The organism is Nostoc sp., assembly GCF_036917355.1.
Taxonomy (GTDB): Bacteria; Cyanobacteriota; Cyanobacteriia; order Cyanobacteriales; family Nostocaceae; genus Nostoc.
In genome coordinates, this window is record NZ_JBALDP010000046.1 from 1 (window position 1) to 57,671 (window position 57,671).

Annotated in this window: 46 protein-coding genes (1 of these 46 running past the window's edge); 18 read left to right on the forward strand and 28 right to left on the reverse strand. The window is 40.7% G+C overall.

What is annotated here, in order from left to right:
* On the reverse strand, positions 1–1,185 hold a 1,185-nt coding region (locus V7K53_RS13440), incomplete at its 3' end, for a filamentous hemagglutinin N-terminal domain-containing protein (protein ID WP_335197998.1).
* A gap of 646 nt (positions 1,186–1,831) precedes the next feature.
* On the opposite strand from V7K53_RS13440, the gene V7K53_RS13445 reads away from it, so the two are divergent.
* From V7K53_RS13445 to V7K53_RS13460, 4 genes are all read left to right on the forward strand, one after another.
* The gene (locus V7K53_RS13445) at positions 1,832–2,191 is read left to right on the forward strand and encodes a hypothetical protein (protein WP_335198000.1); all 360 of its coding nucleotides are present in this window, start codon (positions 1,832–1,834) and stop codon (positions 2,189–2,191) included.
* Between the two features lie 149 nt (positions 2,192–2,340).
* On the forward strand, positions 2,341–2,697 hold the full coding sequence (locus tag V7K53_RS13450) for a hypothetical protein (protein WP_335198002.1): 357 nt from the start codon (positions 2,341–2,343) through the stop codon (positions 2,695–2,697).
* A gap of 271 nt (positions 2,698–2,968) precedes the next feature.
* On the forward strand, positions 2,969–5,164 hold the full coding sequence (locus tag V7K53_RS13455; protein ID WP_335198003.1) for a peptidase domain-containing ABC transporter: 2,196 nt from the start codon (positions 2,969–2,971) through the stop codon (positions 5,162–5,164).
* 138 nt (positions 5,165–5,302) lie between these two features.
* On the forward strand, positions 5,303–6,805 hold the full coding sequence (locus tag V7K53_RS13460; protein ID WP_335198004.1) for an HlyD family efflux transporter periplasmic adaptor subunit: 1,503 nt from the start codon (positions 5,303–5,305) through the stop codon (positions 6,803–6,805).
* Between the two features lie 57 nt (positions 6,806–6,862).
* Here V7K53_RS13460 and V7K53_RS13465 read toward each other — a convergent pair whose 3' ends face one another.
* From V7K53_RS13465 to V7K53_RS13475, 3 genes are all read right to left on the reverse strand, one after another.
* The gene (locus V7K53_RS13465; RefSeq protein ID WP_335198005.1) at positions 6,863–9,244 is read right to left on the reverse strand and encodes a CHASE2 domain-containing protein; all 2,382 of its coding nucleotides are present in this window, start codon (positions 9,242–9,244) and stop codon (positions 6,863–6,865) included.
* Between the two features lie 221 nt (positions 9,245–9,465).
* On the reverse strand, positions 9,466–10,662 hold the full coding sequence (locus V7K53_RS13470) for a DUF1822 family protein (protein ID WP_335198007.1): 1,197 nt from the start codon (positions 10,660–10,662) through the stop codon (positions 9,466–9,468).
* A 25-nt stretch (positions 10,663–10,687) separates the two neighbouring features.
* A complete protein-coding gene (locus V7K53_RS13475) occupies positions 10,688–11,878 on the reverse strand; it encodes a sigma-70 family RNA polymerase sigma factor (protein WP_335198009.1) in 1,191 nt (396 codons plus the stop codon).
* A gap of 457 nt (positions 11,879–12,335) precedes the next feature.
* Between V7K53_RS13475 and V7K53_RS13480 the strand changes: the two genes are divergently transcribed.
* Both V7K53_RS13480 and V7K53_RS13485 read left to right on the forward strand, forming a co-directional pair.
* The gene (locus V7K53_RS13480) at positions 12,336–13,214 is read left to right on the forward strand and encodes a phosphodiester glycosidase family protein (protein WP_335198011.1); all 879 of its coding nucleotides are present in this window, start codon (positions 12,336–12,338) and stop codon (positions 13,212–13,214) included.
* 242 nt (positions 13,215–13,456) lie between these two features.
* On the forward strand, positions 13,457–13,768 hold the full coding sequence (locus V7K53_RS13485) for a threonine dehydratase (RefSeq protein WP_335198014.1): 312 nt from the start codon (positions 13,457–13,459) through the stop codon (positions 13,766–13,768).
* A 364-nt stretch (positions 13,769–14,132) separates the two neighbouring features.
* On the opposite strand, the gene V7K53_RS13490 is transcribed toward V7K53_RS13485, so the two are convergent.
* Positions 14,133–14,342, reverse strand: a complete 210-nt coding sequence (locus V7K53_RS13490) for a hypothetical protein (protein ID WP_094352741.1) — start codon at positions 14,340–14,342, stop codon at positions 14,133–14,135.
* 387 nt (positions 14,343–14,729) lie between these two features.
* Here V7K53_RS13490 and V7K53_RS13495 point away from each other — a divergent pair, with 387 nt between their 5' ends.
* Positions 14,730–15,779 carry an adenosine deaminase gene (locus V7K53_RS13495; protein ID WP_335198016.1) on the forward strand — a complete coding sequence of 350 codons (1,050 nt, stop codon included), beginning with the start codon at positions 14,730–14,732 and terminating at the stop codon, positions 15,777–15,779.
* A 254-nt stretch (positions 15,780–16,033) separates the two neighbouring features.
* On the forward strand, positions 16,034–17,824 hold the full coding sequence (mutL, locus tag V7K53_RS13500; protein ID WP_335198017.1) for a DNA mismatch repair endonuclease MutL: 1,791 nt from the start codon (positions 16,034–16,036) through the stop codon (positions 17,822–17,824).
* A gap of 338 nt (positions 17,825–18,162) precedes the next feature.
* Here the strand turns inward: mutL and V7K53_RS13505 are convergent, their stop codons facing one another.
* Positions 18,163–18,657 carry a 2OG-Fe(II) oxygenase family protein gene (locus V7K53_RS13505; RefSeq protein ID WP_335198019.1) on the reverse strand — a complete coding sequence of 165 codons (495 nt, stop codon included), beginning with the start codon at positions 18,655–18,657 and terminating at the stop codon, positions 18,163–18,165.
* Between the two features lie 840 nt (positions 18,658–19,497).
* Between V7K53_RS13505 and V7K53_RS13510 the strand changes: the two genes are divergently transcribed.
* From V7K53_RS13510 to V7K53_RS13520, 3 genes are all read left to right on the forward strand, one after another.
* Positions 19,498–20,175 carry a hypothetical protein gene (locus V7K53_RS13510; protein ID WP_335198020.1) on the forward strand — a complete coding sequence of 226 codons (678 nt, stop codon included), beginning with the start codon at positions 19,498–19,500 and terminating at the stop codon, positions 20,173–20,175.
* 353 nt (positions 20,176–20,528) lie between these two features.
* Positions 20,529–21,458 carry a molybdate ABC transporter substrate-binding protein gene (gene modA, locus V7K53_RS13515; RefSeq protein WP_335198022.1) on the forward strand — a complete coding sequence of 310 codons (930 nt, stop codon included), beginning with the start codon at positions 20,529–20,531 and terminating at the stop codon, positions 21,456–21,458.
* 39 nt (positions 21,459–21,497) lie between these two features.
* Positions 21,498–22,481 (forward strand): substrate-binding domain-containing protein, encoded by a 984-nt coding sequence (locus tag V7K53_RS13520; protein WP_335198024.1) that lies wholly within the window; start codon positions 21,498–21,500, stop codon positions 22,479–22,481.
* A gap of 330 nt (positions 22,482–22,811) precedes the next feature.
* Here V7K53_RS13520 and V7K53_RS13525 read toward each other — a convergent pair whose 3' ends face one another.
* The 13 genes from V7K53_RS13525 to V7K53_RS13585 form a co-directional block, all read right to left on the reverse strand.
* A complete protein-coding gene (locus V7K53_RS13525; RefSeq protein WP_335198026.1) occupies positions 22,812–23,843 on the reverse strand; it encodes a M14 family metallopeptidase in 1,032 nt (343 codons plus the stop codon).
* Positions 23,844–24,944, reverse strand: coding sequence for an amino acid kinase family protein (locus V7K53_RS13530; protein WP_335198027.1), 1,101 nt, complete (start codon positions 24,942–24,944; stop codon positions 23,844–23,846). It lies immediately after the preceding gene.
* 1 nt (position 24,945) lies between these two features.
* Entirely contained in the window at positions 24,946–25,983 is a 1,038-nt protein-coding gene (locus V7K53_RS13535) for an aspartate-semialdehyde dehydrogenase (RefSeq protein ID WP_335198028.1), read from the reverse strand.
* 261 nt (positions 25,984–26,244) lie between these two features.
* On the reverse strand, positions 26,245–27,072 hold the full coding sequence (locus V7K53_RS13540; protein WP_335198029.1) for a DMT family transporter: 828 nt from the start codon (positions 27,070–27,072) through the stop codon (positions 26,245–26,247).
* A 29-nt stretch (positions 27,073–27,101) separates the two neighbouring features.
* Positions 27,102–27,896, reverse strand: a complete 795-nt coding sequence (locus V7K53_RS13545) for a methyltransferase domain-containing protein (protein ID WP_335198030.1) — start codon at positions 27,894–27,896, stop codon at positions 27,102–27,104.
* 70 nt (positions 27,897–27,966) lie between these two features.
* Complete coding sequence (locus V7K53_RS13550; protein ID WP_335198031.1) at positions 27,967–28,455, reverse strand: GNAT family N-acetyltransferase; 489 nt, start codon at positions 28,453–28,455, stop codon at positions 27,967–27,969.
* Between the two features lie 50 nt (positions 28,456–28,505).
* Positions 28,506–29,939: an NAD-dependent succinate-semialdehyde dehydrogenase gene (locus V7K53_RS13555; protein WP_335198032.1), complete on the reverse strand. Its 1,434-nt coding sequence runs from the start codon at positions 29,937–29,939 to the stop codon at positions 28,506–28,508.
* Positions 29,940–30,015: 76 nt separating this feature from the next.
* Positions 30,016–31,068 carry a hypothetical protein gene (locus V7K53_RS13560; protein WP_335198033.1) on the reverse strand — a complete coding sequence of 351 codons (1,053 nt, stop codon included), beginning with the start codon at positions 31,066–31,068 and terminating at the stop codon, positions 30,016–30,018.
* A 1,223-nt stretch (positions 31,069–32,291) separates the two neighbouring features.
* Positions 32,292–32,747 carry a hypothetical protein gene (locus V7K53_RS13565; protein WP_335198034.1) on the reverse strand — a complete coding sequence of 152 codons (456 nt, stop codon included), beginning with the start codon at positions 32,745–32,747 and terminating at the stop codon, positions 32,292–32,294.
* 42 nt (positions 32,748–32,789) lie between these two features.
* The gene (locus V7K53_RS13570; protein WP_334705097.1) at positions 32,790–33,545 is read right to left on the reverse strand and encodes an SDR family NAD(P)-dependent oxidoreductase; all 756 of its coding nucleotides are present in this window, start codon (positions 33,543–33,545) and stop codon (positions 32,790–32,792) included.
* 232 nt (positions 33,546–33,777) lie between these two features.
* On the reverse strand, positions 33,778–34,836 hold the full coding sequence (locus V7K53_RS13575; RefSeq protein ID WP_335198036.1) for a hypothetical protein: 1,059 nt from the start codon (positions 34,834–34,836) through the stop codon (positions 33,778–33,780).
* 26 nt (positions 34,837–34,862) lie between these two features.
* Entirely contained in the window at positions 34,863–35,621 is a 759-nt protein-coding gene (locus tag V7K53_RS13580) for a hypothetical protein (RefSeq protein ID WP_335198038.1), read from the reverse strand.
* A 157-nt stretch (positions 35,622–35,778) separates the two neighbouring features.
* A complete protein-coding gene (locus tag V7K53_RS13585; protein WP_335198039.1) occupies positions 35,779–36,546 on the reverse strand; it encodes a hypothetical protein in 768 nt (255 codons plus the stop codon).
* A gap of 25 nt (positions 36,547–36,571) precedes the next feature.
* On the opposite strand from V7K53_RS13585, the gene V7K53_RS13590 reads away from it, so the two are divergent.
* A complete protein-coding gene (locus tag V7K53_RS13590; protein WP_335198040.1) occupies positions 36,572–36,733 on the forward strand; it encodes a hypothetical protein in 162 nt (53 codons plus the stop codon).
* A gap of 224 nt (positions 36,734–36,957) precedes the next feature.
* Here V7K53_RS13590 and V7K53_RS13595 read toward each other — a convergent pair whose 3' ends face one another.
* Positions 36,958–37,716 carry a HesA/MoeB/ThiF family protein gene (locus V7K53_RS13595; protein ID WP_335198041.1) on the reverse strand — a complete coding sequence of 253 codons (759 nt, stop codon included), beginning with the start codon at positions 37,714–37,716 and terminating at the stop codon, positions 36,958–36,960.
* A gap of 145 nt (positions 37,717–37,861) precedes the next feature.
* Here V7K53_RS13595 and V7K53_RS13600 point away from each other — a divergent pair, with 145 nt between their 5' ends.
* Together V7K53_RS13600 and V7K53_RS13605 are read left to right on the forward strand one after the other, a co-directional pair.
* On the forward strand, positions 37,862–38,101 hold the full coding sequence (locus tag V7K53_RS13600) for a hypothetical protein (protein WP_335198043.1): 240 nt from the start codon (positions 37,862–37,864) through the stop codon (positions 38,099–38,101).
* 51 nt (positions 38,102–38,152) lie between these two features.
* Complete coding sequence (locus tag V7K53_RS13605; protein ID WP_335198046.1) at positions 38,153–38,386, forward strand: substrate-binding domain-containing protein; 234 nt, start codon at positions 38,153–38,155, stop codon at positions 38,384–38,386.
* A gap of 344 nt (positions 38,387–38,730) precedes the next feature.
* On the opposite strand, the gene V7K53_RS13610 is transcribed toward V7K53_RS13605, so the two are convergent.
* Both V7K53_RS13610 and V7K53_RS13615 read right to left on the reverse strand, forming a co-directional pair.
* Positions 38,731–38,940, reverse strand: coding sequence for a TOBE domain-containing protein (locus tag V7K53_RS13610; RefSeq protein ID WP_179076568.1), 210 nt, complete (start codon positions 38,938–38,940; stop codon positions 38,731–38,733).
* Between the two features lie 641 nt (positions 38,941–39,581).
* Positions 39,582–41,426, reverse strand: a complete 1,845-nt coding sequence (locus tag V7K53_RS13615; protein WP_335198049.1) for an iron uptake porin — start codon at positions 41,424–41,426, stop codon at positions 39,582–39,584.
* A 271-nt stretch (positions 41,427–41,697) separates the two neighbouring features.
* On the opposite strand from V7K53_RS13615, the gene modA (V7K53_RS13620) reads away from it, so the two are divergent.
* Both modA (V7K53_RS13620) and V7K53_RS13625 read left to right on the forward strand, forming a co-directional pair.
* Positions 41,698–42,513: a molybdate ABC transporter substrate-binding protein gene (gene modA / locus V7K53_RS13620; RefSeq protein ID WP_335198051.1), complete on the forward strand. Its 816-nt coding sequence runs from the start codon at positions 41,698–41,700 to the stop codon at positions 42,511–42,513.
* A 94-nt stretch (positions 42,514–42,607) separates the two neighbouring features.
* The gene (locus tag V7K53_RS13625) at positions 42,608–43,468 is read left to right on the forward strand and encodes an alpha/beta fold hydrolase (protein WP_335198053.1); all 861 of its coding nucleotides are present in this window, start codon (positions 42,608–42,610) and stop codon (positions 43,466–43,468) included.
* A gap of 489 nt (positions 43,469–43,957) precedes the next feature.
* Here the strand turns inward: V7K53_RS13625 and V7K53_RS13630 are convergent, their stop codons facing one another.
* From V7K53_RS13630 to V7K53_RS13650, 5 genes are all read right to left on the reverse strand, one after another.
* Positions 43,958–45,286 carry an ATP-grasp enzyme gene (locus V7K53_RS13630; RefSeq protein ID WP_335198055.1) on the reverse strand — a complete coding sequence of 443 codons (1,329 nt, stop codon included), beginning with the start codon at positions 45,284–45,286 and terminating at the stop codon, positions 43,958–43,960.
* A gap of 154 nt (positions 45,287–45,440) precedes the next feature.
* The gene (locus tag V7K53_RS13635; RefSeq protein WP_335198057.1) at positions 45,441–46,820 is read right to left on the reverse strand and encodes an ATP-grasp enzyme; all 1,380 of its coding nucleotides are present in this window, start codon (positions 46,818–46,820) and stop codon (positions 45,441–45,443) included.
* Positions 46,821–46,951: 131 nt separating this feature from the next.
* Positions 46,952–47,980 (reverse strand): D-alanine--D-alanine ligase family protein, encoded by a 1,029-nt coding sequence (locus tag V7K53_RS13640; protein ID WP_335198058.1) that lies wholly within the window; start codon positions 47,978–47,980, stop codon positions 46,952–46,954.
* A 292-nt stretch (positions 47,981–48,272) separates the two neighbouring features.
* A complete protein-coding gene (locus V7K53_RS13645) occupies positions 48,273–49,106 on the reverse strand; it encodes an O-methyltransferase (RefSeq protein WP_335198059.1) in 834 nt (277 codons plus the stop codon).
* Between the two features lie 4 nt (positions 49,107–49,110).
* Complete coding sequence (locus tag V7K53_RS13650) at positions 49,111–50,340, reverse strand: sedoheptulose 7-phosphate cyclase (RefSeq protein WP_335198060.1); 1,230 nt, start codon at positions 50,338–50,340, stop codon at positions 49,111–49,113.
* Positions 50,341–52,271: 1,931 nt separating this feature from the next.
* Here V7K53_RS13650 and V7K53_RS13655 point away from each other — a divergent pair.
* The gene (locus tag V7K53_RS13655; RefSeq protein ID WP_094352211.1) at positions 52,272–52,763 is read left to right on the forward strand and encodes a hypothetical protein; all 492 of its coding nucleotides are present in this window, start codon (positions 52,272–52,274) and stop codon (positions 52,761–52,763) included.
* 1,409 nt (positions 52,764–54,172) lie between these two features.
* Positions 54,173–55,255, forward strand: coding sequence for a response regulator (locus tag V7K53_RS13660; RefSeq protein WP_335198061.1), 1,083 nt, complete (start codon positions 54,173–54,175; stop codon positions 55,253–55,255).
* A 504-nt stretch (positions 55,256–55,759) separates the two neighbouring features.
* Here V7K53_RS13660 and V7K53_RS13665 read toward each other — a convergent pair.
* A protein-coding gene (locus V7K53_RS13665) for a GAF domain-containing protein (RefSeq protein WP_335198062.1) crosses the window boundary here: on the reverse strand, positions 55,760–57,671 show its 3' portion. The gene runs 674 nt beyond the window's last position; the window shows 1,912 of its 2,586 coding nt (coding positions 675–2,586); its start codon lies off the right edge, out of view — the gene reads right to left on this strand; it ends in the stop codon at positions 55,760–55,762.

Consider the following 57,671-nt stretch of genomic DNA (forward strand, 5'->3'; position numbering starts at 1 on the left):
ATTCCCTGTTGAGTATGCGGGAGCAAACAAGCCACTGCCTCTACCAATCAGTTGCACATCTTGGGAATCAACCCTCAAATTTCCCCCTTTGCCCGCACCGAAAATGCCAGCTCCTACCTGTGCCCCACCCTCAAGCCGCAAGGTGCTAGCACTGATACTGACATCACCCCCCTGTCCGCTTGCCTTTTCTTGCACCGGATTATCAATGACACTATTGTTAAGGTTTATTGCGACCGTAGCATTAACCGAAATATTTCCCGCCTGACTATTATTAGAACCCAATCCACGTTCTATACCTGCACCCAGTAAACTCCCTCGTGTCATCTCTAAATTCCGGGCATTAACTGAGATACTACCACCATTGCCAGCAAATACATTTACTTGCGCGCCATCGCTAAGGAAAACATCGCTTCTTTCTACACTATTGGGAAAACTCAAACGACTATTATTATCCCCATTCAACCCAACTGTACCGACATTAGCTAACCCACCTAACTCGACGAGTCCACCAAAAGCATTCAATCTTCCACGATCCATGTTCACATTGCCGCCTACTAGCAGCAAACTTCGACCATTTGGGACACGTAGACCAAATGCATCCGCGTTACCAGGAGTAGATCCTGCTGGCGCAGTTGAACTATTTTGAATCGGTGCAGCCGCAATTTGATTGAATAGTAAGGCATTTGGATTTACTGTTAACAAGGGTGAAGGTGCTTCTGGATTTGAGGCGCTGAAAAATCCCAAATTACCAAACCCAATGGCATTGGCTGTTGTGGCGACAAAGGAACCGCCGATATTTAAACTAGCATTTTTACCAAAAATAATCCCATTAGGATTGAGCAGGAATAAGTTGGCTTTACCGTTAGCACGAATTAAGCCATCTATATTAGAAATTGACTTACCTGTTACTCGTGTCAGGATGTTCTGAATATCCAGTGAATTATTGAACAAAGCAGTACTGCCATTGAGAACAGAGAACTCCCCAAAGCTGTGGAACAGATTACCCCCTCTGATGGTTCCACCCTCAATAATCCTGGTATTGCCCTCTAGTTTCACATTGGAATTATTTGGTAGAGTCCCGTCTGGGGTGATTTGGGCAACTGAGATATTTGCATATAAGGTAACTGCACTAACAATGGCAATTCCTAGACCTTGTAACCAGTTTGGCGCAGTTTTAAAAGACATTGCACTCTCTTATATAAAAGGAAATTTAGGTTGGAAGCTTCAATTTTGAGTAGAAAGTATTAAAACTAGCTCTTTCAAGGTAGCTAAAAACTTTAGTCAAGAAATTACTTTTTAAGCTCTTTACTCGGTGTTTTTTATGCCCGTGTAGTTAAATAAATTACTTGTAAACTACAGAGGCACAGAGAGCGCTAAAGAAAAACAAGATATTTAACGAGTCACCTTGAAAGGGCTAGTCCTGTAAGTGTCAGGACTATGAACTTATGCATAACAGAGGATATTAGCAAATTGGCACTGTTGAATCAAGTGAATAAACCAGAGCAGGGGTTTAAGCGTTTGATAATTGAAGCGATTTTTTCATCAATATCCTTATACAACAAGGGTTTCACAAATTACGTGCGTTTGCCCTAGTGAATAAACTTATCTCACTGCTACCAATTAACAATCAGAAGGTAAAGCTAAAACCTCTGATTTCCAGCCGTGAATAAACCAATCTCACTGCTACCAATTAACAATCAGAAGGCAAAGCTAAAAAACTTCTGATTCCCAGCCGTGAATAAACCAATCTCACTGCTACCAATTAACAATCAGAAGGAAAAAACAAGCTTACCTTCAGTTCAAACCCCAATTTAAAACTCAGGGAAAAACAATGTCTAACATCAATAAGCACGGAGTAGATATGAACAACAAGCAAATCAAAGACCTCTACAGCATCGAAGTTGTGCAAGACCTTTCCCATGAAGCCGCTGCTACTATTAGTGGTGGTGGCTTAGACCTTTCCGACGGGAGGAATGGTGATGGAGCGCGGCGAAATAATATCGGACGCCCAGTAGCCAATTTAGGCAGCTTTAACAATAAAGCATCTTGGTACCAGGTGACGGGTAGAAGAGATTGGATTGTCTACACTGGCCAAAATTTCACAGGTAAATCAAGGCGTCTGCAAGCAGGTACAAAAGGTAACTTCACGGGTACTTTTAACAACGACATCGCATCTGCCAGACCTGCATAATCAGCTATCAGTTATCAGAAGGCAAAGCTAAAAACCTCTGATTCCCAGCCGTGAATAAACAAATCTCACTGCTACCAATTAACAATCAGAAGGAAGAAAACAAGCTTACCTTCAGTTCAAACCCCAATCTAAAACTCAGGGGAAAAACAATGTATAACATTAATAAGCACGGAGTAGATATGAACAACAAGCAAATCAAAGACCTCTACAGCATCGATGTGCAAGACCTTTCCCATGAAGCCGCTGCCACTATTAGTGGTGGTGCTTTAGACTTTTCCGACAAGAAGGATGGTGAAGGAAGGCGGCTAAATAATATCGCAAATGCACGACGCAGTTTAGGGAGCTTTAACAATAAAGCAACTTGGTACGAGGTGACGGGTAAAAGAGATTGGATTGCCTACACTGGTGAGAATTTCACAGGTAAATCAAGGCGTCTGAAAGCAGGTACAAAAGGTAACTTCACTGGTCCTTTTAACAACGACATCGCGTCTGTCAAACCTGCATAATCATCTCTGGTCTATTTCATACCGTGTACTCGAATCTTTCAAAACCTCAAAGAGAAAAAAATGCTCTCACATAGGCTTTTAGCTGAGTAACATTCTTCTCTTGCAGTTCGTAGGGGCGAGGTCGTTTTCGCTCCTACTTTTTTATTCATATCAAAATAGCACAAATAAACGTAAACGGTGTTAACAGTTATCAGGTAGGAAACGGACTTGTCCACCCCTTGTTCACTACGACTGGTACTGTTAACTGCGGCTGTTACTGATTTTTTAAACAATGAAATACTACAGTATATTGCAACACAGTGAAGAGGATTGTGGTGCAGCAAGCCTAGCCACGATCGCTAAATACTACGGACGCACCTTTGCCCTCAATCGCGTGCGAGAAGCAGTGGGTACGGGAACGCGAGGAACTACACTATTAGGCTTAAGGCGGGGAGCAGAAACCCTGGGATTCCATGCCCGTCAAGTTCAAGCTACCCCAGAACTGCTTGAGAAATTAAATGAAGTCCCCTTACCAGCGATCGTTCACTGGAAAGGCTACCACTGGGTAGTATTGTACGGGAAAAAAGGGAAAAAATATGTCATCTCTGACCCTGCCGTTGGTATCATGTACCTCACCTCCCAGGAGTTAATCGCGGGTTGGAGTGATGGTGTGATGCTGCTGCTGATGCCAGACGATAGCCGCTTCTATGAGCAACTCGAAGATAAAATTGGCGGCTTTGGGCGCTTTATTGCCCGCGTTATGCCATATCGCAATCTTTTGGTTCAGGCGATCGCTATCAACTTTGCGATCGGGCTATTGTCCCTCGCTTCCCCTTTAATGATGCAACTCCTCACCGATGATGTGTTAGTGCGGGGAGATACCCAACTGCTAACAACGGTGGCAATTGGCGTCATTGCCATGAACCTAATTCAAAGTGCCATTGGTTTGGTACAATCTCACCTGATTGGTCATTTTGGTCAACGGTTGCAATACGGGCTAATTCTAGAATATGGCCGAAAACTGTTGCGCTTACCCCTATCATATTTTGAAGCCCGTCGCAGTGGGGAAGTCGTTAGCCGGATTGCAGATGTTCATACCATCAATAATCTAGTTTCCGAAATTGTCCTTGGTTTACCCAGTCAATTTTTCGTGGCTCTGGTTTCCTTGGGTTTCATGCTCTTCTATAGTTGGCAACTGACTCTCGCTTCCCTCGCCGCTTTTGCGATCGTCACTTTTGTTAACCTGCTTTTTCTTCCCGCCTTGCGCCAGAAAACCCGCAGCCTCATCGTTAAAGGTACAGAAAATCAAGGCTTTTTAGTCGAAACCTTTCGCGGTGTTCAAGTCCTGAAAACCACCCAAGCGACTCCGCAAGCTTGGCAAGAATATCAGACAAATTTTGGTCGCCTTGCTAACTTAGACTGGACTACGATGAAGTTGGAGCTTTACAGCGGCACAGTCACTAGTATTCTTTCCAAATTGACGAGTATTAGCATACTCTGGTTAGGTTCTAGCTTGGTGATTAATCAGACATTATCCATCGGTCAACTGCTGGCGTACAGTGGTATGAGTGGTAGCTTTCTTGAATTTTTAGAGTCAGCCGTCGGGCTAATTGATGAATTTATCACTGCACAAATTGTCGTTCAACGCTTGACAGAAGTAATAGATTCTACCCCAGAAGATGAAAATGACTTTAAAAAACCTTGGGCAGAAATTCCTGGCAATGCAGATATTATTTGTTCTCAAGTTAACTTTCACCATCCTGGTAGAACTGACCTGTTAGAAAATTTTTCTTTAACTATTCCTGGTGGTAAAGTAATAGCCTTAATCGGTCAATCTGGCTGTGGCAAAAGTTCCCTTGGCAAATTAATTACTGGTTTATATTGCGTTCAATCTGGTAACATTCGTTATGGTTTATACAACCAGCAAGACTTATCTTTAGAATGTTTGCGGCAGCAAGTCGTATTAGTTCCCCAAGAACCTCATTTTTGGAGTCGTTCGATTGTAGAAAATTTTCACTTCAGTTATCCCAACATTAGTTTTGAGGAGATAGTCAAAGCTTGTCAAATTGCTGGTGCAGATGAATTTATTAGCAAACTACCCGATAAATATCAAACTATTTTAGGCGAATTTGGTGCAAATATTTCTGGCGGACAAAGGCAGAGATTAGCTATAGCTAGAGCAATTGTGATTGACCCACCTGTATTAATTCTAGATGAATCTACAGGCGCTCTTGACCCAGTAAGTGAAACTCAAGTTTTAGATAGATTACTGAATCACCGTCAAGGTAAAACTACAATTATGATTAGCCACCGTCCTCAAGTTATCAAACGGGCTGATTGGATTGTATTGCTTGAAGATGGGCGCTTAAAAATTCAAGGAACTCCAGAAGAATTACGTCATATTCCTGGAGAGCATTTAAGCTTTCTTGATGAGATTTATTCTAATAATGGTAATGGATTGAAATCTTCTTTACTTTTTCGGAATTAGTTAATGTTTACCAAACAGAATTCAGGAATCAGGAGTCAGAATTCAGAATGAATTTTGCACGACTGGCGGATAGCGAAGCGTTAGCGAGTCTTCAAGCGTCTTAATTCTGAATTCTGTATTCTGTATTCTTCAAAACTTATGATTAGTAAGTCTCAAACAAATTTTTTACCCTTAGTTCAAGACAACGAGTTTCTCCCACCAATTAGTGGTTGGACTACATTTGGCGGACTATTTATCGTGTTTGCCTTGGCGTTAGCTGTTCCTGTGGCTGCGGTTGCTAAATATAAAGTTACAGTGATTGGGCAAGCAGTTGTCCGTCCTGCGGGTGAATTGCCAATTGTGCAGGCGGCGACAGAAGGACAGGTAATGCAGATTTACGTCAAAGAAAATCAAACGCTGCAAAAAGGAGATAAAATTGCCACTATTGATGACTCCCGACTGCAAACCAAAAAAAACCAGCTGCAAACCAATATTCAACAAGCTAGGTTACAACTAATTCAAACCGTTCCCCAAATAAATGCAATCGATAGTCAAATTCGAGCCGAAAACGATCGCACCAATCGGACTATCGCCTCTGCTAAAGCTGAATTGCAGGGACGCGATCGCGATCATCAAGACAAAAAAATTACCACTATCACTGAACTTAAAGAAGCATCAGCCAATGTCAAAATGGCTCAAGAAGAATTATATGCAGGGCAAGCACAGTTACAATCAGCATTAGCTAATCTCCACGCAACCGAAGCGGCTTTAGGAGCAGCGACATCAAAGCAGAACCGATATGAAAGTGTTGCTAAACAAGGGGCATTATCTCGCGATCAACTAGAAGAAGTACAGCTGGCTGTGAAACAGCAACAACAAGCTGTACAGGCGCAAAAAGCCACTTATAAGGCCCAAGAAAAAACAAATGAACGGCTAAAACAAGCTGTTAATGGGGCTATTGCTAAACGCGATCGCGCTCAAGCAGTTATCAACCCAAGCAATGCAGAGGTAGCAATGGCGACTGAACGCATTGCTCAAGAAAAAGCCTCTGGGGAAATAAATAAAGCATCCTTAGAAAGAGAACTTCAAGTACTTCTTAAGCAGAAAATTGAAACGGAAAAACAATTAGAGCGCGATACTAGCGAATTCAAGCAAGCTGAAATTGACCTGAAGCAAACTACTATTACCGCTACAGCAGACGGGATTATTTCCAAGCTAAATTTGCGAAACCCCGGTCAAACTCTCCGGGCTGGGGAGGAAGTTGTGCAAATTGTTCCTAGTCATGCACCTTTAGTTATCAAAGCAGCTGTCGGTTCTGAGGAAAAAGGTAAAATAAAAGTCGGTCAAAAGGTGCAAATGCGAGTGACAGCTTGTCCTTATCCTGATTACGGTACTCTCAATGGCGTTGTCAAAGCAATTTCCCCGGATGCTGTTAGGTCGCAAAAAAACGATGCAGATGATGATACGAACTCTACCCCAAAAGCAACTGCTGTAGGTGCTTTTTACGAAGTCACAATTGAACCAGAGAAACTTGCTTTAGGTCGTAGTACAAAGAAATGTCAAATTCAATTGGGTATGGATGGCAGAGTTGATATTATTACCCGCGAAGAAACTGTACTGCAATTTGTACTCCGCAAAGCAAAATTAATGACGGATTTTTGAGATCGTCAATCGCCAAATTGACGTTATTTTTCAGTTATAAAGGAAAATTTTATTCAACTAAGGGTTTGAAATCGTAAAAAGTTCCTGACGGCGTTGAATCAACATTACAACAACACCGCTTGCAACCACAGCAAAGGCAGAAGGAATAAATGGCAACCATAGTCCTTGTTTTAAAAGAGCGATCGCACAAACTCCATATAATATGACAACTGTTACAAAGATAGCGCATCTCTTATGTGAGAGCGATCGCATCTGCCAAATAATCAGACTCCCAACTACAGACCAGCCGTATATCCAAAGAATATCTCCCCAGTAAGGCAAAACCCAAAGAATTGGACGTTGGTCTAAAACTGCACTCAAAACTTGGCTAACCATTTGTGCTTGTATAAATACTCCTGATATTTCTTGGTAATCTTGCTGTGCAGTACTGTAGAGAGTTGACCAAGTATCGCTGACTGTATTAGCTGTCACTCCAACGATCACTAGCTTATCTTTCAGTGATTTACGATCGAATTTATCGCTCAATACATCGTTAAGGGAAACTCTCTGATAATCTGTATTACGATAATTGATAAGTATTTGATTTCCACCTAAATCAACTCCTTGTTGATAAGCACCACTGCGGCTAAATTTTAAGCGTTTAAATACTTTAGAGCCAAACTGTACATAATCTTCATTAAATTTAGGTTTAATATTTTCGTAAGATAAGTAACGAGCAACTAATTGCAACGAGAACGAATAAGGCGTTGTACAAGTCGAAGAAGGCTCTTGTGCCATCATCAAAATTTGACGACGGACGATACCATCTCGGTCTTGAATTGCATCAGTAAAACCCTGACGTTCTACAGGTACGTCTTTCGGAGGTTTAACACCTTGGAGATCGTATTTATTATCGCGGCTTTTGCAGATAACAACAACATTATCTTTATTAAGTTCAACCGGAAGTTGTATTAGATTCGATTTATTTGGGGGGTCAGCCAAGTCTCTATAAATATCCAGTCCAATAACTCGCGGTTGATACTTTTGTAATTTGTTAAGCAATTTAGCTAACGTATTATCTGAAATCGATTTCAGTCCTTTGGTCATCTCTTGTTGTGATTGAATATCTTTTTCAGTAATTTCTACAATTATCAACCTTGGATCTGGCTCTTCTTGAGGTCGCAACCGTAGCATTTGATCGAAACTTTGCAGTTCAATTTTCTCAAAGATTCCCAAGTATCTCAAACCTAGCGTTGAAACAGCCACAATTAAAGTACTAAGTATTACAGTCCAAAGTTTGAATTTTGGTGTTGCAATTTTACCTTTTTTTGAAACTTCATCTACAAATTTAGTATCAGCAAAATTACCGCACAGTTCTTGCCACGTAGTAGAAACAGTTGTGGGATTTTGACAGATAACTGGCAACCAACTAGCACAAGGAAATTCATTTTCCAGTCCTTGAAGTCTTTCTCGCGCTTCTCGCACAGCCAAGTAAAATGGTTTCCTATCTGCAAAGGCTGTAAGAAAGTTTTTTAAAAATTCTTGTGCTATTAAATCTGGCACTCCTTCCCGCATTACAATCATTTGGGGAATGTTTAAATCAGCTAAATTTCGTCCTAAACCAATTCCGTCACAAGAATTGAAAATTGCTAGTTTCAAACCGCGTCTAATTGCTGCTTTAAGTGCATGTTTCAATTGCAAAATTGTTAAACTTTCTGTTTTGTTGATGCAAATTTCCCCAATTTCTCCGTCAGCAAGACTATTGCTATGTCCGGCAAAAAATAGAATATCCCAATCGTGATTCCATAGATATTCGTCAAGTGTTTGCCGTGTTGGTTCTATAAGAAAGGTGGTTTTGGCATCTGTCAAACCTTGTAACAAAGAGCCATCTTTCTCAATATCAATACCAACTCTATTGCCTAAAATTGCTAAAATTTTGACTTTACCTGTAGGAGATTTTTGTAATAACTGAGGAGATTCATACTCATGATTGCTCAAAGCTAATTCTGCTTTCGGGTAATCTTCAAAAAAATGCCATAGATGCCAAGGCAGGCGATGCAGTAGAACTATATTTGTTTCAATAATTACTCTAATTTCATCATGACGACTGAGTAGAGTTCGCAACTGCCGTTCAATATTCTGAAATGACTCAAATTTCAACCAAGCATTGATATTTGCTTGTAGCTGTTGACACACTTCATCAAAGTCATTGACAGAAATATTGGTTATGTCTTGTGAATGTACTTTTATCCGTTGATTGCTACGATCCAGGCGTTGATAAACTGCTGCGTAGAGTAACTGCCATCTGCGGTAGAGTTCGCTTAGTTCTGGTGCTGGCGGTAGACTCCCTGTTAATTTCACGGGTACAAATTGGTTATCACACCAAAGTTGAGCTGTGACAACAGGAAATCCTTGATTTAAATCCCCTCCCAAGAAGCTGAAGACAACTAGCTTACTCATAAGTTAAATCGACTTAGCCATTCGTGATTAACTAATGACTAATCAACAGGAAGCATTCTACTTATGCAAAAATACCAAATAAAAATGCAGTTCTTTCTCATCTGGGTATAGAACAGTAATAATCGAAACTTAGTACTAAGTCAAAAAGCTATGCTTAATGCGATTATTTAACTATTTATTGATAATGAATTGCTCTTATTGACACTTCTGGCTCCTAATAACTAAATTATGAAATTTTCTGTTATTTGATAATTATTCAGATCGATCTGGATGCTGAAACATTCTCCCACTTCCCCATCAAAGAGTTTTAACTGCACATAACTATCTTGAATTCTTGCTTGTACTTGTTGAAGTATTTCCCCTCGATCTGAAAGTAAAACTAGCTTGATATTAGCAGGTAGGGAAGGTTGATTACAAGCTGGATGTAGCTGCACGCGAATCCTAACTTGTTGGTTAGCTTCTGGTATTAAGGCAACTAATAAAACAACTTTTTGAGCCTCTATTTCTATTCCCCAGTCAATCAGTTTGGCGCGTTTGATAGCGGTAGCATTTAACCCGGAAGAAGTGCGGAAATTAAAAGCTAGGCTACTAGAGTTTGGCTCAAAAAATGTCTCTATAGCTTGCCAAGAAGTATCGTAAATCTCCTCCAGCCAACGACTGAGATTCACTTGTACTTGTGAGAATTGTGTAGGCGCAGCCTGTCGTAGCCTTTCTTGGTACAAACGTTGCCGCCACTGCTCATTTTCTAGTAGTATTCCCCAGGTTGTAAATGGCACTGCGAGTCTAGGAAATGTTACAGAGGAATCACTTAATCGTTGCACAAGATTTTCTGCTTGAACAGTCGATAATTCTGGTAGTGGAGCGATCGCACCTTTCATCTCCTCTGTTCCACAAAATTGGTAGGTCATCCAAAAAGCATTAAGGTCTTTAATTAAGTGCTGTGCATCTATACAATAAGTCCTATCTACTTGGTCGTAGTCTGCCAGTGATTTAAGTTCTTGATGGGTTATATAGCTCCAAATTCTTACCCACTCCCCATCTGCTGTAACTTGCACTGCTAAATAATAGTCTGCGGCCCAACTAGGAATGTCTACCCATTCTTGAGGAACTTCTAACTCACTATCATCAATTGCCTCGCTGGGAATTAAAACGACTCGCTTTTCCTTTAACAAAATTGCTGTGCCATTGACAAATTCCCAAAAAGCAGGAATACCAGGGGAACTGTGCCAGATACTTGCTTCTGGAACATATTCAGCTTTTACCCAATTCAAAAACCCATGAAGGCAAATTTGATTCATGTAAGCACGCCAGCGACTGCTAGGTGTGGCGTACATTTGGCTTTCTTGCCAAGAACTTGTCTGTAATGATGGTGATATTTCTAACAATAGTTCCTGCGGTTCTGTAAAAGCCGAAGTCATTCTTACTACCTCATCCTTCATAATTTCAGCGATATTCCCCATACTTAACTTTCAACCATTCTTCCAAAGCACTACTCATATCATTAACTAGGTTGGAAGTTACAGAAATATTAAGCGTGTCTTGACTCCATTGGATCAATGCTGAAAGCATTGATTCTCTACATTTGATCAGCCGACGAGAAACAGTAGGCTGACTCATTTGTAGGCGTTCTACAATCTGTGGCTGAGTTAACCCCTGTTGGTAATAAAGTTGAAGTATTTCCTGGGTTTTTACTTCAAAAGTTTGTAAAGTTTTTAACAAAACAGCCTCAATCTGAGATTGTTGATTTTGTTGGTTTTGGGCATCCTCTTGGGCTATCATCTCCGTGATTAATGAGTCAGAGGATGGATCTGGCAAATCAAAAGTTGTTGTGGAGTCATCTTCTGATATCACTACATTTAGAGAACTAACTGGTGGATACAGATAACCACGCACGTAGACAGCTGCTTGGGTTAGCCACTGTTCAATTTTCTCTCTCGTGGATTCTGGAGTAGATTGAGTTAACTGATTTTGGCAATCGCGGTTGTAGAGGTTGACAATAGCTTCCCAAAGTTGGGGTTCTGGTTCTGGTAGTGATTTTGTGCCACCTGGTTGGTTTTGAACATACAGTTCTTTGAAACAAGTCCAGGCGAGTCGATATTGGGCAATTAGAATCGGTGATAATCCAGCTTGAGCAAGAGCTTCTAATAACTGCTTTTTGCTGACTTTACGTAACAATGCCCAATTTGTGCAAATATCAGCTTCCTTACGTTGGCGTAAAATATCTTTTAGCCGACTGGGAACCGCAATAGTAGCATAGGTTTTTAAGCTAGAGCATTTTTCTAGATTAAAATTTTTGAGAATTGTTTCAATTTCAGCATTCGCCATTTGAAAATAATCTGCTAGGCTATGTTGAATATTTGTAAATTTGGCAATTGTTTTTTTAGCAGCCCAATAATTTGGTTCCTGTAAATAAGCAGATAAATGCATTCTAGCAAGGCTATTAGATTGCTCTCGCCAGCACTTGTGCCAATGTAACGCCCAAAAATTTTCTGAGTTAGGGACGAATGGTGAAGACTCCAAGCAATTTTGAATATTTCGATGCAGTTTGATATCAATCAACCATTTGCTGAATCTGTCTCCTTCCAACTCAAGGAATGTTGAGAACATCTCGATAATTTTTTGACGAGGACGCATAAGCAGTTAACAATTTCAATTGATCCGAACTTAAGCAACTATCAAGCAGATATCTCTGTGGACAATTGCAAGATACTGGTTTGCTAATGTGCAATTCCATAGCATACATATTTTATTCCCTGATGTTTTTTGAAGATAACTCTATTCATATTCTGTATGTGTTGATCGATTAGCGATTGTATACCCATACGCTCTATTTGAGTTAGAAGTATAGGTATATCATCGACTCCTTCCGTTTGTAATTATGGCTTCAGTAGCCATAATTGGGAACATATACCTAATTGAGTCTTTTTGGGAATATTCCCTTCGGTACACTTTTGACTATCTACTTTTCCTAAATCCCTAAAAAATGGGCGAACCGGGAATAATTAAAGTTAATTGCTTATTTTCAGCTTAAAGTATTTTAATTAAATCGATTAAATCAACTTTTTTGAGCTAACCGCAAGTGAGTTTAAAAGTGAGAAAAATCAAACTACTGGCTTTGATATTAATGAGTTTGGCAATGGTGTTGTGGTTTAATTCGCGTTTTTCAACACCTTCGATACCCACTATTGCGGCTCCACCACCAAAAACTATCCGCTACTTCGATCGCACTTTACCCCAAAGCATTGCTCACATCGTGCTGATTCCATTTAATAGCAAATTTTTGGTGACTCCTGCACTATCACAGAAGGTAGCCACTGTAGAGGAATTTGCCCAAAAGTATCAAGCCGTGGCTATTTTGAATGCAGGCTTTTTTGACCCAGCCAACCAAAAAACTACATCTTATGTTGTCCGACAAGGAAAGTTGATAGCCGATCCCAAGGAAAACGAGCGCTTGGTGAACAATCCCAACTTAAAATCTTATTTGGGTCAAATATTCAATCGCACAGAATTCCGTCGCTACTTATGCGGGAAAACTATCCGCTATTCCATTGGCCTACACAGTCAGTCACCACCAGCAGGTTGTCAGTTAGTTGATGCTATAGGTGCTGGCCCACGCCTATTACCAGAACTCACCTTAGAAAAAGAGGGCTTTGTAGACAATACTAATAAACGAGATGCCCTTGGCAGCAATCAACCCAACGCCAGAACTGCCGTAGGTATCACCCCTGATGGCAGCGTTATTTTGGTTATGGTGGCTCAAAAACCCTCGGCTTCGGCGAACTCTGGAATCTCTTTGCCAGCGTTAGCTGACTTGATGAAAACTCTTGGAGCGGATGAAGCAATGAATCTGGATGGGGGAAGTTCGTCTTCGCTTTATTACAATGGGAAAACCTTTTACGGGAAGGTTGATTTGGAGGGAAATTCTATCAAGCGTCCTGTGAAGTCAGTTTTGCTGGTTCAGGAAAAGTAGGGGCTGTGGCAATACTTCTCAGGTTTTGCACTTTTAACTCGGAATCAGGTTTGGGGAAAAGGTTAAAGGGTAAGGGTTAAAGGTTTTTTCTTTTCCCTTTCCCATTCCCCTTTTCCCCTTAACCGAGAAGTATTGGGGGTTGTGGGAATTATACCTACCCACTGGTAGATTTTTGCCATATCAGCAATTCCCGAATCCGAATTGCGTCACAATGGTAATAGGCAATCATTGAAGGTACTGTTATGCTTCGTCTAACTCAAATTATTCGGAACTTGTTCCTTCGTTTTGAAGGCTTGTTTGGTGTTTTATTCCAAAGTATTTCTAATTTTTTCGGAAATTTATTTGGTTTTTTTGCCAAGCTTTTCGGATTCTCTCAGTCTGGTTATTTCTTAGAATCCGATCGAGTGCAAGACGTAAAACAAGCTTCAGCTAAACAGCCAATTGAAACGAATCTGGATAACATTGCTAAAATTCCTGCGACTAACCGCCGTCGTTCTAATGCCAAACTTGACGACTACTACCTCAACATGGCTCGTGATGTGAAAAAGAAATGAAAAAAGCCATCCAGTGGAGGGTTAAGTTTATTAATCAACTGTTCCACCCTTAACTTGCATAATTAGGGTGGACAAGACTTTAGCATCAGCGCTACTTTAATAACGCTCAGTACAGGTCAGCCGAACGCTGTCCACCCCACAATATTTTAATTAAATTTAGATATGTAAATTATATCTGGAACAGTTTAGCAATAACTAAATGGCGCTTTGCATTTTCAGACAAATCATCTAGCCACAATTAACGAATTTGTATGTGCGTAGGCTATCAAAAACAGCAGGCATTGCACCTTTAACAAAAATTTTGTCCAGTTTGAGGCTGGACAATAGCTAGAAATATTTTTGAGCTTGAATATTTACTTAGTTTTTAACTTACCAAATCAACTAAGGCGTTGCTTTGAAAGCGGACTATAGATGAAACTGAGCAACCGCGATAATTCTCAGAGGTAAATACTGATAGTGTGATATTAGCTTGACCTGGATCTAAAATGCGTTTTACCTTGCAGGTTTGCATTTTATTGTTGCAGTAAGCAATAATCCGATCGCCAGCCTTGACTTCCAACGCTTGAATTTTCAATTAATACCAACCTTGCCAGGAATTTGCTTTGTTAAAGGAAAAATATATTGCTATATCTCACTCGTTTGACAATAGCAATGTTCTTTTACTATAGCACAAAAATCAAGGATATCAATGCTATCAATTTAATCTTGGTAATGTCAAGTTTATTCATGCTGCAAATACTAGTGCAGGAGGTAGGAGGCAGAAATTGATCTGTTGCTCTCAACCCTATCTAATTCCAAGCCACCAAATCGTTCGCGCCGTTTCTCGGTTGGAGTATTTGTTGAAATTCAGATGTAGGGAAACCTCTACTCCAAAGAAGTTAGAGCTAAATTTTTTTGATGGGAGATTTTTCTCTCGATGTTTTTGTTACAATCATTGAAATTTTTACCTAAAAATACCACTATGGCTTTATACGCTGAATTACATAGACATCTAGGCGGCTCGGTCGTACCACGAGTTTTATGGCGATATTTCGAGCGGCATTCTTCGGAGTTAATTTCCCGCTTTACTGACTATTCAGATTTTGAAGATTTTTATACCCGCCCACGTAACACTCTAGATGAGTATCTAGAATTACACACCTTGGTAGAAAGCGTGCAAACTGTAGAGACTTTGCCTTACTTTATCTATCGCTTGGTGCGTGGTGCTTACATATTTGAAAATTTGGCTTATCTGGAACTGCGCTACACTCCTTATTTGCGAACACCTCAACATCTCAGTCAATCCGAAAGAATTGACAAGATGGCAGAAATTGTCCGAGTCGTAGGACTTGCCAGCCATCAGCCAGAATATCCGATTGTTACTAGCCAAATTCTCTGTATGCACACACGCCTGCCTTATGAGGTGAACAAGGCAATTGTTGATTTGGCGGCGCAAAATCAACAGTATGTCTGTGCAGTAGATGTAGCAGGAGGTGATAGTTATTACGCCGATCGCTTAGAAGAATGGATTAGCTTATATGATTATGCGCGATCGCTGGGCGTTAACACCACGGGACATCTATATGAAACCACCGCTGGTTGTTATCCAGAACTGTTACCCTATCTGATGCGGATTGGTCACGGCATTCAAATTCCCCTACTATATCCAGAGCTACTTAATGATGTGGCTAGACGCGGACAATGTTTGGAGGTTTGTCCGACAACTTACCTAAAAACTGGAACTTTGCAGGATATACGTCAACTCAAATTAGTTTTTGACCGTTGTCTTGATGCTGGGGTTGATATCGCTATCTGTACTGATAATGCTGGATTGCACAATGTGCGTCTACCATTTGAGTATGAGAATCTCTTGACTTACAACATCATTAGTTTTGAACAACTACAAGCTTGTCAAGATGCAGCTTTCCGTCATGCTTTTGCTTGGCCTTACAGTCAACCTCCTGCATCACTGTTGAATGGTTTGCTCAAACCTGAACCAGCTAAAATTTTGTCCCTGAGAGATACTAATTAACAAATCGCCTAAAGATACTCATAAAGTCAGGTGATTTAATGTTAATTAATGTTGCAATGACTAATTTTTTCTGATGCCATAGAAAAAGTTGTAATGCATAATAGATATCTTGCAATAATTAATGTTTTAGAAATTAAACCACAGATGCACACAGATAATTTATCAGTGTTTATTTGTGGTTCTTTTGTTGCTGAGAAAGGATTCTTGCTATAAGTCGTATATAGCGTGCCCCCAGAAGCTATAAACTATAATTTATGGCATCTACTATTCAAACTCTACCAACAGAAGTCGTATATCTCATTACAGCTGGTGAGGTAATCGACTCTTTAGCTTCTGTGGTGCGGGAATTGGTAGAAAATTCCCTAGACGCAGGTGCAACGCGAATTGTGGTTTCTCTATGGCCGCAGCAATGGCGAATTCGTGTGGCAGACAATGGCTGTGGAATGAACCTAGATGATTTGCAACAAGCAGCCACAGCCCACAGCACTAGTAAAATTCGCTCTAGTGCCGATTTGTGGAAAATTAACAGTTTAGGGTTTCGTGGTGAGGCGTTGCACAGTTTAACGACTCTGGCAGAGTTGGAAATTTTGAGTCGTCCTCTGGGGGGAAATTTAGGATGGCGGATAATTTATGGCGATGGCGGGAAAGTTGTACAAGTTGAAGCAACTGCGATCGCACCTGGTACAGTAGTTACAGTTTCTCATCTTTTTGGTAATTGCTCATCTCGTCGTCAGGGATTACCCACAACAGCACAGCAAATGAAAGCTGTGCAAGCCACGATTCACCAAATCGCCCTCTGTCATCCCCGCGTCACCTGGCAGATTTGGCAAAATGACCGTCAATGGTTCACCATTTGTCCCGCTGCCACAACTGGACAACTACTACCGCAGATTTTACCGCAAGTGCGACAAGGTGACTTGCAAGAAATAAAACTCGAAATACCCAACCCACTAAACTCAGAACTCCTAACTCCCCACTCCCCACTCCCCACTACTTCGGCTTCTCTACGAGACGCTACGCGAACGCTCAGTACAAGTCCCCACTCAGCACTCCCCACTCAGCACTCAGCACTAAATTTAGTGGTAGGATTACCCGATCGCTGTCATCGTCATCGTCCAGATTGGGTACGTGTAGCCATTAACGGACGGATGGTAAAGACACCGGAATTAGAGCAAACGATATTATCAGCATTTCATAAAACATTACCGCGCGATCGCTATCCAATTTGTTTCTTACATCTTGCCATTTCCCCCGATCAAATTAACTGGAATCGCAATCCAGCAAAAACAGAAATTTATCTCAACGAAATCATTTATTGGCAAGAGCAAATTACTCAAGCAATTAACCAAGCACTCAGCATTTCTTCTAACAATCTCAAAGAAGCTGTTCACACGACACGAGTTAGTAAATTACTCAAAGCCGCAGAAGCCAAAGGTGGCTACAATTTCAATTCTCAAAATCCTAACGAAAATCCCAAAACTCCTAACTCCTCACTCCCAACTGCTAACTTTTTAAAAGCTGTCGCTCAAGTTAGCAATACTTATATTGTGGCGGAACATTCAGGTGGGATGTGGTTAGTAGAACAGCACATTGCCCATGAGCGAGTTTTGTATGAGCAATTATCTGATAATTGGCAACTTGTCCCCATCGAACCGTCAATAATTCTTTATCAATTATCGCCAGCGCAAGTATTGCAACTGCAACGCATCGGTTTAGAAATAGAACCCTTTGGCGAACAACTTTGGGCAGTTCGTAATATCCCCGCACCTTTACAACAGCGAGACGACTGTGCAGAAGCAATTTTAGAACTTAGTTGGGGAGGCGATTTACAAACAGCCCAAGTAGCTGTCGCCTGTCGCAGTGCCATTCGTAACGGTACACCGATGAATCAACAAGAAATGCAGATACTTTTAGATAATTGGCAACGCACTCGCAACCCTCGCACCTGTCCCCACGGACGCCCAATTTATCTGTCCTTAGAAGAATCAGCTTTAGCTAGGTTTTTCCGGCGTAATTGGGTAATCGGTAAAAGTCATGGAATTTGATGTTTTTAGTAATGCCAAATCTCTTTTTTCTCTCTTGTCGCTTGCCAAATTATTTGTCTGCGTTGACAAATTAGTGTCCATATTGACAAATTAGTGTTCATTAAACAATCTGGATAAGGCATATCAAAAATGAACTGTTATGATCGCAATACCAGTTTAATAATCAGTAGACCGAAAAGTTTTGCGATCGCTCAGTAATGGATACTGTTGCACTCATATAATCAGAATAATCTGTAAGAAAGCTAACTGCCTTTTGTATTGTTAGTTAACTATTTGTTTCCAGCAAATAGAGGCGATCGCCTTTTGTGTATAAATTGGATTTTTACTATCGACTAAGACTAAGCACCTGCATCGAGATTGTGAAAAAAAGTAATTCTGAGAGCCAATCGGCACTGTAGTGCAGTCGATGCTACTGGAGTTAGCATGTGCCAAGAATTATCTGAGCGCACAATCACAGCCGAAAACTGGTTCAGTGGTGCAATATCTTGGAAGACAGATTCTGGTTTTTTGTCAAAGAGAATTCGCAAACAACCACCCCAGTGCATAGGCCATTGTTCATTGAAAAATAGCAAATGAGTCAAAGCTTTTGATGGTTCATCAGTGTGAGGGCGATGACTGTTACCTAGATTATATCGACGAAAGCCAATCACCATTGCACAGTCTTTCAATTCCACCCCAGACATCTGTGTTAAGGCTTGACGGTAAGCAGGCGTCCACAGTTCTTCTATCACTTGTCGCCAAGGACTGCTGAGATTAACAAGATTAGAGGATAATCTACCTTGTGCAATGCGATGCCTGCGGCGGGCGTAGCCATCGCGCCAACGATCTGACAACTCGAGGTATATATTCTTTCTTAACAAAGTTATTTTGTTACCAACTATTTGGGACAATAGTAGTAATTATTACAATTTCTACAACTGAATGAGATTAGGTTTAGTGGGAATCTTGATTGAGCTATTTATTTGTCAGCCGATCATAAAACTAAAATGAGTGTTTTCTTCTCAGATGAGGCAATCGCTAGGTTCATTCAGGAAGATGTTCCCTACTTAGATTATTTATTTGGTCTATTGGTTGTATACATAGAATAGTCTAGTCGCTGTATGGTTTTGCTTCAACTATAGTGTCGAGACAACTACAACCTTTCCCTATAACTCGGACAGTTTTCCAATTTACAGGTGAGTCTCACTTATAAAGAGTTTATTAGCTTGATAGTTATCTGCTTGATAGTTATCTATTTATAAGGCAAATAACGACAGCTTAGTTTCTATACAATATTAAGCTGAACTATTTTAAAAAGAAATAAAAATTAATTTTGTTCGTGTTTGATTACTATATTAGTTGGTATTTTACTCAATAAGTTGGTATTATCTTCATTAGATTACACAGATACACTTATCCATTTGGAAAAACGCAAATCTAACAAGAGGTTTGCGGCTAACTTTGGCGTCAGGATTTATTAGTTTTTAATATCAGTTATTAAAAACTAGCTATTTAGTAGCGTTTGGTAAGGAGTTGAAAGTTTAACGATAGAACAGTTTTTATTTTTATCTAACAGAATCTATTGTCAAATTGCTCAATTTTGGCGATAACGATACTAATTTTTGGTGAGCAAACAGGTTTGAGCAAAACAATCCAGTTTTTTCAATATTCAATAGTAAACGGAGAAATGTTTTATGCGTTTTACCCGCACGATTCCCATTGCGTCTTTAATGCTATCGATACTGGTTTTATGGCAGCCCACTTTAGCTGACTCAAGGAGCGATCTTCCCTGGAATAGAGAAGAAAAAACACCTTCTGTCTGGGATAAAAATAAGTGTCTTGGAGGTTCTTCGCAAAGTTTTCGCTTGGGTGGAGAACTCAAGAATCCAGCCACTTATAACTTGCAAAAACTGCGAAATTTACAAGATGCTTTAAAAAAACAAAATCCAGCATTAGTTACAGAAATCACTGTGAGCTTTCAAACCGGCTCAGGGCCACGAACAGAAACATACTACGGAGTTCCTCTATGGGAATTGATTAATAATCCGAAAGCCGGAGGTGGTCTAAAACCTGGAAATTCTGGGGTGAATTCTAAAAACTCTTTTCTGAGGCAATATGTTCTAGTTGACGCCACAGATTGCTATGGTGCAGTCGTAGCTATTGGTGAAATTCAACCTAACTTTGAAGGGAAAACAGTACTAGTCGCATTTGCAAAAAAAGGTAGTGATGGTAAAATCGTGCCTTTAACAGACGAAGGATTTGCTCGTTTAGTAGTTCCAGGTGACAAAGCTGGGGGTCGTTACGTTAGTAATGTGACAAATATCGTCATATTATCTGCTCCTCCTTCTCCTTTGAAACCAAAATATTTCTGATATAAAGACTAAGCTTGTCAATCTCAATAATATCAGCAATAACTTCTGGAGACATTTGTAAATTTATTGAGTATGACTGGCAAAAAGCAAGTTTTACGCCCACCATATCTTCAATAATTAACAAAGCCCAATACGGTTTGGATAAGCTGTTGAGGTAGGGGAGGAAAAAGAGTTATTGAGCAATAATTATTTCTCAATAACTGCTTGCCTCAACTGATAACTTTCTTAACCGAGGATTGTAAGTAACAAAGTCAACATTTGTCTGTATAAAGTAATTGACATTTTTCCAACTAAGTTGGTAATGTGAACCTTGAGGATAAAATATCTAAAAACTTGAAGATTTTAGCGAACAGATGAAAAAATATTTTTTGACAGGTTCTTTGGCAGCTTGTGCCTTTAGTGTTCTAATACCAAATCAAGCTTTTGCAGCTAATCTCAACTTATATGGAGCAGGTAGTTTAAGAAATGCACTAACGGAAGTCAGCCAAGACTTCACCGAAGAAACAGGAATAGGAACGAATACAGTATTTGGGCCATCAGGGATTAGAGAGCAAGCAATAGAAACAGAACTCCAACTGGGACAGCCCACTGCTGATGTCTTTGCTAGTGCAGATATTGGAAATCCCCAAAAACTCTACATTAAGGGGTTGAGCAGTCAGCCGGTGGAATTTACTCAAAACCAGATTGTAGCGGTGTTTTCCTCAAAGTATTCCCAGGTAAAAATTACACCAAATCAGGTGTTAGATTACTTATTAAATCCCAACATCAAGTTGGGAATTGCAACACCTATATTAGATCCTCTTGGAGACTACACTCAACAGATATTTACTCAAGCTAATTCAAAAAACCCTGGTAGTTTTGATACCCTCAATAGTAAAGCCTTGCAATTAACAGGTGGAACGAATTCCCCAATAATCCCATCAGGACAAGACAGCTTAGTATATTTTCTTGACAAAACTCAGCAAGCAGATGTTTTCTTAAGTTACTACACTGGCGCGATCGCATCGCAAAAAATTGATCCGAGCCTGCAAGTAGTTGGGCTACCAGATTATTTGTCTGTTGCAGCGCCATTTGGTTTAACAGTTATCAAAAATGCTGACCCGAATGCACAGAAACTAGCAGATTATATTTTGTCAGAGAAAGGACAGCAAATTTTGCATAAGTATGGCTTTATTAGCCCCACCAAATCAGTACCTGAACCCAACTATGTTTGGGGACTATTACTAGCTGCGGCTATGGGTTTAGCACTCAAGAGAAAATTGACAGAACAAACTGTTAAATAAGCTATCAAAAAATAGTACTGAACCCAAAGCTGTATAAACATGAAAAAATACTTACTCGCTGCTTCACTAACTAGCTGCATTTTTAATATAATTGTCAGCAACAAAACTTTTGCTGCTAGCATTGGAACTTCGCCTCAAACAGAACCTTCTTCAGTTGTTTTATTTGGTGCTGGCAGTTTGAGAGCAGGTCTTTCTGAAGTAGCTGATGATTTTACTAAGGAAAATGGTATTCCTGTAGAAACGAGTTTTAATCATTCTGATATCCAGCGCGATCGCATAATACAAGGAGGGGAAAAACCTGATATTTTTGCCAGTGCTGATACTGACAAACCATTCGAAGTATATAAGAAAGGTTTGGGTGGACCAGTGGTAAAGTTCGCTAGCAATCGTTTAGTTGCTGTCACTAGATCTGATTCGTCTTTAACATCCAGTAACTTTTTGGAACAGTTACCTAATCTTCGGATAGGTACACCACCTGACACCGATCCTTTGGGATACTATGCACAGGTCGTATATAAAAAAGCCGATCAAATCAAACCGGGGAGTTTTCAAAAGCTAAATAAAAACACTGCTTTTTTCTCACCAAACAAAATAGAGAATCTGGGTAATTCAGGGCTGATGCCACAGATAATACCACAAAACAGGAATGATTCAGGTGGCAGTATATATTATTCTTTGGAAGAAAGTCCTGAGCCAGTAGATGTCAATCTGGCATATTATACTAGCGCTTTGTTAGCACTACAAGTTCCATCTGATTCAACAAGTCTGAAGCTGGTCGAATTACCACAAAACTTAGCAGTTAAAGCTGATTATGGTTTAACAGTATTAAATCATGCCAGTCCAGATGGTCAAAAATTAGCTAATTACATTATTTCATCAAAAGGACAAAAAGTACTGGCGAAATATGGATTTAGTGCCCCCTCTACTTCTATTCCTGAACCTAATACTATAGGTGGAAGTATCCTTGCAATGGGCTTAGTTTTTGCCCTTAAGAAAAAACGAGTATTTGTCACAAGTAAATAGCTAAAGTAAAAGAGCACTAGGCTGAGAAAATAAAGTATTACAAAATCTAATAGCACTTGAGTTTATCCTCAACGAATTCACATTCGAGCTATTAGATACTTTAACTCTTGCTCGATTTATGGTTCATAATTTTTCCCAAATTATCATTCAAAGCACAGAAAAATACGTCTTCATTTACGGTTGATGCTTGCATACTTCATGGCTATCCCTTGACTCTGGCTATTTCTGGTGCTTGTCTTTAAACCAGATAATTTGTTCAATACCTTTATTCGACAAGCATCTCTTAATTTATTCTTGTTCAGGATACCGTCTTTTTAAAAGAGCCGCACCCTAATCATTTAACATTATACAGGCTTGTTTATAAACTGTTATTGCATGTAATAAAACTTGACTACGCCATGTTACATTGGAAGGTGAAAAGACCTCAAGCAATCGCGGTTTTGAGGGAACAAAGAAGCTTCTCTGTGCATTGTGATACAGTCGATTCTCGTTGCGTAACGCAGCTAGAACACGGAGCATATTATAGGTTCCAAACTCACACGTAATTCCATCGTAACGGACACCCCGAAGGCGTTGTGCCAGAGCGTGAGTAAAGCCACCACGCACAAGGTAGCCACCTTTGCGGTCATAACGGCTTTTCAACCTCGAGCCAAACGCACGGTGCGCCCGCGCAATTTGCTCTGGATTAGCCTCTCCTTCAAGTAGCAAAGATAGTTCGCCAAACTTGCCAAGACCACTGTGCAGGTCAACGTGTACAATTCTTTCTCGGTGACTTAGCGTTTTGTCGAGAAATAATAATAGTCGAGACAACGCAGGCTGTAACGATTTACCACCAAAGAATAGACCTTGGGGATACTCATATTGCCCTGTCGCCACAGCACTTTTCAGGTTCTCGTAGCCATGTTGAAGCACTGCTCCCATGACTTGCAATAAAAAGAAATCCCTTGTCGGTGGCGAGGGTGGATTCAGCAGAGGGTTTAGGAGACTATAAGTCGGATGTACGCCTTGGTACTCCTTTGACTCGGCGAGAAAGTTGCGATTCAGGTCTACGTTTTGGCTATCCACGCGTCGCAGATTTGCCATTCCCCAAGGGTTGAGTACATGAAGCCAAAGCGTAGAGATTTCAGGGTTAAGAGACAGCAAATAAAGTTGAGTAGCACTACCAGCAAATCCCTCAATGCCGTGGAGTCCGCTACTAAAGACAAGGACGTGAGGAGATTGGGGGTTTCCTGACCAAGCCCAGTCGATAGTCAGACCATCACTGACCTCTATAGCTCCGTGTTCTAACAAATGCGTTGTTTTTCGGAAACGTTCTTGAGCTTGCGCGTAGTCTTGAGAAAACCAAGAGGAAATATCATCCATTTAATTCACATTTGATTGTGACGGTTTTGGACTTTCGTTATGCTTATACAAGCGATCGTGGATTGTTTGGCATAATGCGATCGCCTCACTAGTACTGACAATATGTCTTAGTACTAAGCTATTACCATTAAATTCACTAATTAGCAGAGAATCTCGGCGATGTGCGTCAATACCAGACTCAGCTAAGAACTTGACAGCATCAAAAAAACCGCAAGTAACTACAAGCATTGGCATTTTTTGGTCTTCGAGTAAAATAACAGGAATATTCGCTAGTTGTAGCTTAAGTCTTGCTATTTCAAAATCTCGTTTTGACGCAAACTCTAGGACAATTGATCGAGGATCGAGTATGGTCGCCTTTGATGTCTTGCCATCACCAATTACTGTCCCAATGCGATAATCATCCCGATTATGCCGACACACGATTTGCACTCCTTTATCTTTGGCAACTTGTAGTGATTTATAGTGCAAGACTTTTGCCCCACTGAGTGAAAAGTTAATTGCGGTGTCAAAAGATACAGCCTCAATAAGTCTAGTGTTTTGGATGAGATTCGGATCGGCGCTGTAAATGCCATTGACATCAGAAAAAATCTCGCAACTTTCAAGTTCAAGTGTTGCCGCTAAGATTACAGCAGTAAAGTCAGAACTGTTTCTACCAAGGAATGTGGGACGATTATGGCTATCAACTGCTTGACCACCAGGAACTACTACAATATCAACTTCTGTAAGTGCTTTTTTTAAAACTGCTCCATCAATTTTTTGGATCGAAGCATAGGAAAAGTTAGAGTCTGTAATAATACCTAGTTGATAGCCAGACAGTACTTTTGCAGAAATACCTGTTGCTTCGACTGCTAAACGAAGCAGATTTGCCCCAATAGTGTCAGCAAGTGGCACAAGTGAGTCAAGGGCTTCGGGTGATGGATTTGTGTTGACTTCCAAAGCAAGTTTATGAAACTCATCCGTCAAACCAGCCATTGCACTAACAACTACTACAAGCTTGTCGCTATCTTGTTCAAGCCGAGATTTGAGAAATGCTGCAATGGTGTTGAAATCAGTACTACGTTGAAAGGTTGACCCACCAAACTTGAGGACGCGGATTTGCATTTCAAATCACCTGCCTTTGAATCATCTCTTCGGCAATTTGGATCGCGTTTAAAGCTGCACCGATCCGAAGATTATCAGAAACTAGCCAAAACCATCCAGCTTTGGGATTATTAGGGTCAATTCTGATTCGACCAACATGAATATAATTGGGATTATCTATAGTTTGTGGTGTCGGATAATCTTGCGTACCTTCACCGTCATAAACTGTCACTTCTGGAGCATGACGGAGCAATTCAACGATATGATTGCGATCTAAGTCGCGATCGCATTCAAAATAGACTGCTTCTGAGTGGCAGTTAATAACTGGCACTCGCACGCAAGTTGCAGAAACCTTCAAGTCAGGACGGTTGAGTATCTTCTGCGACTCCTGAAGCATTTTTTGCTCCTCCAGTGTGAAGTGGTTATCAAGAAGCACATCAATGCTGGGAATGAGATTGAAGGCCAAAGGCAGAGGAAAGCGCTCTGCTTTTGGTGGTTCTAGTGGAGTTTTGATGATTTGTAAACAACCGTTTTTGAGTTCTTCAATACCCGTGACACCTCGACCAGAAGCAGATTGATATGTACTGACAATCACCTGCTTGACGCGGTAACTTTCTTCAATCGGTTGTAGAAGGCGTACCAAGGGAATTGTTGAGCAGTTTGGATTGGCGATGATTCCGCTCTTAGGCCGTTCTACTAAAAGATGACGGTTTACCTGTGGAACAACAAGTGGTGTATCGGGGTTCATCCGAAACGCATTGGTGTTATCAATCACAAGTGCACCTTGCTCTACTGCCTTACTGACCCACTCACGACTAATGGGCGTTCCAGCAGCAAAGAAGGCAATGTCAACACCTGTAAAGTCAAAGTCCGCTAAATCGCAAACTTCATAATCGCGTCCACCCTGAGTTAAGCAACGACCGACTGAGCGCGATGAAGCGACTAAATGCAAGTTTGAATACTTAAAAGAGCGCTCCTCAAACAGGGACAAGAAAGTAGTACCGACGATACCTGTGGCTCCGACAATCGCGATACTAGGATTTTTCTGAACAATTGGCATGGGCTTTCTCCATAAAAACTTTTTAGTGAATAAGATTTTAGGTTCAACATCACAGTTGTTGATTAGCTCACATCTTTGAAGCCAGGTTAGTTGGTAATAATGACCAGTTTAAGTTCACAGCAAGGCTGGCAAGTACGATGAGTGCAACGCCGACTCCCTGTATTGGCTCTAGTAGTTCGCCAAGGAAACTTGGCGGGGTAAAGGGCAAGGGGGAAAGGGAAAAGATGTTTACTCCTTTAACCTTTCCCCTTTTCCCAGCCCTCACCTAACAATTTTGGGTTGGCAGACTACTAGGATATGCCCGTAGATGACGTAATCACTAAGCATTGCACTAGCCGGATTAGCAAAAGTAAGAACTGCGATCGCTGATGTCGTGAGCTTTTGGTAGCATGAATACATGAGGATGTATACGATACCAGTGTGAATTACACCTAACCCCAGCAGATAGTACCAGTGGTTGCCAAAGAGAGGAACTTTTTCAAGAGACGTGAAAGGTAGAACCAAAAATATTCCCAGTGTCAAATGAATCAGGACGATGAGGTGGGGACGCACGCCCTCAAGACACTTAACAAGGAGGGTAGTCAGAGCATAAAAAATAGCTGCGAGTAGGGCAAATAATATACCAATAATATAAGAACTGTCGATTGATACCATCGTCAACCGCAGTTTAGTAACCAGCACTAACCCTAAAAATGCGATCGCAATCCAGGCAATTTTGTTTTTGGAAATAGTAGTTTTAAGTATTAAGCTACCTAGTATAACCACAAAAAAAGGCTGGGTGTGATAGACTACCGTCCCCAGCGCTATTGAGGTTAATGAGAAGGATTTGAAAATCAATACCCAGTTTAAAATCAGCGATACACCACTGAGTAGAGCCAAGGTTAGTAGTCGTAAGGTTAAATTGTGTTGCTTAAAATATCCTTTAAAATAGCAGTATAAACCCAAGAAAATTGCTCCGAATATACAGCGATAAAATACAACGTTAAAAATTGCTTGATGCGACTCTTTAAAAAATACACCAACTGTTCCTGACACAAGCATAGCAACTGTCAGTTCAATAGTTCCAGAAGAAAAGTTTTCCTTTTTCATATTTAAATAAAACTAAAAAATTTTTCCTCTCACTTGTACCCCCAAACCTGGAATAATCTAGCAAAGACTATGATACTTTCTGGTTTTTCAATAAATTGACTTAGCTCTGCTAAAAGAGAATCTATCTCCTTTTGTGAGGCAAGCTTTTCGGAAATAATTGCTTCTTTAATATTGAGCAGCGTTATTTGAGGAATTATTTTTTCTGAGAGTTTTGTAAATATTGGTTGTACTAAATTAACTTGAACATTTTTAAACCCTGAACCTCTAAGTATTTTAGGAATTTTAGCTCCCAGATCGACATTTCCACCTCTTCGGTTAATGACCTGGCGGTGTAGTTCAAGATATCTTGCAAAAGCCTGGGATTCTGGATAACAGTAATATCCAGAAAAATCTGTTTCTTCAACTATAGCAACTCCTCCAGATTTTAAAGCCTGATACATTTTTGTAGTGACTATTTCGGGATTTGTTAAATGTGCTAGTAGAAACCGAGAATAAGTCAGATCGTATTGTAATTTTTCATCGATATCAAAAGCATTTAATGCTCTAAACTCAACATTAGTAAATTTCTGGTTAAATTCTTCTTGACTCAACTGGATAATACTACTATCCATATCAATGCCAATTACTTTACCTTTTGCACCTATTAATTTAGCTATCTCTATAGTTACGTCACCACCGCCACATCCCACATCAAGACAGTGCATTCCTTCGCAAATTCCAAGGTTTTTTAAAAGATTTAATGTAGTTCCTTGCACAACTTCTGATAGGACTTTCAGACGGTCTTTACCCTTTTGTCCACCGGAAATCACATAATTAGTTTTCATTTCGCTGTTTTCTCCTTGTGTCCATAATATTTAAAATTTTGTATGATTAATCAAAAATTCTTTAGAGCATTTAGATTGAGAATGCAAAGCCGTACATTTGAGTTTGATTAACATCATTCATTTGGCGTGTATCAAGTTGTGTAAAGCCAAATTGATTATAGAGACGATGACCTTGGGTAAATTGAGTAAAAGACCATAGCTCTATATGAGTTTTGCCCTGTAATTGTGCCCAGCTAACGGCAGTTTTAAGTAATTGGTAGCCTAAACCAAGACCTCGAAAATCCCGTTTAAGATAAAGCCTAACAATTTCAGCTTCTGAAGATTTGATTATTTTTACACCTACAGTCCCAATAATTTCTTCTTCCACTAATAGAACAAAGAAAGCAGCAGATTTTTGATTGTATTTTTCCTCAAAATCTAAAATATCTGGGATTTCTTGAGAAACTTCAAATACAAGACCGTGCTCAATATAAACCTCACGCATAATATTGATTATGCTAGGAACATCATTATGAGTGGCTAAACGAATTTTGGAATTAATAGTTGGTTTTGTTGACATAAATAGCTATACTTATCTTCAGTTTTGTTTGGTAAACAAGTTTGTTAAAGTTAAGATAAAACCTTTTGACTGAGCAACTTGAGGTTAAGAAAAGCTTCGAGTCCTTCAGTTCCGCCTTCATATCCATAGCCACTGTCTTTAATACCTCCCACTGGTGCATTAGGAGGCACTCCACTCAGTTGATTGATGCCGACATTACCTACTTCTAAAGCCCTAGCGGCAGCCTCTGCTACTACAGGCGAACTAGTAAATACGTAAGCTGCAAGTCCATAAGGATTACTATTTGCTTGATGAATTGCTCGATCGAAGTCGGCAAAAGGTGCGATGGGAACGATCGGCCCGAATGGTTCCTCATTCATAATCGCTGCATCGTCTGGAACTTCAGTAAGTACTGTAGGCAAAAAGAAATATCCTGGTCTTGGTAGCCTTTTTCCTCCAGTGACTACACACCCGCCTTTAGTTACTGCATCAGCAACTAAGCGTTCCATTGCTGCAATTCGACGGGGATTTGCCATTGGTCCCATGTCAGTATTCTCGTCCATACCGTCACCGACTCGAATATTTTGTACAAGTTCTGTGAACCGTTTGAGGAATGGTTCATAGAGAGTTTCATGCACATAAATTCGGCTAGGTGCATTGCAACTTTGACCAGAGCCTTTAAACTTATAAGCAGCGATCGCCTCGGCCGCAGCATCAACATCTGCATCTGCAAAGACGATCGCTGGTGCATGACCACCAAGTTCCAGGGTACAGCGTACCAAACCATCTGTGGCTAGCTTTGCCAACTCTTTCCCGACTACTGTCGAACCAGTGAAAGAAAGCTTCCTGATAATTGGCGAAGCGAGAAGATGTTTAGAAATCGCTGGTGGATCGCCAAAAACTAAATTGACTACACCAGGCGGCAATCCGGCATCAATCAATGCCATTGCGATCGCTACAGCTGAACTTGGTGTTTCTTCCGCAGCCTTGAGAATTATTGTGCAGCCAGCAGCAAGGGCTGGTGCTATTTTTCGGGCAGAAACAACTGCTGGATAATTCCACGGTGTAAAGGCAGCGACAACACCAATTGGTTCAGGTACGATAAACCTGTGATAGTCGCTCACAGGAAAACTACGGTACTCTAAAATTCGTTCTGCTTCTTTGGCGTTCCAAGCAATGGTTTCGGCTGCTCGGATCAATTCTTGGCGGGATTCGCTTAGTGGCTTACCTTGTTCAGAGGTAAGCAAGAGTGCGGCAGCATCAATACGATCGTAGAGTAATGTCGCTGCCCGATCTAGTATCTTCACACGAGTACTTACTGGTGTGTCACGCCAGGTTAGAAAACTTTTTTTGGCAGCAGCGAGTGCTCGGTCAAGATCGGTTTGACTTGCGTAAGCTACCCGTCCTATTACCTGTTCGTTAGCTGGATTGATTAATTCCCCAAAGCGATTATCGCTGCCATTACACCAGTTGCCGTCAATTAACAAACCAAACTCTTGATTCATAAAAGAGTTTTATGGGTAGTAGTACCATTAGTTCGACAGAAGCGCAAACATACTTGCACATTTAAATTACAGTGCATTACCTTGTTGCTGAAAGCGTTGCTGCCTTGCCAACAAGTGCCTCTCCATTCCGACCCAGTACTTGGGTATCTGGGCAGATCAGGATCAGAGCATACTGAGTATAAGGTGTCAAACCGATTCCTAAATGGAACACCCCGTTACTGCCGCCATAAGTTTCGTTCATACCAAAGTTCCCAGGTAGAAGTTCGTGAGCGGTATTAATGCCAAATCCCATTTCCCAAATAATCCGGTAACGGGAATCTAACATGAACATATTATTGAGCATATCAACTGCTGGTTGAGCTTCTGGATGAGATGCCCGTAACTCTGTAATTAGACCGTTATTAACGGTGGCAATAACTGCGCGATCGCGCATACAATCAAGCCCTTTGTAAATTCGCGCCCGATCTTCAGGTAAAAAGGAAACTGCTCCTGAGTGGACTGTAGGCTGACCCTGCAATGCAATCTCACCGTTCACTGCTAGCCTGAGGTTGGCGTTAAATCGCATGATGTCATCGGGTAGTGCGCTGAGTTCCCCTGCTGGCGCGATTTGCTGCTCTCCCCATTCGATAAATCCTGCCTGCTGGTTCCACTCATAGCTCTCATCTAGGTGTTCAAAGATTGCTTTAGTACCTTGAGCCTCGTTGATAATTTCCAGATACTCGCTACTCCTTCCCAAATCAAAAAAGCGATCGGCAAAGGCTTCTAGTTTTTCAGGATCGGTGCGCTCCATGATTCCCAAAAAATGCTGAATCGCTAATAATGACGTTGGTGTGGAATTGCAAGGCATGACGACTAGCTTGCGCTGTCCAAGCTTTTCGGGTGCAGGAGACTCAAAGAAGTATTGGGGAGAAATGACAAGAACATGGGCTGGCTCAGGAATACTTTCGTCTAACAACTGTTCAAACGATACCTCTGCATCATAAGGCACAATCTTTGTAGAAGTATAGCCGCTATCTTCTACAATTTGGAACTGGTTTACTAAAGAGGAGTTGGTAACAAGGCAGAAATGACTATCTTCGCTAGCTCCAAATTGACGAAGGCGTTGTGGACGGATGAGTATAGTTTCCATCTTGATAATATCCGTAAATAGAAAATGTTGATTCTTTACAGAACTTACTTAAAAACAACCTAAAATACTATGTTTCGTGGTTGTTACTATATCTGCGCTCAAATTAACAAGTGTATATGAACATCGATTGATTCTGAAAAATTATTACTTCATCATCTACATTTTTTTGCTATAAAAAAAATATTATTTGAATAAATAGGGGGGATTTACCCCTCCTATTTATTAGGCTGTTATCCAATTAAATTACATCTTGTAGAACTCAGATTTATTAAATATTCCGAATTCTTGAGGTTTATTTAAAAACCTCTTGCAAATGCAACTTAAATGCTAACTGGCTAATCCAAAAAGATTAGCCTAACAATGTGCCAAGGTAACGACCGTTCTTGTTTACTTTCTTCATGGTTGTTTCTCCATTCTGGTTAACTTTTGTTGTTGAGGGCTATTTAAAAACCCAGAAATACAAATTGAGCAGTAGTTAGCTAATCCAAAAAGATTAACCTAACAATGTGCCAAGGTAACGGCCATTCTTGTTTACTTTCTTCATGGTTATGACTCCATTCTGGTTAATGTTTATCTGCTTGTACAAGCTAAATTGAACATACAACTATTTTCTTAAAAACACAAGCCATAAACAAATATTTTTTAACTTTTCAAAGTTGAACAAAAATATAATTTTAAGCAACACAAATATAACGATTTTTGAACAACGCCAATAATTATTAATACGCTGCTTTATATCGTCTCAGCAATAAATAAAATATGTGTTTTTTTCAGAAACTAGTAGTTCGCCAAGGAAACTTGGCTCTTTTAAGGGCAAGGGAGAAAGGGAAAAGATGTTTACTCCTTTAACCTTTAACATGAACCCCTTTTCTCATCTCTCACCTAACAATTTTGGGTTGGCAGACTACTAGTTAAAAAGTTCATTTTTTTCACTAATTACTTCCTTAAAAAAATACAAGCAATTGCTAAATATTTGCCTTTTTCTCTGAATCAAAGAGCTTTATTGAGCTAATGCAGATATATAACAGTTATTGCTTGCTACAGCGGTAAGCATCCTATTTTGATTAAGAACGTTGCCGATTGTGCAAACTGAAAGTCCGCATTACAAACCAATGCTCATCAATTATCTGTGCGGTATATACTGCACTAAGACTTGAATAAAGGTGCGTGTAAGAGCAAGTCCAAGTCTAAAAACATTGACACCTTTGATTTAGATCGACTAATTAGGACTGAGAATTCTGTTCTTCAATCGAAACAACTGGTGTCCAAGCTCGTAAACGTCGTTCTTGTCGCGATCGCATAGTCTCTCCATCGTAGTCCACAGTTACTGAATCTTGAAAGACTAATTGAGTGCAATCTAGGACATTGACATTGACGGTGGCAAAGGACTGCTGTGTTTCATTCTGTATGAGAGCGGCAACATAAACGCCGCAGCAACCGCAAATTAGGAAGTCGGCTGTGTGCATACCAAAGCGATAACGAATGACTTGCTCGGGATTGATAATCTGAATTTGCAAGTCTCCATTGGGATCTGAGGTACTACGTGTGCCGTGTTTCCGACAGAAGGAACAAGCGCATGTTCGGACAGCTAATCGGTTTGGAGTTTGTGTGCTGTTAAATATAAGTTTGAGGTTGCCACAGTGACATCCGCCTCGAAGCGGAAAGTGTTGACTATTCATCTAACTTTCATCCCTATACTTGCTGTCAGGAGCCTGCGACACTCAACGGACGTAACTCGCCCCGTTAACATCAATGGTAGCGCCTGTCACATGACGTGCCAAATCTGATGCTAGAAAAATTACGACGTTAGCAATATCCTGTGGCATTGCCATTTCTCCCAGTGGTGTCTGGGAGATAGCAGCTGACTCACCATAGCTATCGAAGTACTCGGCGTTAAGTTCTGTACGGACAAATCCAGGAGCGATCGCATAAACTAGGATATTCTTATCGGCAAATCCACGAGCAATTGTACGAGACAGAGCAAGCATTCCTCCTTTCGATGCTGCGTAGTGCGTATAGTCAGGCAAGTCACCCCGGAATCCTGCTCTGCTGGCAATGTTAATAATCTTTCCACCACCTTGCTGTTTAAAGTGATGGATAGCCTCACGACACAGGGATGCCGGAGCAACTAGGTTAATATTGAGTGTACGTATCCAAGAGGTATGCCAGTCCTCAAAATCACCCTCAATAAGTGCTTTTTCATACACTCCTGCATTGTTCACAAGTACATCAATGCCATCTCGCCAGTCAGTTGCACGCTCCCATAGATATGGGACAGCCGTGACATCAGCGAGATCGGAAACGACTACGTGACAGCGCTCTGAGCCCAAATCAGCTTGTAAAACATCAAGTTGTTCTGCAAGTACATCGTTAGCTACTACATAACCACCCGCAGCCACAACAGCGCGTGCAGATGCCTCGCCTATACCACGAGCCGCTCCTGTAATTAGTACTACTTTTCCTGTGAGGTCAATCATAGTTACCTTCCCCAAAGTCTAGACAACATAGCTTGTTTGTCAAAATAACTCGTAATGACGCTCTCATATGAGACGCTGCGCGTAGCTTGCTTCTCCGCAGGAGTATGCAGACTCGCTACGCTAACGTAGTTGTATAAATGGAAATACTGAACTATTCAATGTCTTGTTCACCAAAAAATAAAAAATTTAGTGTTAGTTCAGTACCCTTTTAATTACAAATTAGTAATTTGGCTCATCTAGTAACAGCGCTAGTGAGTTCTGGAGTACCAAGAAGTAGCTTTTTATCCTTTCCATATACCCGAATACCGGGACAAATCAAATCGAGATGGTATTGTGTGTAAGGTGTTAGACCAAGCCCAAAGTGCAGCGCTCCACTAGTACCACCGTAAACTTCGTTCATAGCATAATTACCCCAAAGCAAGTCGAGTGAGGTATTGATCGCAAAGCCTAACTCCCAAATAGTCAAATACCGGGAATCAACAGCACCCATTGCTTTAAGCATCTCTGCTGCTGGTTCTACATCCGGGTGAGTGGGATGCAAATCCGTTACAACACCTTGCTCTACCTTGGCAATCAACGCATGATGCTTCATATGTCGCAGCTGATTGAAAATGCGCGCTTGATCCTCTCGTAAGAAAGACGGTTCACCACTATGTAAAATCGGTAGTCCTCGAAATGCAATCTCACCATTGATTGCAAGGTAAAGATTAGGATTAAACTCCCAAATATCGGCAGGTAAGACACTAATTTCTCCTGATGGTGCGATTTGTTGTTCACCCCACTCTAGAGGCCCAGCCTGCAAATTCCATTCGTATTTGTCGTTAAGATGGTCGAAGATTGCGCGAGTGCCGTACTCTTCATCTACAATTTCTAAGCGATCGCTTTTTTGTCCTAACTCAAAGAAACGGTCAGCAAATTCCGCCTGAGCATACGGATCGGTTCGCTCAATGACACCAAGAAAATGCTTGACAGCTTCTAGTGGTGTTGGTGTGGAATTGGAAGCCATCGCGATCAGCTTGCGTTTATCCCCCAATATCTCTGGGTTGGGAGAACGGAAGAAACAGTTTGGTGAAACTACAAAAATATGCGAGTTTTCCGGGATTTCGTTTTGTAGTATTGCTTCAAATGACCTTTCCCGATCATAAGTAACTGTTTGATAGTCTGTATAAGAACCACTTTTCTCAATCAAGAATTGATCGACAATATCTGTGTTAGTCACCAAGTAAAAAGTACAATCTTCTGACGGGCCAAACTGTCGGTAAGAACCAGGTCTAATGGTAATAAGCTCCATAAATCACCCCTTTTTTTAAACAACGGTTATAGTTTCTTGTCCAACGATTGTAATATGCGATGTTTTGCTAAGTCTGTTGATATGTGAAGAATGCAAAGCAGCCGATCTGCTGGAGTCAGATTGTTTTGGAAATAATGTCCTACGTCAGCTTTCTTTGTTGTTGGTAGCGACGGGTAAAAATCTATGGGTACACTAGCATTTTTTATCACGCCAGTATGCAAACAAAACTCCAGATCGGGACAAATATTCTTTGCAATCAGACAAGCTATTTCGTTCATCTCTGGCTCTGGCATTTCACCCTCAATCCGAGGATACAATTGAACACCATCAAAGCGTGAGAACACCCGCATTGCCGAGAAAACAGCAGGATGACAGGTTTTTAGAGCAACGATTGATGGGAATCCAAAATGTCCTTGACTCACCTTGTAAAGGTGGAATCCCCACATATGTTTGAGCAGATGTGTTTTCTGATAACGCTCTGCAATCATCTGTATTTTGACGTGCAGAAAGGGTAATGAGTCTGTTTTTACCCAACTGGATGCCAATACAGCGATTAGGTCATTCGATATCGCCTCAACTGCAACAATTAAGTAATCACACCCTTCAAACCAGTTTTGCTTCGCCTCAAAATACTGTTCAATCTTTAAGGTTGGCATTGCTTGGATCAATCCCTGAACAATCCATTCCTTTATTGCTGGTTGAATAAGTTGTTTTGGAGTGGCGTAGTGAAAGATATAACGGTCAAATAACCGCGAATCAAGCCAGTTTTTTTGCAAAAGTTGCATATTTGCAAGATGATTGAATGAGCTTTATACCCGCGTCAGTCCTGTCCTAATGATAAGTATTCAACCGGACTTGATATTAGAGTTAGAGAGAGGAGATACTTGCCTCACACTATACAAGAATCATCCTTAAATCTTCCGCAACACTTTGTTGCATAGATCAAGACACCTGCGCCAGCACACTCATATCAAGGGATTTTCCAAGGATTTGATCGTCAGTTTGACCTACGATCAACTCCTGATGGAGTTCCATAAAGTATGCAACGTAAAGACGACCGACATTACGTATGTGTTCGAGGACTTTCTCCTCATCTTCAGGAGTCTTGATTAAAGATACAAGGACATCCCACACAAAATCGTCATGGTCATCTTTGAGATCGAGGTTCACATGTCCCCTGGCTCCGATAATTTTGTCTTTACCCAGAATCTTCGCCAAATTGTCTAACCATTGCGGCTGGGTCTTTACAGTTGTGTATTCGACAAAGTAAACGCTTGAGATTAGAGCCAGTGGACTATCTTTGTATTCAATGTCAAAGAGCAAATATCCCATAAGCAGCTTCGTTGAGAGCAATGGCTGTTGTGAGTAAATCGCATCCTTCGATACCCCTACGGCCTCAAGATCCCTGACGAAGAACTCGGTATCGTGAAGCATCTCCTCCTCGGTATATTTCGCCCATGCTTTGGCTTGAACTGGGTCATGTTTAGTGAAGTATCGGATAGCTAGTGCATCCACTGTACGTTTTAACCGCAGCCGAAGAATAGTTTCAATGTTGTGCCGCTTGTAGTAATCCATGTTGAGATCCGATCCATTCAACATATGTTGAGAAAACGGAACTTCTTTATAGAAAGTCACAATCATGGAGTCTAGGAGTGCGTCTACACGGGATCTGAGTTCCGGTTTTTTAGGCTGACCAATAGGCTTTTTCATTTTTGGCAGAATTGATTTATTTTCAATGGTTTCAGAACTTTGGGAAAGTGCGGAATCAGAAACTGGGAATCGAGAAGGTTGGTATTTGAGAATAGTTTTTCTGGCTGTCTCTAAGATTACCCATTCTTCTAATGCCTCACCTATCTATGGGTTTTACCTGAAGTTAGTGCATTCGACTGGCACTTAAGTTGTGGTTAGTAAAATATCTTGCTAGTGGGTTAATACCAACTTATCTGGTATTAAATCCTATACCAATCCGATTTGGGAAAATGTAATCCAAGATACACTTTTTGATTTATCTCCTGGAATCCCTATTGAGTCAATAGGTTTTTTAAATCCTATGTATTAGTCACATAGATAAGTGTAAAAATGTTATCGACGAGTAGATTCGGTTGTTTATAAAGATGTTGTTTACGAATTTTCCGAACAAGAACGGCTACCACACACCAGACAAGAAGGATCGGGATAAGAATGTCGTTTGGCAAATTCCATTCGCATCAAGTCAATTGTCAGCAGTTGTGACAATAGGGGTTCACTAAACTTAGTAATCAGCTTTATTACCTCTAATGCACTAAGACAAGCTAGTGTCCCAGAAACAGCACCGAGAACCGCGAACCCACGCTGATCCCAATCCGGCTTTTCTGGAAACAAGCATGATAGACAAGGAGTGACGCCAGGAATAATGGTTGTCAGGTAAGCTTCCATTCCGTCCATTGCAGCTTCCACCATTGGTTTTTGCCAGCGCACGCAAGCTTGGTTGAGCAAGTTCCGCTCTGTGAAATTGTGGGCACAATCAACAGCTATATCAGCAGATTGCACTAAAGAGTCTACATTCTCTTTTGTAACGTAATCATGAACTGCTTCCACCTGAATATCAGGATTAATAGCTTGCAGAGTTTCTCTGGCTTTGAATACTCTTGGCTTACCTACCCAATCATTTGTCATCAGAACCTGACGATTCATATCATCTAGCCGTAAGTCACCACCCCGAACTAGGATTAGCCGACCAACACCCGCTACTGCCAAATATAGCGCTGATGTACCGCCTAATCCCCCTACACCTGTAACCAAAACCGTTGCAGACTTCAAGCGCTTTTGTCCTGCTTCTCCAAAATTGGGAAGCATCATTTGGCGGTGATAGCGTTCTAACTCACTGGGTGTTAAGTTCATCGCTTTTTAATTCTTTATCAGTCGTAAAATTTACCACCTAGTTGGTAGCAAGTATTGTACTTGTCTATACATTTTCCTGATTTTCTACCTGTAAAGTTGGTATTTGTTCCAAGCACTATTAAGGGAGCTATGTGCAAATATAGCGATGTCTACGACGGGCTATGACGCTCTCTACGTTCGCGCAGCGTGTCGCAGACAGACGCTGCGCGTAGCTTGCTTCCCTGTAAGGGTACGCCGACTCGCTATCAGTGTCGCAAATGTGGTGCTGCTACCTCTGCGGAGATGTCGTGATAGTCTTTTATTCGATCATCCCTGCTCTTTGACCAGCACCGATCTGATCTATTACTGCCAGTTTGCTCTTTGTCCTGGGTTGAATGCCCAATGAAATAAACCCCACAGCCTTGCTGCGGGGTCTTTTAGGTATTATTGCTTTCTAGTGGGGTATACAGTCAGGGCTGATGCAAGAATCAGTACGGCATCTATAACTGCTGCCTTTGGGTTGAGATTTATCCCCCTTCATAGTGCGCGATATGACTTGATAATTCTCAAAGAATACTTGAAACAATTACTAGTACAGCAGTTTATCACTATCTTGGGACATCGGAAGCCTGCGATCGCTTTTTCGAGGTTCTCGGTGACTATGACATCAGCAAAATGGGAGAAGTCATAGCAAATATTTAGAGTCATAAATAAATGGCACGAATGGCACGCTTGAAAAGTGGAAATACTTGTGGTTCAAGCAGTTTGCAATTACCTGCTCCCATTCGTGCGGGGCTTAGTCATCAAAGGACTCGTGCGTATATACTACCTCGCCCTACTGGTGCGATCGCAATCCTATGCAGACATTTACTGATGTGGCTAATAGACTAAATATCTTTGGTTTAGCTTATCTACATATTATTGATAGGAAAGTTGTAGTAACGAGTTACCTACCCGTAGGCGTAGCCTGTCGTAGACATCGCTTTACAGGGGGCAATCAAACTGCCCCCCCTTAATAGAATCTCAACAATTACTTTAGCCTACGGCAATCATTACGTCTGATGATTTAATTATGGCGTGGACTTCTTTACCTTCAGTAAGTTTGAGATTTTCTGCTGATGATTTGGTAATAATTGCAGTCACCTCTACCCCTGGTGCTACTTCTATCGTTACTTCAGTATTTACAGAGCCAACGACGATGTTTTTTACAGTTCCTTTGAGAGCATTACGAGCGCTAACTTGCATTTGATGACCCCTACTGGTTTTTTCTTTACACGTAAATATTAACAAGTAATTAAATGAATCTGTATGATTACAAATAGAAAATATATGAATTTTTACTATTAATATAGAAAATATCCGTGAATAATTTACTAAATAATTTGTTTGGTATTTACATCTTTTTAAACCAAGTTATTTGGTAATAGAAGTAATACAAAGTAGTTAGTTCAATTAACCACTTTTCAGACTGTTATTTGACACATACAAGATAAGTTCTTGATGCTACTTCATCTTTTTTGAGGTGTCGTCATTCTAATTCGATTAAGTACCCTTCTCCTGTCGAAGACGCTACGCGTAGCTTGCTTCCACGAAATGCTACCGGAAACAAGCTACATTTCAGAACAATATTTGGGTAAAAATTCATATTTCCTTCTGCAACGGCAGTCTCTACAATTCGGGAAGGAATTCTATTAACAAGCCGACACTTCACCAACCCAAAAATGCGCTTGTGGAGGTCGGCGCTTGTGCAGGGGAGCTCTTGAGAGATTTGTACAAGTTCTTTCCCCTCTGCCCAAGAGCTTGCTACCGCGCAAAGTTTGTGTGGCGAAGCACTAGCAGACTGTCTCTCTGTTGTAACGACTGCCGTCTTTTTAATGCAAAATTATCTAGAATCGAAATGTAGTACGAACAACTCCTGTATAGATAGTGTCATTATTGCTGTTCTGTTCTGGGTTAAATATCACAATCAAGCCTGGTGTAATTGAGATATTGTTATTCACTTGGTAGCGATATAGTCCTTCTAAATGGAAAGATGTATCGCTATCTTCACGAAGATTACTAGTAGCAGTAAGAACAGCAGGGCCAAAGTCATTACTCGTCACCTTGGGTGGTTGACCAAAGATTAAACCTCCCAAGTTGCCCTTTTTACCTAAATCAGGGAGAGCTAAAGTGACCGCCCAGTTCCAGATGTCTGCCTTATCACCTCTATTCACATTTGCACCAGAACTAACTTCTGCGATCGCTTGACTATACCCAACCCAACCAGAAAGTACAAATTGGGGGTTAAAACGATAGCTGGTTTCTATCCCATAATGATTCGCTGAAGTGGCAATACCAGCACCAAATGGGGTATTAGCAAAAGCGCTACCATAAGCTCCCGAAACGGAAACATCATTATTACTACCAGTAAAGTAAGAGTGTGCATAGCTCAAAGCAAGAGTTAAGTTTTGGTTGGGCTGGAATGCTAATTGAGCTAAAGCACCATAACTACCGTCAAATAGCCCTGCACCAGCACTAGGATCGTTAGCTCTTCTAGCAAGATAACCCCCAGATAAAGTAATCGCGTCGCTCAATTTAAAGATGGCGCTGACCCCTGAACCTGTATTACTAGCAGAACCCGTGTTACTGGCGCGGTAAATAGGGGAGAATCGACCAAACCGCGAAAGAGATCCAATCGGGGTTGAGGACAGCAAAGGGTTAACAGTATTGAAGTTGTCATAGAATTCCCCACCAATAGCATCAACAATGACATTGATTTTGTCACCTACCGGGAAGCGATAATATAATTTGCCCAGTACAATGGTGTTGTCGTTGTTCCCGTCCCACGATACACGGGTCATGTTTGTACCTGTGACTGCCCCACTAAAGGCTGTGGTGTTGTTCGCTTCTAAACGGGTAAACAACTGGTCTTTGCCAGTGAAGCTACTAATTAGATTCAAGCGGATGCGATCGCTGAAAATTGCGTTGTCCTGAAGCCTTCGTCCACCCGATGCTGTATATTCATTAGCTCTTGCAGCCTCTCTAGCTGTACCCGCAGGAGCTGCTTCAATTCTTCTCCAGCGATCGGAATCTAACGCTCTATCCCCACCAAACACACTCCCAACAGAGAAAATTATTTCTGCATTTAACTTGGTAGTAGTCGAAAATTGTTGATTTTCCAGGTTTGCATTCCGAGCTTCTAACCCATCTATCCGTCCGCGTATTTCAACTAGTCCATCAGCGAATTCTTCTTGCAATTTTCGTAAGGTTTCTAAGTCTTCTTTTGTGACTAAATCTGCTGTACTAGTAGCAATCAATTCATTAACCCGATTCAGACAAGCATTAAGACCTGCGGCAAACTCATAACGAGTCATTGCCCGATTTCCTTGGAAGCTGCCATTAGGATATCCAGCTATACAACCGTAGCGCTCAACTAAAGATTGTAAAGCCTGAAATGCCCAATCTGTAGGTTGCACATCAGATAGTTGAGAGACTGAAGTAACCTGACTCATGACTGAGTTCGGATTTTTGCTGCTGCGATCGTTGAACTGCTGGATCTGGTCAGATGAAGTAACGCCAATAGGTGCAGTCACAACAGCTTGATTATCTGTTTGAGCAACCACTCCTTCTTTTGCCTGAAACTGAGTAGTCTGCATATCTGCTGGAATAGCTGATGCACCTTGAGCATTCACCAGACTAACTACTAATAAGATTGGAGCAATCAACAATGAATTATGTAAAAAACCAGACATTAACCTCACACCTCAAATACTATTAGACCAACTTGATTTCTGAAACAGTTGGTACTAAAAAACACCCGATGCATTATTATTACCAGATTTTCAGGTTTTTACCATATAAGTTGGTAAAAACCTGGCAAAATTTTAGTCAGTATCGGTACATTTATTGATAACAGTCAGTTATAAGTGGTAATCTGTGATTTTTTACCAGTTTTTTTGGTTACTAGTCCGCTAGATTGGTAAATTATGAATTAATTAAGAAAAAATGCTTGAGAGACTGCAAATGAATAATAAACGAATGCTGACTTTTGTCAGTTGGGTATTTATCTCGTTTTTACTAATCGTCGGCTGTAGTCAAACGACTACACCTAACTCATCCTCAACTCCTAGCCCAGCAGCCCAAACAGCAAATTTGACGATATCAGCAGCTGCTAGCCTCAGAGATGCAATGGACGAAATCAAACCTCTCTACAGTAAGGAAAAGCCAAATGTTACTCTGAGCTATAACTTTGGTTCATCGGGCGCTTTGCAACAACAGATTGAACAGGGTGCAGGAGTTGACGTTTTTATCTCAGCTGCAACTAAACAGATAGATGCTTTACAACAAAAAGGTTTGTTAGTTGATGGGACTCGCAAAAACTTGTTGAAAAATCAATTGGTGTTGATAGTATCGCAAAATTCCACAACTGTGGCTGATTTCAAAGACTTAACTTCACCACGCATTAAGAAAATTGCTCTAGGCGAACCTAAAAGTGTCCCCGCCGGACAATATGCTCAACAAGTCTTAACTTCATTAAAAATTCTTGACCAAATTAAAAGCAAAGCCGTCTATGCCAAAGACGTTCGTCAAGCTCTCAATTACGTCGAATCAGGCAATGCTGATGCTGGGATCGTCTACCTCTCAGATGCCAAAAGTACGCCAAAGGTCAAAATTGTAGCAACTGCATCTGAAAAAACCCATTCTCCCGTCGTCTATCCGATCGCAATTCTCAAAAGCAGTAAAAATGTCGATGCCGCTAAGGATTTTGTGCAATTTTTATCGGGCAATAAAGCCAAAACTGTGTTTGAAAAACAGGGATTTACGGTAGCTGGTAGTTAACCAAATAATTACTAATTCATAATGGGCTACGTCTTGCTGCGCTAACCTCATTCATAATTAGGCGTAAATCACATAATTGTATACAATCCCGAAAATGCGAGCGAAAATAAGAGATACAGAGATTTTCTTTGATGTGGAAGGTTCTGCATTAGTGGTGGATGGCGCGAGCATCTGCTCTAAACCTGTCGCCTTTCTAATTCACGGGGGGCCTGGTGCGGATCATACTTCCTTCAAACCAACCTTCTCGACTTTAAGCCAAAAACTTCAACTAGTCTATTTTGACCATCGCGGTCAAGGAAGGTCTGCCCGTGGGCCTAAAGAAACCTATACTCTAGACAATAATGTTGAAGATATGGAAGCGTTGCGCCAACACCTTGGTCTGGACAAAATCGTTGTGATTGGAGGTTCTTACGGTGGTATGGTGGCTCTGACTTATGCAGTCCGCTATCCTCAGAATGTCTCTCATCTGATTGTGATTGCCACGGCAGCCCATAGTGGCTTTTTAGAACGGGCTAAGGAAATCCTCGCATCAAAGGGAACTGAAGAACAAAAAACAAGCGCTCAACGGCTTTGGGATGGAAACTTTGAAAATGAAGAACAGCTAAGACAGTATTTTCAAGTGTTGGGATCAATGTATTCGCTAAAATATAATCCCACCACCTCAGCCATTGCTTGGCAGCGGAATATTCTCTCAGCTGATGCGATTAATGTTGCTTTTGGCGGTTTCCTCCGCAACTACAATATTCTTGACCAGTTACACAAAATTACCGCACCTACTTTAGTGATTGCAGGTCGGCATGACTGGATTTGCGCCCCAGAATTTTCTGAAGAAATTGCTCAGGCAATTCCTAATGCAGATTTGAGAATTTTTGAGAATAGCAGTCATTTAATCCGCGCAGATGAGCCTGAAGCACTTTTGGATGCGATCGCGGGTTTCATGGTTTACAAACGTTAGATCAAATAGTTAAGCGTAGGCGTAGCCCGCACTGCGACAAGCTACTTCGGCTGCGCTCAGTACAAGTCAGTGACCATCGTAGACATCGCTTGGAGTCTTGGAAACTAAACCACCGTTTTTTAATCTCTACTTGTTAGATACTCTAAACTTGGATGTGAGTTGGGTAACTTTCTATAACAATTACGATTAGCATCACTTGTCCCACTCATTGTTAAAAAAGATTTGGGTAGTTAGGTTGAAGGACGCAGGAGGCTTTTATGTTTTACCTCAGTTGGGGATTCAAACCCCTCCTGAAAAAGAGCCACCAAATTGAAAATTTGGAGTTCTTGTCTTAAACCCAAGACCCGTCTTGTCGCGGCAGTTCAAGAGTGAGGGCAGTTTTCCTCCAGCAAGAACTGCCTTCCTTGGTAAAATTTTTAGAAATCTGTTATTACATATTTAATATGCAATTTGAATGTCAAATATTACGCTTTAGAATGCGGATTGGTATCACTCTATAAGCTCGCCCATATTAAAATCTATTCTTATCCAACCTTTGAGTCTTCGTAAGTTGTCGAGAATGAGTAAGGGAATCTGCCAGTGATGTACCATCAGGAAGGGTAAGGGATCGCTTACCTCAAAAACTGCTTCTTTCCCCCGTCTAATGTTTCTTACCCAGGTTTGCAGTTGCTTAAACGATCTAATCTCATTTAGCCGCCAAACTTCGTGGTACAGCCAATAGGTTGGCTTACTATTAGCAAGAGGTTGCAAAGATTCAGCCAGAGGTTCTTTACCAAGATAGGCATCCGCTACTCCTGGATGATTGTAAAACATAGTAATGGCGGAGTGAGTCCGGGGGTTACACTCAATCGCGTAAACAGTTCCATCTTCTGCCTCGATGAAGTCAAAGGAAAGTTGCCCGGTTTTTCCCAGTTTTTTGGTAAAATGACTCGCCCATTGCATAATTTCTAGCCGATCAACGTTTTCGTAGTTGACTTGAAAGGCGGATGACTCACAACAGCAGTACATTCTTGATTCTCCATCTCGCGCGGTAGTGTGAGTGCAGTATTCCTTTCCAGGGATAAATTCCTGCATAATCCAGGGGTTTTTCTCACTAATGGGCAGACTATTGACAAATGCCGCTGTTTCTGCTGAGGTATCGCAAGGTAGCTTGGTGAGATTCAAGCGACGTATTTGATCGTAGGGGATGCTTTTAAGAATGTATTTGCGCTTCTCCTGAGAAAAGTCAAAGTTGAGGACTTGTGCGGGATCGGTAATTTTGAAGGATTTGGGGACAGATAAACCGAACGATCGCGCTGTTTCAGCAAAGGCAAACTTATCATCCAGGATTTCCGTGACATCAGCATCGAAGTGGAAAAACTCTACACAGTCTGGTAATGGTGGCTGGCCTCGATCGTAGTGAATGACGGAAAAAATGGCTACCGGGATAAAAAAGTCGATCTTTTCTGTTTTGGCGATCGCGTGTAGGCTTTCAACGTAGCCTTCTAAGTCTTTGCTTGGATCGGGAACGGTATAAAAGCCTGCAACAGAGTTGGAATATTTATTACCACTTGACCAGAATTTCTCAATGTCAATTATAATAACCCGATGCCCAGCAGCATGAAATGAACGCGCTAGCTGAAGAGTTTTAGTCATTCTCGCGCCAGCAATCAAGATATTTTTGGAATTGGGATTGACTACAATTGACTTACCGAATGGTTGCTTAACAAAGTTCCACAGTAGCGATGTTAAGACAACAATGCAGTTTAAGGGAAATGCCAGTGCTAGTAATACAAGAGTGCCCAAGTTTTGGAACACTACAAAAATATACTTTCTCATAGTTAGAATTTTGACATGATAGTGGAATCAGTGACTGGTGCATAGGAAGAAGTTAAAGAGACAAGAAGATGCGATCCTGCCCTTGCTTTCTTTTTAAGGATTTAATTCATTAAATCTCCAAAGTTCGTGAGCAAGCCAATAAATAGGCTTATTATTACTTAGGGGTTGCAGAGATAGAGGCTTTATATTTTACGTCTTCTCCAAACTGTATGAGTTTCCCGATGCAAAAATCAATCCTCACCCAAGTTCTTAAGGAGCGCAAACTATCGAGTAATAGTAAAGGAATGTACCAGTGATGTACCATTAAGAACGGTAGTGGGTCGTTTACTTCAAAGATTGCATCCTTTCCTTGCCAAATATTTTTAAACCACTTTTGCAACTGCTTTAACGATCTAATTTCATTAAGTCGCCAAAGTTCGTGATAAAGCCAATAAATAGGCTTACTATTACTCAGAGGTTGCAGAGGTTCAGCTGGAGGCTCTTTACTAAGATAGGCAGCTGCTAAACCTGGATGGTTGTAATACATTGTAATTGCAGAATGAGTACGGGCGTTGCACTCGATCGCATAAACCGTTCCATCTTCCGCCTGAATGAAGTCAAAAGAAATTTGTCCAGTCAGTTGTAGTTCTTTGACAAAATGACTCACCCACTCTTTAATTTCTGGGCGATCGACGTTTTCGTAATTGACTTGAAAAGCAGATGATTTGCAGCAGCAGTGTACCGTTAATTCACCATTTCTCACTGTGCTGTGAGTACAGTATTCTGTTCCAGGAATAAACTCTTGCAATACCCAAGGCTTATCTTTACTAATTGGCTTGCTTTTGACATGAAGCGCCATTTTTTCGGGAGAATCCATTGGTAGCTTAGTTAGGTCTAAGCGTAAAACAGAGTCATAGACAATACTTTTGAGAATGTACTTGCGCTTTTCGTTGGTAAAGTCGAATTTAATAACTTGTTCGGAATCTGTAATTAAGAAGGTTTTCGCGACAGATAGCGAGAGTGAGCGGGCAATTTCTGCAAAGGTAAACTTGTTATCGAGCATACTCATCGTATCAGCATCGAAGTGGAAATTCTCACAATAGCCTGATAACACTGGCTTGCGCTCCGAGTCAAAGTAGCTGGCAGCAAAAATGCCTACCGGGACAAAAAAGTCTATGTTTTCCTTTTTGGCGATCGCACGCACGGCTTGAGTATAGCCGTCTTTGTCTTCGTATGAGTCAGGAACCGTGTAAAAGCCAGCCACAGAGTTAGAAAATCGATAACCACTGAACCAGTATTTGTTGAGATCGAATAAAATGACTCGATGCCCAGCAGCGTGAAACGATCGCGCCAGCTGAAGGGTTTTGGTCATTTTACCACCACCGATCAAGATATTTTTAGGATTCTCGTTCAAAACCACAAGATTAGCATTCGATCGGCTGAAAAAATTCCACAGCAGCAATGTAAGTACGACAGTGCAGTTAAAGGGAAATGCGATCGCCAGTAATGCAAGAGTACCCAAGTTTTGGAATATTGCAAAAATCTTCTCCCTCATAGTTGTAATTGTGACATGATATATGCTTGGTTGACTCAAATAATCTACATTCGAGTTCTATTACTTGTCGCTAGTGAAGACCTTGTGCTATTCCAAGTCAGAAAAAAGCTAAAAAGGTTATTGACCGGACATTAGCTTGCGCTCAACGCTTCATTAATTGCCGTCATAAATAACTCATTTAAAGGAATTCCCGCTGCGTTCGCGGTACAGGCAATCACCGCGTTGTGGTCAAAAATACAAAACAACCCAGCTTCTAAGAACCAAGGTTGTCCCTGTGGGTCGATCCGGAAGTCAAATAAACTATAATGGCGACAGCCCAAAGCCAAATGACACTTCTTAACTTCTTGCTGAACCTTTTGGGTGATCGGGTCATTAATATCTACAATCCAACCTGGAACATAATTTTTAGCAGTTGAAGCTAAGTCGCCCTCGATTGGTATTTTGAATTTGTCAGTATAGCTGCGGATGGGTCTGGTTTGCGGGTCTATTTGATACTCTTCAAGGGGTAAACCGATTAGCTCCCCATCTTTGACAATGGCGCCGCATCTGACTTCTCGACCGGCTTCAATGAATGTTTCTACAATTACCTCCGAAGCAAATTCAAATGCTTTCTTCAAGGCAGCGTCATACTCACTCTTTTCTTTGACTAAGGACACTCCTAAAGAGTTGTCGGCATTTGCGGGTTTGATGACTACTGGAGGTGTAATTGTCGGAACGTCTCCTTGGCGAAGCAATTCTCCAGAAGGCACTTTCACCCCGGCGGCGGCGACAATTGCTTTAGTTCTGGCTTTGTGGGCCGTGATTGCCATCACATCTGGAGTATTGCCTATATAAGGGATCTTTAGCAAGTCGAATAATGCCCGGTAGTCAGTCATTCCAGGGAGACAAAACATTTGTGGCAACATCAGGTCAATGTTTTGCGCTGTTATAAACTGTATGGCATTTGATAGAGGCATCGGTTTAGCGACAGCAATATCCTCTGGACTGAGAGAGGAAGGAAATCGCCATTGGCCATCAAGTGTGATGTATGCAATCAGAAAGTCATAGAGCGATGGATTTGCTGTAGCTACCAGACAGCTTTGGGCGTAATTGCGTGACAACTCACAATAAAAATGATTGTATGCAGATCCAACTAAATGAAGGATACGAAGTACTGGCATGATTCATCTTCCTAAGTACCGTTGTATTTTTATACAAGGGACTTTCAAATAAAAAAATATTCAATTAACTCTTGTAGGGTTCTTGTGGGGTGGGCCTCTCGCCCGCCCTATGGACTGGGCGAGAGGCCCACCCCACAATGTTGAATAATTTATTTCTTGAAGTTCCCTAACAACTACGATTGCAAAAATTGCTTGAGAAGAGATGAGGAAGTAAGCGGAAATTATTCCTTCTTGTCTTCTTCATCCCTTTGAAGTCTAAGTCAAGGCTTAGACTTCTCTGCTCATCTCTCGATTACACAATGCGTCTAATCAGGGTTATACCATCTCGGATAGGTAACAGAACTTGCTCTACACGAGGATCGGCGGCGACAATACGGTTGAACTGAGCGATCGCTTCACCGTTGGCGGTGCGTTGTTCTGATGGTAGGTAAACTTGTCCCTGCAACAAAGTGTTATCCACACAAATGAACCCGTCGGGAGTCAGTAAGTTACTATCCAAAATGGTCTGGAAGTAATCTACATACTCTTTTTTATCCGCATCAATGAAGATCAGATCGAATACTTCATTTCTGGCAGCCAGCTTGTGGAGTGTCTCTAAGGCAGGTGCTACTTCCACAACGATTTTGTCGCCGTGGGGAGACTCACTAAAGCAAGCTTGAGCAAATTCAGCAACATAAGGATCTACTTCGCAACCGATAAGTTGCCCATCACTTGGTAATGCTTCTGCCATTGCTAAAGCTGAATACCCTGTGAACATTCCTACTTCTAGAATGCGCTTTGCTTTGGTGATATGAACAAACATTTTCAATGTCTGTCCTTCCAGATGTCCTGAGAGCATTTCCTGCTCTAGTTGACGCACTGTTTCCCCATCGCTGAAGCGTTTGCTCCAGTCTTCAATGCTTGTTTTTTGCGCTAATGCTGTCAATGCACTCGATTCGGGCGTAGTGTAATCATCCAAGTAGGGATCTAAACCCGCCGCTAATTGAACACCCTGCCGTAAAGAATCTAATATCTCTACGGGAATGTTGTTCTCTTCTGCCAATTTGAGGGTTTGCTGTAGCTGGGCTACTAAGATGCTGTGTGGCGTTATCGGTCTAGCTGTTTCTCGTCCTAAAACACTCGTCATATTTTCACACCCCCACTAGCTTGGCTTCTTGATTTTCAATGTATGCGTCAACACCTTTTCCGCCACGAGGGTATTTAGCACAAAGACGTTTGTGTTCAGCTAGGGCAGCATCAAGTTCTTCACGAGTCAGATCGTTGGCAAAGAAGCACTCACCAATCGGACGAGGCATGGCTGCACGTTGTTTGCCATCTCGTGTCAAGCTTATAGATTGGGTAGCATACCAGAGCAAATCTCCGTCTAGTAAAGGATGATCGAGTGATAAACCGATACGACTCATCAAGTCTAGGATGCGATCGCGCTCTCCTGTGGGGATATAGCCGCGTTGTGCTGCAATGGTTGCAGACAAAGCCATATCTATATTGACTGCATGACCATGATATAGGGGTATCTGAGGTGCTAATTCTAGGGTAGGACTCCAAGTGTGACCGTAGGCAATGACGCGATCGAGGTCTATTTCATGCAAGTTAGGAGTTTCTAACTCCAACATAGTTTTGATTGCCTCATAGTTGACTTTATGAGCAATCTCTTTAATTCTCGGTGTCGCATTCACGTGTCCAAAGTGAGTGGAAAGCAGTTCTTCGCCATATTCGTATAGCAGTTCAAAGACTTCAGAGTTAGACACTACAGCAATTTTCACTAACTCTGCCATCCCATTACGAACTTGAGCCGTTGGCAAGGTTTTCAAAAATGAGAAATCTAGGATCACTTTCAAAGGTGCATGATATGCTCCCAAGCGATTTTTTTCCTTACGATGATTAACTGCTACTTTAATCGCTATACCTGCATCAATCAAACCAATCAACGTGGTAGGAATACGAATATAGTTACTCTTGCGACGGTAAGAAGCGCAAGCAAACCCAGCCACATCAGTAACTAGACCACCACCGACAACTAAGACCGGTTCTTTACGAACTAAGCCAAAATCGGAAAAAGCGTCAACAATTTTTTCAAACGTTGCAAGGGTTTTAGCCGGCTCTGTAATGATGATCGGAAATACTGTCAGTTCAATGTCATAGTGTCTAAAATATGACCTGATCCGATCGCCATAAAGTTCATGAACATTGGCATCAATTACAGTCAGACAGCGACCAAATTTTGCATAGCTATCTGCAATTTCTCTGTTTTCAATATCAAATGCACCGTTCACATAGACAAGACTAAAATCGATTTTTTCGTAACCTTGCACGTGAAACGCAGCTTCCGTAGCTTCAAATGATGCTTGAACTTTATTCATGTGTTTTGACCTTATTCCAATTACAAAATTGTGAGATTTCGGTAATAATTGCGATTTACCCTAATGTATGCCAGCAAAGAACTATGCTTTTTATCTTTTCAGATAAAAGACAGGGCAAGATTAGCTTTCAATAAAAAGCTAACGCTTATTACTGACTGGCAATGTTATTAAACAACACCATTCATTTGAGTAAATTTTGTAGATGGGTTAACCTTTAAATCGGTATAACCTCAAACAAGTCAACTTGACCCACTAGCAATATATTGGCATAATACTTGCCTGCCTCTTTTGTGGATTATTGACTTTAAATTTGGGAAATTCATCTGACTTCAGATTGATTCCACTATATTTAAATATAGTGGCTTTCCAACTGTACGATTCCGTAAAAATTCTAGCCGAGACAACTGATTATATCGTTGATCTCCAAGCTTCAATTTGAGATTAGAACCCTGATTAATCGTTAGTTGGCTGTTTCTTAGCATTAGTCTCAAACCTTATATTACTAAACTCGCTACATTCTATTTTCTTCAGAATAACAGTGGACTTTTAGGAAGTTTATCTGAATTTTTATTAACTCCAATATATTTGTATATAGCAGCTTTCCGAGCATTAAACTTTGCAAAACTCATATTTTAGTAAACTACTCATATTGTTTATTATTGTCTATCTCCAGGCTGACACTTGATATTACAGGCGTGATTAATCCTCACCTCACTGTTTTTCTGCATTAGTCTCAAACCATAAAATGGCTCAAAACAATGATGACTCACTGCATTTTATTCAGAATCCCAGTACAATACCTCCTTTATCAGTCAATTTACCGATCGGTATTTGACATACCTACCTCAGCAACTCCTGAAAATTCAGAATTTAAATATATCTGAGTCACTAGTAACAAAAATTTAACTTTTTTAAGGAACAGTTGTGTGTGTTAGAGGTTTCCAAGTTTGCTTAAATTGCTTTCTTAGTCCTAAATTAAGCCTTTTCAAGCTAAACCAGCAAAAAGTTTACTAGTTAGTTACTGAAAAGTTCAACACAAATCATAACATTACATTAATATAAATCATAACATTTGTAAATATATTTAAGTCAATCCACCATACGAAGGGTACTAGATCGCCAGACGCCTACAAAAAGATATGTCTAAAGATAGATATTTTATACAACAAGATATCTTAAGTAGAAGCTATATCTAAGAAACATCTGGTGAATTTAATTATGCGTTACGTTGCTCGAAATCCATTGCTTTTGTCGGTTCTAGATGCAGATACATACAATATTTCACCTTTGCGGGCATGGTTCACGGGTAAAAGATCGCAATTTATCGGATGAAATAACAGTATATTAATTCACATAGATAGAAAAGTATTGCCAGGATATGCGAATGCGATCGCAAGTGGCGTAATCTAAGACATCATGGAACACACGCTGTTTTGATATCATATCTGCGTTGAAAATTGACGACGTTACTGTTGTGCTAGATAGCTGCCAAAGGGGGGAATCTGTGAGTGCGATCGCTTAGTTACTTTACAATATAAAAAGTTGAGTATTTATAATAGACAAAGGGCGAGAGATAATTCATGGATGAATATTCTTGGTTCCTCTATCAGCCAATAGGAAGCTAATCAAATAAGAATTTTCATCCAGCAGTTTTCAAGTAGATGAGGTACAAAATAACTGAAGTGTCTGCTTTAACATCCAATATTGCTTGACAAGTTAATTTCGATAGAAAAAATTGCGTTATTTCTAAGGAGACAAAATCTATTGAAATTACTTTTTATAAAATCTTAAGATTTCTTAACTTAGTTTAAAAAATCTTGGTATTGGCTTCAGAATGTAAGAGCGATCGCTTTGTAAAGGTTAGTTGATATTAGTTGTCAAACTGCTGGTGAAGTTAGAAACTAAAGAAATACAACACACGCAATTATTTTATGACTGCTATTTCTAACCTAGAATTCAAACGACCAATTTGGCAAACCGCGATCGTATTGACCTTGGGCTTTTGGCTCAGTGCTAGTCTAGTTTTAGACTGGGTAATTATGCCTAGCCTTTATCTTTCGGGGATGATGAGTCAAGCTGGTTTTACGACAGCAGGCTATACGATTTTTTGGAACTTCAATCGGATGGAATTATTATCAGCTGCTGTAGTGCTGACTGGGGCACTAGCTTTGAGCAAAACCCGATATCACTGGAGTATTGGCAGTATTGTTTTATCTGTGCTGCTGTTGACTATCGCTGTGCTTGACACCTATTTCTTAACTCCGCAGATGTGCGCTATAGGAGTTCAACTCAACCTATTTGAAGCTGCTGCTGCTATTCCATCGACAATGAATTTACTACATGGTAGTTATTGGCTACTAGAAGTAGTGAAGCTGGTAGCTGGTGGTACACTTTTAAGCTGGTGCTGGCGGGAGCAATTTTAAGTAGATGGAGAAGTATAACGGTGAGAATGTCCACTTATAAATCTCACGCCAAAGACGCAAAGAATTTCTTTGCGTCTTTTTGCTACATATATCTTATGGGTTAATGAATGCGATCTTTACGACGGGCTATTGCCTACGCGTACAATTTTGTATTTATATTTGTGATTTTTCAAACTTGGGATTTTTCGGATAAATTGCTACCATAAAAATGATTCAGTTTTTTATAAGTGTAATTCAATAAGCAGACATATAATTATCTTTTACTAGACATTTTCAGCTTTCCCGGACATCTAAACAAATAAATATTTATAACAATTTTCTGGAAGATGATATTAATTAGTTTTCATGTTTACTTTACTGATTTATCATGAAGTTTATATATTTCTGCTAATTTTTTTTGAAAATTATAGTAACCTAAGTTTTAGTGAGTATGTTACTTGTTATCTACCATCTAGCTGAAAACAGCTATTTTGCAAGGTATCTACTACTAATCAAGAATTTTCCTGTAAGTTCTTGAATTTGTCACTCCAATTTGTGCAGGATGACTATTTAGCCCCACACAACATTAGAACCCGTTTTCAGTACTTATGAAGATATTCCCTTCTACTGATTTGGTCGCCTGTGCATCTCACCACATACCATCATGGCGGCAATTATCAGCAAACTCATTCTTGGCCGGAGATTTACCATCCTTGTTGTGCAAGTGATAATTTTGCCGAATCCCGACACCAAGAGTTGCTCTACAATCACAAACTTAAGTAAGATATTGAACTTTTGGAATGCTTAGTTTTTAATAATACTTTTTCTCTTGTGAAGTTCTCCTCAAGAATAAACTTCTTGAAAAAGTACCCCCTGACTTTCGTAACGGCTACAAAAACATAGTTCGTCAGCACGGAATTAATGTTTATAAACCTTGGCAGAGAGGCATTTACATCTACATCCCAGTGGATTTTGGTTGCTCCAGACTTTAGCATTAAGGGCAAAAATAATTTTGCAAGAGAACTAAAGTATCTATAATTTTAGGCTGCAAAATACGGATAACAATGATACTTTTGTGACTGATGGGCGAGAGCCAATGGTCTTTGTGTGGCACTTGAGTTACTGTTAGATTGGCTAGATTAGCTAAAGATACAGAAAACCAATCTAATTTTTGAAATACTATATCCTGGCAACTAGTCGGGCAATTTTGCTATTGGTCAGTAGCATGAATTGGTTTAGTTGTAAGTTGTGGATTATAGCTTAACAGAGATTGGTGAATTAAGAGTTGGGGGGTGTGGAATCTCTGTACTAACTCAAATATGACCGCTATATTTATCTGAAAAGTGCTTCCAACAAAGTCACAGTGAATTCCGAAAAGGTAATTCACTAATTTTACCTGCAAATGTTAATTTTATTCCAGAGCGATCGCAATGAAGACACTTCCGATTAGTAGATACAGATTTTTTCAAAAGCTCCAGCCCCTAACTTTGTTGAAAAAAATCACTGGTAAGTCGGTTACTGGGTGTTTACAGGTGTTTAGCACATCAGGCTCTTGGTCAATATATGTAGATGAAGGGAAATTAATTTATGCCAGCTACTCAGAGAAAATGTTTGAACCGCTTTACAGAAATTTGCAACGCTTGAGTCAGCAAATTTCTACTCTCCCTGACGGAATCAAGGACCAGTTGCGGGCGATATTTGAAACTGGTATTGAAAATCAGGCAATACCGAACCCAGATTATCTGGCGATTTGTTGGTTAGTCAATCAGAAATATATCAGTTCTTCTCAAGCAGCAATGCTGATAGAGCAATTGGCGCTAGAAGTTCTAGAATCATTTCTGAATTTAGAGGAGGGAAGTTATGAATTTATTCCTGAGAGTTTTCTGGATGATATGCCAAAGTTTTGTCATCTAAATGTTCGTTTATTAGTTGAACGATGTTTAACGCCCCAAAATGAAGCGGTTTATCGTCAAACATCATCAAGTTATCAATCGCATACTTCACAATTTTTCCAAACAAATGAGCTACAATCTAAAGCGAAAACTACGCCAAAGTTACCTAAAATAAACGGCTATAAGCCAGCAGCCTACTCGATTAATACTAATGAACACAGAGGTCAGCAAATCATCCAACCGCCTGCTGACAGAAAAATCTACACAATCTTGTGTATTGATGACAGTCCTACGGTATTGAATGCTATTAAAAGTTACTTAGATGAGCAAACTTTTTCTGTTATCGGAGTCACTGATTCCTTAAAAGCTCTAATGCAGATTATCCGTATAAAACCCGACATAATTTTGTTGGATATATCAATGCCTAATCTCGATGGATATGAACTCTGCTCTTTGCTACGTAAACACTCATATTTTAAAAATACACCTGTGATTATGGTGTCAGAAAAAGTAGGATTTCTAGATAGAGCTAAAGCTAAGATGGTGAGAGCATCAGGCTATTTAACTAAGCCTTTTAAACAAGGAGATTTACTAAAAGTCATTTTTCAACATATTGTTTAATTTCCTAATATAGCAAGTCACTCAATTTAAACAGCCTATTATTTTAGATATTTAAGGGTGAATGTTATCTGCTTCACTATCATTATATTTATAGAATATTGTCTGAGTAAGTTAAAGTTAATTAGTTATTCTCTTATAGAGACAGATTAATATATCAGAATTCAGAATGGGTTGCGCCCCGCTGTGCTAACAGGAGTAAAACCACTTTGTACCTGAGTAACAGATTTAGCTTGTGTACCTCACCAAATTGAAATCTGCTACACAAGTTGTTAACAGTGACAAATAATCAGTTAATCTATATCTTTTTTAAAATTGGTATTATATCAGGTTCGGTCAAATACTTATAACATCTATATGTTGGGTTGAGGAACAAAACCCAACGCTTGATCCTTGTTCGTGTTGGGTTTCACTGCCGTTCAACTCAACCGACATTGATAAGTTTTATTATAAGTAATCACCCGAACTTGGTATTAGTTACAAGCCCTAACCTAAAAGTCGGTAGGGTTATTTTTCCTGAAATGTCCAGACTCCTTCATCCCAATCTGATTCTGTTGGGGGTGATTGTAACCAATGCTGACAACGCAACAGATGCAACATAGCAGCTTTGTCCTGGCTGTCTGCTGCCAAAACATTAGCAAATTCAGCTCTGGCACGAGAAAACTGCCGCTGGAGGTAATACTCACGCCCTTTATGATAGTGCTCAATCACTTGCAATTTTTCGCTCTCAATCGGATTGGAACGCAAACCCAGTAATTCGTATATGGCTACTGGTTCGTTTCTACCCTTGACACGAATGTAATCTAGTTCCCTAGCCCAAATGTTTTCTTGGCATGGTTTAAAAGTGTTATGGCTAATAATAATATCGCAACCGTACTGTTTACTGACACTTTCTAATCGAGAGCCAAGATTAACGCCATCGCCAATGGCAGTAAATTCCATCCGCTTACTAGAGCCAATATTCCCACTAATCACGGTATCTGAGTTGATGCCGATGCCAATTTTAATTCTGGGCTTATCATCTGTATAGCGACGTTGATTAAATTCGTGCAAGCGGTGGCGCATTTCTAAGGATGTTTGTACTGCCATCCAAGCGTGTTCTTCTAATGGTAGAGGAGAACCAAATACAGCCATGATGGCATCACCGATATATTTGTCAAGAGTGCCTTTATGTTTAAAAACTGCCTCCACCATTGATTCAAAATATTCATTGAGCATACTCACCACTTCTTCTGCTTCCAAGTTTTCTGTTAATGTGGTGTAGCCGCGAATATCGGAAAATAAAATCGAAACTTCTTTGCGATCGCCTCCTAATTTAGCATCATCTAATTTCAGCAATTCTTCGGCTAATTCCTGGGTCATGTAGCGGTACATTGTACTCTTGAGCCGCTTTTCATCACTGATGTCTTCCATCACCACCAGCGCCCCACGGACTTGCTCTTGGTCGCTAGCATCAGCAATTGTGTTAATCGATAAATTAATACTATGCTGTTCTGTACCAGTGCTGAGAAGTGTGCGATCGGGATAATATTGCTGGCGACCTTTTAAGTCAACTGCATGTAAAGCATCCTGATACCACTTGCTAAAGTCTCCTTCTTTGATGCCAATGACATCATTAACTAATTTACCTTCTAAACGGTCATCTACTCCCAGTCCTAGCAAACGTTGGGCGCTTTCATTAGCGGCGATAATTAACCCAGTTTTATCAGTGGAAACCACTCCATTGGAAAGACTACGCAGAATATCCCGTTGCATTTGTTCTTGTTGCTTGACTGTGGCAAACAACTGAGCATTTTGCAGCGCTACTCCCGCTTGAATATTAAAAGCTTCCATGAACTCTTCATCGTTGCGGTCAAAGCTAGCTTGGAAGCAGTCAGGAGCTTTGGGCCAATCAGCTGGATTATAAGGGGGAAAATCCCCGGATTTCTTTTTATTTACGAGTTGGGTAACGCCAATCAGTTGTTGATCGGCATTAAATACTGGCATACAAAGCAAGCTACAGGTGCGATAGCCATTTTGCTGGTCTAGTTTTTGGGCTGTCTCTGAGTCAGGATCGTAGTACAAATCAAAGCCAATATTCAACTTCTTACCAGAAGCCGCGACTATCCCAGCAAAGCCCTTACCTACGGGGACTCGTAACTCTTTCGTTGAACCATCATCCTGAGTAATTTTCGTCCACAATTCATGACGATCGCGATCTATTAACCATAGTGTACTGCGATCGGCATTCATCAATTCTTTGGCTTCATCCATCACCCGTTTGAGGGTGTCTTCTAGGTCGAGACTGCTTTGAGAAAGTGACTTGATTGCCTTCATCAGCGCCGCCACTGCTCTTTGTTTTTGAGTAGCTACATAAAAAGAGCGCGAAGACTCTAAAATCAGGCGAATCGAAGGGGCAAATTCTTGAAATAATTGTTCG

Coding starts and splice junctions, on each gene's coding strand:
- V7K53_RS13590 (WP_335198040.1), top strand. CDS start 36,572: ATGGTTTCAGAACTTTGGGAAAGTGCGGAATCAGAAACTGGGAATCGA.
- V7K53_RS13465 (WP_335198005.1), bottom strand. CDS start 9,244: ATGAGTAAGCTAGTTGTCTTCAGCTTCTTGGGAGGGGATTTAAATCAA.
- V7K53_RS13655 (WP_094352211.1), top strand. CDS start 52,272: ATGACTGCTATTTCTAACCTAGAATTCAAACGACCAATTTGGCAAACC.
- V7K53_RS13635 (WP_335198057.1), bottom strand. CDS start 46,820: ATGAGGGAGAAGATTTTTGCAATATTCCAAAACTTGGGTACTCTTGCA.
- V7K53_RS13450 (WP_335198002.1), top strand. CDS start 2,341: ATGTATAACATTAATAAGCACGGAGTAGATATGAACAACAAGCAAATC.
- V7K53_RS13615 (WP_335198049.1), bottom strand. CDS start 41,426: ATGTCTGGTTTTTTACATAATTCATTGTTGATTGCTCCAATCTTATTA.
- V7K53_RS13625 (WP_335198053.1), top strand. CDS start 42,608: ATGCGAGCGAAAATAAGAGATACAGAGATTTTCTTTGATGTGGAAGGT.
- mutL (WP_335198017.1), top strand. CDS start 16,034: ATGGCATCTACTATTCAAACTCTACCAACAGAAGTCGTATATCTCATT.
- V7K53_RS13510 (WP_335198020.1), top strand. CDS start 19,498: ATGCGTTTTACCCGCACGATTCCCATTGCGTCTTTAATGCTATCGATA.
- V7K53_RS13495 (WP_335198016.1), top strand. CDS start 14,730: ATGGCTTTATACGCTGAATTACATAGACATCTAGGCGGCTCGGTCGTA.
- V7K53_RS13600 (WP_335198043.1), top strand. CDS start 37,862: ATGTCTACGACGGGCTATGACGCTCTCTACGTTCGCGCAGCGTGTCGC.
- V7K53_RS13545 (WP_335198030.1), bottom strand. CDS start 27,896: ATGAAAACTAATTATGTGATTTCCGGTGGACAAAAGGGTAAAGACCGT.
- V7K53_RS13610 (WP_179076568.1), bottom strand. CDS start 38,940: ATGCAAGTTAGCGCTCGTAATGCTCTCAAAGGAACTGTAAAAAACATC.
- V7K53_RS13550 (WP_335198031.1), bottom strand. CDS start 28,455: ATGTCAACAAAACCAACTATTAATTCCAAAATTCGTTTAGCCACTCAT.
- V7K53_RS13660 (WP_335198061.1), top strand. CDS start 54,173: ATGAAGACACTTCCGATTAGTAGATACAGATTTTTTCAAAAGCTCCAG.
- V7K53_RS13570 (WP_334705097.1), bottom strand. CDS start 33,545: ATGATTGACCTCACAGGAAAAGTAGTACTAATTACAGGAGCGGCTCGT.
- V7K53_RS13575 (WP_335198036.1), bottom strand. CDS start 34,836: ATGGAGCTTATTACCATTAGACCTGGTTCTTACCGACAGTTTGGCCCG.
- V7K53_RS13445 (WP_335198000.1), top strand. CDS start 1,832: ATGTCTAACATCAATAAGCACGGAGTAGATATGAACAACAAGCAAATC.
- V7K53_RS13580 (WP_335198038.1), bottom strand. CDS start 35,621: ATGCAACTTTTGCAAAAAAACTGGCTTGATTCGCGGTTATTTGACCGT.
- V7K53_RS13555 (WP_335198032.1), bottom strand. CDS start 29,939: ATGAATCAAGAGTTTGGTTTGTTAATTGACGGCAACTGGTGTAATGGC.
- V7K53_RS13565 (WP_335198034.1), bottom strand. CDS start 32,747: ATGAATAGTCAACACTTTCCGCTTCGAGGCGGATGTCACTGTGGCAAC.
- V7K53_RS13650 (WP_335198060.1), bottom strand. CDS start 50,340: ATGAATAAAGTTCAAGCATCATTTGAAGCTACGGAAGCTGCGTTTCAC.
- V7K53_RS13645 (WP_335198059.1), bottom strand. CDS start 49,106: ATGACGAGTGTTTTAGGACGAGAAACAGCTAGACCGATAACGCCACAC.
- V7K53_RS13455 (WP_335198003.1), top strand. CDS start 2,969: ATGAAATACTACAGTATATTGCAACACAGTGAAGAGGATTGTGGTGCA.
- V7K53_RS13520 (WP_335198024.1), top strand. CDS start 21,498: ATGAAAAAATACTTACTCGCTGCTTCACTAACTAGCTGCATTTTTAAT.
- V7K53_RS13470 (WP_335198007.1), bottom strand. CDS start 10,662: ATGACTTCGGCTTTTACAGAACCGCAGGAACTATTGTTAGAAATATCA.
- V7K53_RS13585 (WP_335198039.1), bottom strand. CDS start 36,546: ATGAAAAAGCCTATTGGTCAGCCTAAAAAACCGGAACTCAGATCCCGT.
- V7K53_RS13525 (WP_335198026.1), bottom strand. CDS start 23,843: ATGGATGATATTTCCTCTTGGTTTTCTCAAGACTACGCGCAAGCTCAA.
- V7K53_RS13475 (WP_335198009.1), bottom strand. CDS start 11,878: ATGCGTCCTCGTCAAAAAATTATCGAGATGTTCTCAACATTCCTTGAG.
- V7K53_RS13630 (WP_335198055.1), bottom strand. CDS start 45,286: ATGAGAAAGTATATTTTTGTAGTGTTCCAAAACTTGGGCACTCTTGTA.
- V7K53_RS13640 (WP_335198058.1), bottom strand. CDS start 47,980: ATGCCAGTACTTCGTATCCTTCATTTAGTTGGATCTGCATACAATCAT.
- V7K53_RS13485 (WP_335198014.1), top strand. CDS start 13,457: ATGCTTCGTCTAACTCAAATTATTCGGAACTTGTTCCTTCGTTTTGAA.
- modA (WP_335198022.1), top strand. CDS start 20,529: ATGAAAAAATATTTTTTGACAGGTTCTTTGGCAGCTTGTGCCTTTAGT.
- V7K53_RS13595 (WP_335198041.1), bottom strand. CDS start 37,716: ATGAACTTAACACCCAGTGAGTTAGAACGCTATCACCGCCAAATGATG.
- modA (WP_335198051.1), top strand. CDS start 41,698: ATGAATAATAAACGAATGCTGACTTTTGTCAGTTGGGTATTTATCTCG.
- V7K53_RS13560 (WP_335198033.1), bottom strand. CDS start 31,068: ATGGAAACTATACTCATCCGTCCACAACGCCTTCGTCAATTTGGAGCT.
- V7K53_RS13460 (WP_335198004.1), top strand. CDS start 5,303: ATGATTAGTAAGTCTCAAACAAATTTTTTACCCTTAGTTCAAGACAAC.
- V7K53_RS13540 (WP_335198029.1), bottom strand. CDS start 27,072: ATGAAAAAGGAAAACTTTTCTTCTGGAACTATTGAACTGACAGTTGCT.
- V7K53_RS13535 (WP_335198028.1), bottom strand. CDS start 25,983: ATGCCAATTGTTCAGAAAAATCCTAGTATCGCGATTGTCGGAGCCACA.
- V7K53_RS13530 (WP_335198027.1), bottom strand. CDS start 24,944: ATGCAAATCCGCGTCCTCAAGTTTGGTGGGTCAACCTTTCAACGTAGT.